This is a genomic window from Mongoliimonas terrestris (assembly GCF_001927285.1).
Lineage (GTDB): Bacteria > Pseudomonadota > Alphaproteobacteria > Rhizobiales > Pleomorphomonadaceae > Chthonobacter > Chthonobacter terrestris.
Genome location: NZ_MSIG01000014.1, coordinates 57,156 through 113,380 on the forward strand (window position 1 = coordinate 57,156; position 56,225 = coordinate 113,380).

Annotated in this window: 52 protein-coding genes (2 of these 52 cut by a window edge); 42 read left to right on the plus strand and 10 right to left on the minus strand. The window is 71.9% G+C overall.

Annotation, left to right across the window (positions count from 1 at the left end; genetic code table 11):
* From BUQ68_RS24490 to BUQ68_RS17920, 8 genes are all read left to right on the plus strand, one after another.
* On the plus strand, nt 1–36 hold the 3' end of the coding sequence (locus BUQ68_RS24490; RefSeq protein ID WP_075217378.1) for an SRPBCC family protein. It extends 1,458 nt beyond the left edge of the window; only the last 36 of its 1,494 coding nucleotides appear in the window; its start codon lies off the left edge, out of view; it ends in the stop codon at nt 34–36.
* Complete coding sequence (locus BUQ68_RS17890) at nt 33–1,019, plus strand: YncE family protein (protein ID WP_083656689.1); 987 nt, start codon at nt 33–35, stop codon at nt 1,017–1,019. The genes BUQ68_RS24490 and BUQ68_RS17890 overlap by 4 nt, the downstream gene beginning before the upstream one ends.
* 14 nt (nt 1,020–1,033) lie before the next feature.
* Entirely contained in the window at nt 1,034–1,486 is a 453-nt protein-coding gene (locus tag BUQ68_RS17895; protein WP_075217379.1) for a c-type cytochrome, read from the plus strand.
* Between the two features lie 47 nt (nt 1,487–1,533).
* Nucleotides 1,534–4,419: a hypothetical protein gene (locus BUQ68_RS17900; RefSeq protein WP_075217380.1), complete on the plus strand. Its 2,886-nt coding sequence runs from the start codon at nt 1,534–1,536 to the stop codon at nt 4,417–4,419.
* A 476-nt stretch (nt 4,420–4,895) separates the two neighbouring features.
* Nucleotides 4,896–5,624, plus strand: coding sequence for an ATP-binding cassette domain-containing protein (locus BUQ68_RS17905; RefSeq protein ID WP_245293306.1), 729 nt, complete (start codon nt 4,896–4,898; stop codon nt 5,622–5,624).
* Complete coding sequence (locus tag BUQ68_RS17910; RefSeq protein WP_075217381.1) at nt 5,621–6,424, plus strand: ABC transporter permease; 804 nt, start codon at nt 5,621–5,623, stop codon at nt 6,422–6,424. Before BUQ68_RS17905 ends, BUQ68_RS17910 begins: the two co-directional genes overlap by 4 nt.
* The gene (locus BUQ68_RS17915; RefSeq protein ID WP_083656691.1) at nt 6,424–7,215 is read left to right on the plus strand and encodes an ABC transporter permease; all 792 of its coding nucleotides are present in this window, start codon (nt 6,424–6,426) and stop codon (nt 7,213–7,215) included. Before BUQ68_RS17910 ends, BUQ68_RS17915 begins: the two co-directional genes overlap by 1 nt.
* The gene (locus BUQ68_RS17920) at nt 7,199–7,918 is read left to right on the plus strand and encodes an ABC transporter ATP-binding protein (RefSeq protein WP_075217382.1); all 720 of its coding nucleotides are present in this window, start codon (nt 7,199–7,201) and stop codon (nt 7,916–7,918) included. Before BUQ68_RS17915 ends, BUQ68_RS17920 begins: the two co-directional genes overlap by 17 nt.
* 43 nt (nt 7,919–7,961) lie before the next feature.
* Here the strand turns inward: BUQ68_RS17920 and BUQ68_RS17925 are convergent, their stop codons facing one another.
* Together BUQ68_RS17925 and BUQ68_RS17930 are read right to left on the minus strand one after the other, a co-directional pair.
* Entirely contained in the window at nt 7,962–9,263 is a 1,302-nt protein-coding gene (locus BUQ68_RS17925; protein WP_075217383.1) for an ATP-binding protein, read from the minus strand.
* The gene (locus tag BUQ68_RS17930) at nt 9,260–9,970 is read right to left on the minus strand and encodes a response regulator (protein WP_075217429.1); all 711 of its coding nucleotides are present in this window, start codon (nt 9,968–9,970) and stop codon (nt 9,260–9,262) included. Before BUQ68_RS17930 ends, BUQ68_RS17925 begins: the two co-directional genes overlap by 4 nt.
* Nucleotides 9,971–10,178: 208 nt before the next feature.
* Here BUQ68_RS17930 and BUQ68_RS17935 point away from each other — a divergent pair, with 208 nt between their 5' ends.
* Entirely contained in the window at nt 10,179–10,718 is a 540-nt protein-coding gene (locus BUQ68_RS17935; RefSeq protein WP_075217384.1) for a hypothetical protein, read from the plus strand.
* A gap of 43 nt (nt 10,719–10,761) precedes the next feature.
* Here BUQ68_RS17935 and fni read toward each other — a convergent pair whose 3' ends face one another.
* The 6 genes from fni to BUQ68_RS17965 all read right to left on the minus strand — a co-directional run bounded on the left by fni (nt 10,762) and on the right by BUQ68_RS17965 (nt 17,860).
* Nucleotides 10,762–11,787, minus strand: a complete 1,026-nt coding sequence (fni, locus tag BUQ68_RS17940) for a type 2 isopentenyl-diphosphate Delta-isomerase (protein ID WP_075217430.1) — start codon at nt 11,785–11,787, stop codon at nt 10,762–10,764.
* An 89-nt stretch (nt 11,788–11,876) separates the two neighbouring features.
* Nucleotides 11,877–13,076 (minus strand): geranylgeranyl diphosphate reductase, encoded by a 1,200-nt coding sequence (locus tag BUQ68_RS17945; protein ID WP_075217385.1) that lies wholly within the window; start codon nt 13,074–13,076, stop codon nt 11,877–11,879.
* Nucleotides 13,077–13,102: 26 nt separating this feature from the next.
* On the minus strand, nt 13,103–14,419 hold the full coding sequence (locus tag BUQ68_RS17950; protein WP_075217386.1) for a BCD family MFS transporter: 1,317 nt from the start codon (nt 14,417–14,419) through the stop codon (nt 13,103–13,105).
* Entirely contained in the window at nt 14,416–15,300 is an 885-nt protein-coding gene (gene chlG / locus BUQ68_RS17955; protein WP_075217387.1) for a chlorophyll synthase ChlG, read from the minus strand. Before chlG ends, BUQ68_RS17950 begins: the two co-directional genes overlap by 4 nt.
* A 204-nt stretch (nt 15,301–15,504) precedes the next feature.
* Entirely contained in the window at nt 15,505–16,878 is a 1,374-nt protein-coding gene (gene ppsR, locus BUQ68_RS17960; RefSeq protein ID WP_175577847.1) for a transcriptional regulator PpsR, read from the minus strand.
* 85 nt (nt 16,879–16,963) lie between these two features.
* Nucleotides 16,964–17,860, minus strand: coding sequence for a cobalamin B12-binding domain-containing protein (locus BUQ68_RS17965; RefSeq protein ID WP_075217389.1), 897 nt, complete (start codon nt 17,858–17,860; stop codon nt 16,964–16,966).
* 251 nt (nt 17,861–18,111) lie between these two features.
* On the opposite strand from BUQ68_RS17965, the gene bchF reads away from it, so the two are divergent.
* The 21 genes from bchF (at nt 18,112) to BUQ68_RS23865 (ending at nt 42,861) form a co-directional block, all read left to right on the plus strand.
* A complete protein-coding gene (bchF, locus tag BUQ68_RS17970; protein ID WP_075217390.1) occupies nt 18,112–18,609 on the plus strand; it encodes a 2-vinyl bacteriochlorophyllide hydratase in 498 nt (165 codons plus the stop codon).
* On the plus strand, nt 18,606–19,880 hold the full coding sequence (locus BUQ68_RS17975) for a ferredoxin:protochlorophyllide reductase (ATP-dependent) subunit N (protein WP_075217391.1): 1,275 nt from the start codon (nt 18,606–18,608) through the stop codon (nt 19,878–19,880). The genes bchF and BUQ68_RS17975 overlap by 4 nt, the downstream gene beginning before the upstream one ends.
* 1 nt (nt 19,881) lies before the next feature.
* A complete protein-coding gene (gene bchB / locus BUQ68_RS17980) occupies nt 19,882–21,444 on the plus strand; it encodes a ferredoxin:protochlorophyllide reductase (ATP-dependent) subunit B (RefSeq protein WP_075217392.1) in 1,563 nt (520 codons plus the stop codon).
* Nucleotides 21,419–25,138 carry a magnesium chelatase subunit H gene (locus BUQ68_RS17985; protein WP_075217393.1) on the plus strand — a complete coding sequence of 1,240 codons (3,720 nt, stop codon included), beginning with the start codon at nt 21,419–21,421 and terminating at the stop codon, nt 25,136–25,138. Before bchB ends, BUQ68_RS17985 begins: the two co-directional genes overlap by 26 nt.
* A 14-nt stretch (nt 25,139–25,152) precedes the next feature.
* A complete protein-coding gene (gene bchL / locus BUQ68_RS17990) occupies nt 25,153–26,061 on the plus strand; it encodes a ferredoxin:protochlorophyllide reductase (ATP-dependent) iron-sulfur ATP-binding protein (protein WP_075217394.1) in 909 nt (302 codons plus the stop codon).
* Between the two features lies 1 nt (nt 26,062).
* A complete protein-coding gene (gene bchM, locus BUQ68_RS17995) occupies nt 26,063–26,764 on the plus strand; it encodes a magnesium protoporphyrin IX methyltransferase (protein ID WP_075217395.1) in 702 nt (233 codons plus the stop codon).
* Nucleotides 26,761–28,203 (plus strand): MFS transporter, encoded by a 1,443-nt coding sequence (locus tag BUQ68_RS18000; protein WP_075217396.1) that lies wholly within the window; start codon nt 26,761–26,763, stop codon nt 28,201–28,203. Before bchM ends, BUQ68_RS18000 begins: the two co-directional genes overlap by 4 nt.
* Nucleotides 28,204–28,286: 83 nt before the next feature.
* Nucleotides 28,287–29,060: a photosynthetic reaction center subunit H gene (gene puhA, locus BUQ68_RS18005; RefSeq protein ID WP_175577848.1), complete on the plus strand. Its 774-nt coding sequence runs from the start codon at nt 28,287–28,289 to the stop codon at nt 29,058–29,060.
* An 8-nt stretch (nt 29,061–29,068) separates the two neighbouring features.
* Nucleotides 29,069–29,722 carry a photosynthetic complex putative assembly protein PuhB gene (gene puhB / locus BUQ68_RS18010; RefSeq protein ID WP_075217398.1) on the plus strand — a complete coding sequence of 218 codons (654 nt, stop codon included), beginning with the start codon at nt 29,069–29,071 and terminating at the stop codon, nt 29,720–29,722.
* 11 nt (nt 29,723–29,733) lie between these two features.
* A complete protein-coding gene (puhC, locus tag BUQ68_RS18015) occupies nt 29,734–30,168 on the plus strand; it encodes a photosynthetic complex assembly protein PuhC (RefSeq protein ID WP_075217399.1) in 435 nt (144 codons plus the stop codon).
* 34 nt (nt 30,169–30,202) lie between these two features.
* Complete coding sequence (locus tag BUQ68_RS18020) at nt 30,203–30,505, plus strand: hypothetical protein (RefSeq protein ID WP_095407368.1); 303 nt, start codon at nt 30,203–30,205, stop codon at nt 30,503–30,505.
* Entirely contained in the window at nt 30,502–31,569 is a 1,068-nt protein-coding gene (gene acsF, locus BUQ68_RS18025; RefSeq protein ID WP_075217400.1) for a magnesium-protoporphyrin IX monomethyl ester (oxidative) cyclase, read from the plus strand. The genes BUQ68_RS18020 and acsF overlap by 4 nt, the downstream gene beginning before the upstream one ends.
* 60 nt (nt 31,570–31,629) lie before the next feature.
* Nucleotides 31,630–32,496 carry a putative photosynthetic complex assembly protein PuhE gene (gene puhE / locus BUQ68_RS18030; RefSeq protein ID WP_075217401.1) on the plus strand — a complete coding sequence of 289 codons (867 nt, stop codon included), beginning with the start codon at nt 31,630–31,632 and terminating at the stop codon, nt 32,494–32,496.
* The gene (hemA, locus tag BUQ68_RS18035; protein WP_075217402.1) at nt 32,496–33,710 is read left to right on the plus strand and encodes a 5-aminolevulinate synthase; all 1,215 of its coding nucleotides are present in this window, start codon (nt 32,496–32,498) and stop codon (nt 33,708–33,710) included. The genes puhE and hemA overlap by 1 nt, the downstream gene beginning before the upstream one ends.
* Before the next feature lie 190 nt (nt 33,711–33,900).
* Complete coding sequence (gene bchI / locus BUQ68_RS18040; RefSeq protein WP_245293307.1) at nt 33,901–34,875, plus strand: magnesium chelatase ATPase subunit I; 975 nt, start codon at nt 33,901–33,903, stop codon at nt 34,873–34,875.
* Complete coding sequence (locus tag BUQ68_RS18045; RefSeq protein ID WP_075217404.1) at nt 34,875–36,620, plus strand: VWA domain-containing protein; 1,746 nt, start codon at nt 34,875–34,877, stop codon at nt 36,618–36,620. The genes bchI and BUQ68_RS18045 overlap by 1 nt, the downstream gene beginning before the upstream one ends.
* 13 nt (nt 36,621–36,633) lie before the next feature.
* Nucleotides 36,634–38,502 carry a 1-deoxy-D-xylulose-5-phosphate synthase gene (dxs, locus tag BUQ68_RS18050; RefSeq protein ID WP_075217405.1) on the plus strand — a complete coding sequence of 623 codons (1,869 nt, stop codon included), beginning with the start codon at nt 36,634–36,636 and terminating at the stop codon, nt 38,500–38,502.
* Nucleotides 38,499–39,449 (plus strand): alpha/beta fold hydrolase BchO, encoded by a 951-nt coding sequence (bchO, locus tag BUQ68_RS18055; protein WP_075217406.1) that lies wholly within the window; start codon nt 38,499–38,501, stop codon nt 39,447–39,449. The genes dxs and bchO overlap by 4 nt, the downstream gene beginning before the upstream one ends.
* 86 nt (nt 39,450–39,535) lie before the next feature.
* Nucleotides 39,536–40,999: a phytoene desaturase gene (locus BUQ68_RS18060; RefSeq protein ID WP_245293308.1), complete on the plus strand. Its 1,464-nt coding sequence runs from the start codon at nt 39,536–39,538 to the stop codon at nt 40,997–40,999.
* Nucleotides 40,980–42,023, plus strand: a complete 1,044-nt coding sequence (locus BUQ68_RS18065; RefSeq protein ID WP_075217407.1) for a phytoene/squalene synthase family protein — start codon at nt 40,980–40,982, stop codon at nt 42,021–42,023. The genes BUQ68_RS18060 and BUQ68_RS18065 overlap by 20 nt, the downstream gene beginning before the upstream one ends.
* A 697-nt stretch (nt 42,024–42,720) precedes the next feature.
* Complete coding sequence (locus BUQ68_RS23865) at nt 42,721–42,861, plus strand: hypothetical protein (protein ID WP_175577849.1); 141 nt, start codon at nt 42,721–42,723, stop codon at nt 42,859–42,861.
* Nucleotides 42,862–42,872: 11 nt separating this feature from the next.
* On the opposite strand, the gene BUQ68_RS18070 is transcribed toward BUQ68_RS23865, so the two are convergent.
* Nucleotides 42,873–43,736 (minus strand): hypothetical protein, encoded by an 864-nt coding sequence (locus BUQ68_RS18070; RefSeq protein WP_075217408.1) that lies wholly within the window; start codon nt 43,734–43,736, stop codon nt 42,873–42,875.
* The gene (gene crtD, locus BUQ68_RS18075; RefSeq protein WP_280949705.1) at nt 43,733–45,274 is read right to left on the minus strand and encodes a 1-hydroxycarotenoid 3,4-desaturase CrtD; all 1,542 of its coding nucleotides are present in this window, start codon (nt 45,272–45,274) and stop codon (nt 43,733–43,735) included. Before crtD ends, BUQ68_RS18070 begins: the two co-directional genes overlap by 4 nt.
* Before the next feature lie 85 nt (nt 45,275–45,359).
* On the opposite strand from crtD, the gene BUQ68_RS18080 reads away from it, so the two are divergent.
* The 12 genes from BUQ68_RS18080 to pufC form a co-directional block, all read left to right on the plus strand.
* The gene (locus BUQ68_RS18080; protein ID WP_075217410.1) at nt 45,360–46,223 is read left to right on the plus strand and encodes a polyprenyl synthetase family protein; all 864 of its coding nucleotides are present in this window, start codon (nt 45,360–45,362) and stop codon (nt 46,221–46,223) included.
* Between the two features lie 3 nt (nt 46,224–46,226).
* Nucleotides 46,227–47,447 carry a methyltransferase gene (locus BUQ68_RS18085; protein WP_075217411.1) on the plus strand — a complete coding sequence of 407 codons (1,221 nt, stop codon included), beginning with the start codon at nt 46,227–46,229 and terminating at the stop codon, nt 47,445–47,447.
* Nucleotides 47,448–47,548: 101 nt separating this feature from the next.
* Nucleotides 47,549–48,478: a chlorophyll synthesis pathway protein BchC gene (gene bchC, locus BUQ68_RS18090; RefSeq protein WP_075217412.1), complete on the plus strand. Its 930-nt coding sequence runs from the start codon at nt 47,549–47,551 to the stop codon at nt 48,476–48,478.
* Nucleotides 48,475–49,446, plus strand: a complete 972-nt coding sequence (locus BUQ68_RS18095; protein WP_075217413.1) for a chlorophyllide a reductase iron protein subunit X — start codon at nt 48,475–48,477, stop codon at nt 49,444–49,446. The genes bchC and BUQ68_RS18095 overlap by 4 nt, the downstream gene beginning before the upstream one ends.
* Nucleotides 49,447–49,459: 13 nt before the next feature.
* Nucleotides 49,460–50,986 (plus strand): chlorophyllide a reductase subunit Y, encoded by a 1,527-nt coding sequence (gene bchY, locus BUQ68_RS18100; RefSeq protein WP_075217414.1) that lies wholly within the window; start codon nt 49,460–49,462, stop codon nt 50,984–50,986.
* Nucleotides 50,986–52,431 carry a chlorophyllide a reductase subunit Z gene (gene bchZ / locus BUQ68_RS18105; protein ID WP_075217415.1) on the plus strand — a complete coding sequence of 482 codons (1,446 nt, stop codon included), beginning with the start codon at nt 50,986–50,988 and terminating at the stop codon, nt 52,429–52,431. The genes bchY and bchZ overlap by 1 nt, the downstream gene beginning before the upstream one ends.
* Before the next feature lie 56 nt (nt 52,432–52,487).
* A complete protein-coding gene (locus BUQ68_RS18110; protein ID WP_075217416.1) occupies nt 52,488–52,718 on the plus strand; it encodes a hypothetical protein in 231 nt (76 codons plus the stop codon).
* Between the two features lie 129 nt (nt 52,719–52,847).
* The gene (gene pufB, locus BUQ68_RS18115; RefSeq protein ID WP_075217417.1) at nt 52,848–53,072 is read left to right on the plus strand and encodes a light-harvesting antenna LH1, beta subunit; all 225 of its coding nucleotides are present in this window, start codon (nt 52,848–52,850) and stop codon (nt 53,070–53,072) included.
* A 14-nt stretch (nt 53,073–53,086) separates the two neighbouring features.
* Nucleotides 53,087–53,284 (plus strand): light-harvesting antenna LH1, alpha subunit, encoded by a 198-nt coding sequence (pufA, locus tag BUQ68_RS18120; RefSeq protein WP_075217418.1) that lies wholly within the window; start codon nt 53,087–53,089, stop codon nt 53,282–53,284.
* Nucleotides 53,285–53,437: 153 nt separating this feature from the next.
* Nucleotides 53,438–54,262, plus strand: a complete 825-nt coding sequence (gene pufL, locus BUQ68_RS18125) for a photosynthetic reaction center subunit L (protein ID WP_075217419.1) — start codon at nt 53,438–53,440, stop codon at nt 54,260–54,262.
* Between the two features lie 10 nt (nt 54,263–54,272).
* Nucleotides 54,273–55,250, plus strand: coding sequence for a photosynthetic reaction center subunit M (pufM, locus tag BUQ68_RS18130; protein WP_075217420.1), 978 nt, complete (start codon nt 54,273–54,275; stop codon nt 55,248–55,250).
* Nucleotides 55,247–56,225: the 5' portion of a photosynthetic reaction center cytochrome PufC gene (gene pufC / locus BUQ68_RS18135; protein ID WP_075217421.1), read on the plus strand. Its footprint extends 56 nt past the window's final position; 979 of the gene's 1,035 nt are visible here — the first part of the coding sequence; the start codon lies at nt 55,247–55,249; the stop codon falls past the right edge of the window. Before pufM ends, pufC begins: the two co-directional genes overlap by 4 nt.

Consider the following 56,225-nt stretch of genomic DNA (forward strand, 5'->3'; position numbering starts at 1 on the left):
GTGGGCCTCACCGGCCTGAAGGAGGCCATGGAGTGACCCGCGCGCTCGCCGTTCTGGCTCTCTTTTCGGCGCTGGCCGTGCCGGTGCTCGCGCTCGCCTCGACCACGGCGCTCGCCGCGGCCGAGACGGTCGCCGTGCCCGGTTCGCGTCCGGCGTTCGTCTCGGTGAGCCAGGCGGCGGGGCTCCTCACCGGCCATGACGACACCGGCGCCATGATCGGCAAGGTCGCGCTCGATCGGGCGCCCGCCGTGCCGGTGGTGACCGCCGACGGCGGCCGGGCCTATGTGAGCCAGCCGGAGCTCGGCACCATCGCGGTCGTGGATCTCGCCACCTGGACGCGCGGCGAGACCCTCACGGTCGGCGGCCAGCCGTTCGGCCTGGCGCTCACCCGCGACGGCCGCCTTCTCGTTGCCGACTGGAGCGGCAACCGCCTGGTGGAGATCCGCCTCGCCGACGGCGCCATCCGCGCCGTCCCGGTCGGCCACGCGCCGTCTGCGGTCGTCCTCTCCGCCGACGAGGCCTTCGCCTACACCGTCGACCGGGAGAGCGACGCGGTCTCCGTCGTCGACCTCGCGGCCTTGCAGGTGACGGAGACCATCGACGTTGGCCGCGCCCCGTTCGCCGCCGCGCTCGCTCCGGACGGCCGGCGTCTCTTCGTCGCGAACGTGCAGAGCGCCGACCTCTCGGTGATCGACCTTCGCTTCGCCCGCGAGATCGCCCGCGTGCCGATCGGCGGCATGCCCTACGGCGTCGCCATCGACCCGGCGAGCGGCCGGGTGGCGGTGACCGACCAGGAGGGCGGCCGTCTCGTTTTCGTGGAGTCCCGGTCGCTGGCGCTCGGCGGCGTCGCCACCGTCGGCGACTATGCCGAGGGCGTCGCTGCGCTCTCCGGCGGCGTGTTCGCCGTCGCCAACTGGTTCTCCGACAGCCTCACCCTCGTCGACCCGGGCGGGTCCGAGCCCGTCCGCCACGTGCCGGTCCCCGAGGGGCCGCGCATGCTCGCCGTCGTTCCGCAGTGACCGGAGTCCCCTCCATGTCGAGGTGCCTGAATATTCTTCTCGTCCTTGCCCTCCTCGTCCCGATCGGGACGGGGCTCACCGGGGCGGCCCGCGGTGAAACCATTGTGGAGGCGCGCCAGCGGCTGATGGTCTCCATCGTCCGGGCCACCAAGGTGCCGCGCGCGATGGTGGCCGGCGAGGCGCCGTTCGACGAGGCCGCCGTCAAGGCCGCCGTCAAGCAGGTGCTGGAGGCGACCGCCGTCATGCCGCGCCTCTTCCCGGACGGCTCCTTGGACGCGACCTCCACGGCCCTGCCGGCCATCTTCGAGAACCGCGCCGATTTCGAGATCCGCCTCCTGGAGCTGGAGAAGGCCGCCGTCGCGCTGGCGTTCGCCGCCAAGCAGGGGCCGGAGGACTTCAAGTTCGCCTTCTCCGAATACGAGGCGTCCTGCGACAGCTGCCACGCGAAATACCGCAAACCGGAATGACGCTGCGGGGGCGTCGTCCCCTGCCAACATGTGGTGAGTAGACCGCCATGGCCGAGACCCTTGATCCCGAAGCCCCGGCCGCCAAGCCGAAGCGGCCCCGTCGTCCGACCGCGCGCCGCGCCGCCGGCGTGATGCCCGTCCCGGACGAGGCCCCGACGGCCGATGCCGCCGCGCCGGCCGCCTCGGCTGAGGCGGAGAGCCCGTCGCCGGTGGAAGCGCCCGCCGCCGCAGCCGCCCCCCCGCGAACGGAAGCGGCTCCGGCTGCCGAACCGTCATCCTGGCAGCGCGCCGCAGCCGCACTTCGCGACGCCGCGCACGCGGCCGTTCGGCGGATCGCCCCGCTCGGCGCCCACGTCGGGACCCGCGCGCTCGCCGTCGCCCGCGCCGGGGCGAAAGGCGCTGGCCGCCTTGGGAGCCATGCCGCCGTCGCCGTCGCGCGGATCGGACCTGCATTCCGGCGCGATCCGCGCCGGGCCGGCTTTGCCGCCCTTGCCGGTGTCGGCGTCCTGGCGCTCGTCGGCTTCCTCGCCGTCATGGTCTGGCAGGAGACCACCGGCACCGCCATCGTCGCGCGTGCCCCGGCGCCCGCCATCGCGCCGTCCTCTGTCGCGGCGCGAAACGCCCCGGCAATCGCCCCGCCGTCCGAAGGCGCCGGCCTAGCCGCCGGCGCCCCGCCGCGCCCGGTCCCCTTGCCGAACGGCGTCGCCATCTCCGATCCGGTCGAGCGTCTCGTGACGACCGGCAGCACTGCGCGCTTCGCCGGCGGCGCCCTCCAGGTGGAGGTCTCGATGATCTCCCCGAGCGGTGGCGCCGTCCGGGCGAGCCTCAACGGCGGGCCCCTGGAAACCCTCGACGAGGGCGTGCCGGTCATCGTTTACGCCGGACCGGACGTGTGCAGCGTCACGCTTGCCGGCATCACCCGCGGCGTCGGCCGGATCGCGGCCGCCTGCTCCGGCGGTGCCGGCACGCGGCTCGGCGCGGAGGCCGCCGTGGAAGCGGAACTTGCCCCGCACCGCTCCGTCCGCGTCCAGCCGGGCGAGACCGCGTCCTTCCTCGACGAGACGGTCGACATCTACATGGGCTCCGTCACGCCGGGCGGCGCGGCCGTTCGCCTGTCGATCGACGGCGGCGTCCTGGAGGCGATGCCGGTCGGCGGCGCCAAGGTGTTCACCGCCGGCGACACGCTCTGCGCCCTCACCGTGCGGGCCGCCGATCCGGCGGGCGCGGACCTTTCGGTCGCCTGCTTCGGCCGCCTCGCCGGCCCGGCCACCGTGGCCGGCGCGGAGGGCGTCTCCAACCGGGTGCGGGCGGAGGTGATGCCGCAGAAGCGCGTCAGCCTCCTTGGCGACCGTGTCCGGATCGCCCTCTCCATGGTCTCGCCGGACGGCGAGGCGGTCCGCTGGTCGCTGAACGACGGCGGCCTCAGGACCACCGTCTTCGGTGAGCCCGCGGCGGTGCGCGTCGGCGACGGCGCCTGCGCCGTCACGCCGCTCGCCCGCACCGACGCCGGTGTGCGCATCAAGGCCGCCTGCGACGACGCCGCCATGAAGGCGCGGCTGCAGATCACCGCGTCCGAGACCATCGGCGAGGTGATGCCCGGTGCCTCCACGCGCCTCATCGACGGCAAGGTCAAGCTCGGCTTGTCCATGATCTCGCCGGACGGCGAGGCGGTGCGGCTCGCCATCAACGACGGCGACCTCCGCACCCTGGAGCGCAACGCCCCGGTGTCGCTCGACTACGGCGCCGGCCTCTGCTCGGTGGAGTATGCCGGCCGCGCCCCGTCCGGCGCCGCCCGGATCCGGGCCGCCTGCGACGCCGCTGCGCTCGCCTCCGACATCCTCATCCCGGAGCGGACCGAGCGGGCGGTGCTCTCGCCCGGCGACAGCCGCCTTCTCCTGGAAGGCCGGCTCGCCGTCCGTCTCTCCATGATCTCGCCGGACGGCGAGGCCATCCGCTTCTCCGCCAACGGCGGCGACCTGCGCACCGCCGACCAGGGCAAGCCGATCCGCTTCCCCGGCATCGAGGGGGCGTGCGAACTCACCTATCTCGGCCGCGAAGGCACGCGCGCCGTCATGAAGGCCGGCTGCGACGCGGCGGCGCTCGCCCGGCCGCCCTTCCTGCCGGTCCGGACCGAGCGGCTGGACGTCGGCGTGGCGGATCCCCGCCAGCTCCAGTCCGGGCGGCTGTCGCTCAACGTCAACATGATCTCCCCGGATCGTCGGGCGCTCCGCATCGACGTCAACGGCGGCGGGCTGAAGACCCTGGAGCGCGGCCGGCCGCTCATCGTGCCAGTCGGGCGCGGCGCCTGCCAGATCGGCTTCCTCTCCTACACGAACGGCATGGCGCTTCTGGAGGCCGGCTGCGACGCGGGCGCCTTCGAGCGGGCGCCGGTGCCGCCGAACCTCGCCGAGGACGTGGACCTCGTCTACCGCACGCCCGTCGCCCTCTTCGATGGCCGCATGACGGTGGACCTTTCCATGATCGCGCCCGGCCGCGACGCGGTCCGTGTGGCGGTGGACGGCAAGCTCGCCACCCTGGAAGCCGACAAGCCGCTCACCTTCCCCATGGAGGGCGAATCCTGCGGGCTCGTCCTCACCGGCATCGGTGCGGACGACCGGGCGCGCCTGCGCGTCGGGTGCGGTGCGGGCCTGAAGGCGGTGGTCAAGGCCGGACCGATCCCGCCGGAGACCGCGCGCATCGCCACCGGCGAAACCGCCCGTCTCCTCGCCGGAGCCGTTGCGCTCAAGCTGGAGATGATCTCGCCGAGCCGCACGGGCCTGCGCGTCTCCATCGACGGCGCCAAGGTGTCGAGCCTCGATCGCGGCGTACCCCGCACCATCGACCTCGACGGCCGGCCCTGCATCATCGATTTCCGGGGCGTCGACCGCACCGGACCCGTGGAACAGGCCATCGTGGAAGGACGCTGCGAATGACCCTCGCCGGACCGCAACAGGACGGGGCCGTCTCGCCGCCCGCCCGGATCGACCCGCCGCCCTTGACCGCTTCGCCTGCCCCGGCCGAACGCCCGGCCCGCAGTCTCGTCGCACCGGCCGATTCCGTGCCGGCGCCCGACGCGGCGAGGCCAGCGCCCGCGTCTCCAGAGGGTGAGGTGTCCGCCGCGCCCGAGCCGCCGCCTGCCGCGCCCGAACAGACGCCCATGGCCCCAAAGCCTCGGGCCGCCAGATCCAGAGCCGCCCGCGCAGGCAAGGCCGCGCCTGCCGCCGCGCCAGCGAGCCCGTCGCCCGCGGCGAATCTTGCCCCCGCGCGGGGCCGCAAGGCGCCACCCGCCGAACCAACCCCATCCGCCACCCCACGGCCGCGGCGCGTGCGCGAAAAACCGGTTTCCGGCCCCACGCAACCGCTGGCAGCCCCGCCGGAAACGGCCGCCGCGCCCCCGCCGACGCCGGCGCTGGAAGTCGACGCCGTCTCCTTCGCCTACCGGTCCCGCAAGGTGCTCGACACGCTCTCCTTCCGGGTGGAGCGCGGCCGCTTCACGGCCCTCCTCGGCCCGAACGGTGCCGGCAAGACCACGCTCTTCGCCCTCGTCACTCGCCTCTTCGACAGCCCGGAAGGCGTGATCTGCATCATGGGCAAGGACCCCCGGCGCGACGGCGCGGCGGCCCTCGGGCCGCTCGGCGTGGTGTTCCAGAGCGAAACCCTCGACCTCGACCTCACGGTCCGGCAGAACCTCCATTACTTCGCCGCCCTGCACGGATTGCGTGCCCGCGAGGCGACCGCCCGGATCGAGGCAGAGCTTGCCGCCGTCGACATGGCCGAGAAGATCGACGTGCGCGTCCGCGACCTCAACGGCGGCCACCGGCGCCGGGTGGAGATCGCCCGCGCGCTCCTGCACGGGCCGGACCTCCTTCTCCTCGACGAACCGACCGTCGGGCTCGACGTGCCGAGCCGCCGGGCCATCGTGGAGCGCGTCCATGCGCTCGCCCGGGACCGCAACGTCGGCGTCCTCTGGACCACGCACCTGATCGACGAGGTGGATCCGGGCGACGCGCTGATCGTGCTCCACAAAGGCCGCATCGTCGCCGACGGACAGGCCGCCGACGTGGTCCGCGCCTCCGGCCAGGACACGCTCGCCGCGGCCTTCGATGCCCTCACCGCCGCCGAGGAGACCGGTCGATGACCACGCTCGCCTACGGCCTTGCCGCCAAGGCCATCGTCTGGCGCGAGATGCTGCGCTTCGTGCACCAGCGCGAGCGCTTCCTGTCGGCGCTCGTCCGGCCGCTCATCTGGCTGATCGCCTTCGGCGCCGGCTTTCGGGGCATTCTCGGCCTGCCGGTGCAGGCGCCCTACCCAACTTATGTGAGCTACGAGGTCTACATGGTGCCGGGGTTGATCGCCATGATCCAGCTCTTCAACGGCATGCAGTCCTCCCTCTCCATGGTCTACGACCGCGAGATGGGCTCCATGCGGGTGCTGCTCACCGCCCCGCTGCCGCGCCCGGCCATCCTGGCCGTCAAGCTGATGGCCGGCACGCTGGTGTCCGTCTTCCAGGTCTATGCCTTCCTCGCCGTCGCGGCGGCCTTCGGCATCGTGGCGCCCACCGCCGGTTATCTCACGCTCATGCCCGCGCTCCTCCTCACCGGCATGATGTTCGGCGCGGTCGGCATGCTCCTGTCCTCCACCGTCCGGCAGTTGGAGAACTTCGCCGGCGTCATGAACTTCGTCATCTTCCCGGCCTTCTTCTTCTCCTCGGCCCTCTACCCGATCTGGAAGATGCGCGAGAACAGCGAGGTGATCGCCTGGGTCTGCCTGGTCAACCCGTTCACCCACGCGGTGGAGTTTCTCCGCTTCTCCCTCTACGCCACCATGAACTGGACCATGCTTACGCTGGTGCTTTGCGTCTTCGCCGTCACCTTCCTTCTCGCTGTGCGCGGCTACGATCCGGGCAAGGGCCTTCGGACCAAGGGGAGGGCGGGCTGATGGTTCGGACAACACCACGGCCTTCGCGATCCGGCAGCCGCTCCCCCAAGGGACTGACGGCCGTTCTTTCCGCCGCCACCTTCTTCGTGGTGTGGACCCTCGCGGCGATCGCCATCGAGCGCAACGTGCTGCCGCCGCCCTGGGTCGTGGCGGCCTCCATGGTGGACGAGGCGGTCTCGGGCGATCTCTTCTTCCACCTCTCCGCCACCCTCTCCCGCGTGATCGCCGCCTTCGTCCTCGCTATGAGCCTCGGCACCGCCATCGGCTTCCTGATGGGCCGCTACCGGGCCATCGACAGCGTGCTCGACGTCTGGCTGATCGTGCTCCTCAATCTGCCGGCCCTCGTCGTCATCATCCTCGCCTACGTGTGGTTCGGCCTCACCGAGGCGGCGGCCATCGGCGCCGTTGCGCTCAACAAGCTGCCGAACGTCATCGTCACCATCCGCGAAGGCGCCCGCGCCTTCGATCCGGAACTCGACCAGATGGCGCGCGCCTTCCGGCTCGGCTGGCGCAAGCGCCTGTTCGACGTGCTCCTGCCGCAGCTGCAGCCCTATGTGGCGGCGGCCTCCCGGTCCGGTCTCTCGCTCGTCTGGAAGATCGTCCTCGTGGTGGAACTGCTCGGCCGCTCCAACGGCGTCGGCTTCCAGCTCTCCATGTATTTCCAGCTCTTCGACGTGGCCACCATCCTCGCCTACGCGATCAGCTTCATCATGGTCATGCTCGCCATCGAGATCCTGATCGTGCAGCCCCTCGAACTCAGAGCGAACCGCTGGCGTGTCCGTACCCATTGATCTCCACGTGGCCCGCAAGGTCTACCGCGGCGCCGAGGGCGGCACGGTGGAAGCCGTGCGCGACCTGTCGCTCTTCGTTCCGGCCGGCGGCTTCACCGCGCTCATCGGCCCGTCCGGCTGCGGCAAGACCACGTCGCTGCGCATCCTCGCCGGGCTCGACACCGACTTCGAGGGCACCATCGGCCTGCCGAGCGAGACCCGGATCGGCTTCGTCTTCCAGGAACCGCGCCTCCTGCCCTGGCGGACGGTGGAGGCCAACATGCGCCTCGTCCACGAGAAGCCGGACGCCTTCGACCCGACGCCGCTCTTCGCCGACCTCGGCCTCATGGAGATGCGCAACCGCTACCCGACCGAGCTTTCCCTCGGCCTTGCCCGCAGGGTGTCGCTCGGCCGGGCGCTCGCCATCAACCCGGACGTGCTCATCCTCGACGAGCCGCTCACATCGCTCGACGAGACCACCGCGCTCCGGCTCCGGCAGCTGATCGTCAAGGTCTGGCAGAAGCGTCGGCCGACCACGCTGATGGTCACCCACAACGTGCGCGAGGCGCTGCAGATCGCCGAGCGCATCCTGCTCCTGGCACCTCGGCCGTCCCGCGTGGTCACCGAGATCCGGCTCGACCGGCCGCAGGAGGAGCGCGACGAGGCCTATGTGGAGGCGATGCGGTCCACTCTCGTCCGCGACTGGCCGCTTCTGGTGGCGTGAGCCGCTCCCGCCCGCCGGGCGAAAGGGCCGTAGCGCCAGCGCGTCAACGCGTGGGCGCCCCGGCGCCCGTCTCGGGCGGCAGGTCGATGGTGGCGATCAGCCCCGATGGTCGGTTGTCAGTCAGCGTCAGCCGTCCCCCGTGGGTCTCCGCCACCATGCTGGCGACCGACAGACCGAGCCCGAGGCCGGCCGTGCCGCCCGGCGAGCGGGCAGGATCGCCCCGCTCGAAGGGAAGGAGAACGCGCGCCTTGTCGGCGTCCGGGATACCGGGGCCGTCGTCGATGACGGCGACGAACACGCCGCCGTCCGGCGCCGGCCCGTAGGCGATCGTCGCCTTGCCGGCGTGCCGAAGCGCGTTCTCCACCAGATTGCGGATCGCGCGCTGCATATCGTTCGGCCTGAGCCGGACGTCGCACGGCGTCGGCCCGGTCGCCTCCACGGCCTGCCCGAGGTCGGCGAACTGGTCCGCCAGGGTGTGGACCACGCTGGCAAGGTCCACCAGCACCGGATCCTCGCGCGAGCGCGCGCCCCTCAGGTGCGCCAGCGCCGCGTCCGTCAGCACGGTCATGTGCTCCAGGTCGGCCAGCATGGCGGCCCGCGTCCTGCGGTCGGCGACGGTCTCGGCGCGCAGGCGCAGGCGCGTCAGCGGCGTCTTCAGGTCATGGCTGACGGCGGCCAGCATGCGGGCCTGGTCGGTCAAGAGCGAGCCGATCCGGACCTGCATGCCGTTGACGGCGGCGATCAGCGCCTTCACCTCCGTCGGCCCTTGGGCGGCGAGCGCCACCGGCGCGCCGTCCCGGCCGAACGCCTCCACCGCGCGGGCGAGGTGGCGGAGCGGCCGCGTGACCACGAGCACCGCCCAGGCGCCGAACGCCATCAGGCCGATGCCGAGGAAGACCGCCGTCGCCTGGAGCGGCCCGGAGGGCGGCGGCGAAAAGAGCGGCGCGACCGCCGACAGCCGGCTCCCGTCCGAAAGCCCGATCAGATAGCGGCCGTCGTCGCTGATCCAGGTCCGCGTCCCCGGCGGAAGCCAATGGGCCAGCATGCGGCCGAGCGGGGCGTCGAGGGGCGCGGCCCGGTCCGTCGCCTCCAGCCGAAGCTCCGGGTCGGAGCGGGCGACGAGGGCGAGCAGCGACGCCCGATCCGCCGGAGCGGCCGCGTCCAACATCCGCACATGGGTCGCCAGCCGGAGATCGTGCTCGAGCGGGGAGGCCGGCGGCCCGCTCCGCTCCACCATGAGGAAGACCGTGAGGGAGACCACGTGGACGGCGATCACGCTCGCCACCAGGAGGAGCAGCACCTGCCCGGCGACCGACGCCGGCCAGATCCGGCGAACAAGGCTCATGCCGTCACGTCCGGCGTGAAGACATAGCCCTCCGATCGCACGGTCCGGATCAGGTCCGTGCCGTCCGGCTGGGTGCCGAGCTTGCGCCGGAGCCGGCTCACCAGGATGTCGACGCTGCGCTCGAACGGTCCTGCCGTGCGACCGCGGGTGATGTCGAGCAGCTGGTCGCGGCTCAGCACCCGGCGCGGGCGTTCGCAGAACACCGTCAGGAGGTCGAGTTCGCCCCGGGTCAGGGCGATCAGCGCGCCGGTCGGCGACGACAGCTGGCCGGAGCCTGTGTTCAGCGCGTAGTCTGCGAACCGGTAGATCGCCCTCGGGCTGATCGGCGGCTGCCCGCCTGCCGACCGTCGCAGCACCGCCCGGATGCGGGCGAGCAGTTCGCGCGCGCCGAACGGCTTGGCGATGTAGTCGTCGGCGCCGACCTCCAGCCCGATGATGCGGTCGATCTCCTCGCCCCGCGCCGAGGCCATGATGATGGGCAGCGGCGTGCTCGCGCGAATGCGCCGGCAGATCGACAGGCCGTCCTCCCCGGGCAGCATGACGTCGAGCACCAGAAGGTCGAGCCGGCTCGCCCCCATGATGCGGTCCATGGCCCGCCCGTCGTGGGCGACCGAGACGCGGCAGCCGTTGGCCTTCAGATAGCGGGCGACGAGCTGGCTGATCTGCCGGTCGTCTTCGACGAGGAGGATGTGCGGATCTGCGGGCATGACTTCGGTCGGCGGTTTGGCGTCATCATGCGCCGGCGCGGGTCCGCGCAGGATCAACAATTTTGTATCTGTTTGTATCGAAATGCCGGTCCGGACACGTCCGGAAAACCAGGGTCTTGCCCGGGTGACCGGCCGTTAAGACCGCGGGCGTCGAGTGAGGGACGAGCGCCATCCAAAGGGGGGCGCCGCATCCGAATGGGAGCCCGCCATGTCCTCCATATCCTCTGCGTCCTTCGCCAGTCAGGCGGCCCAGCGCCCGCCGTCCCCGCGCGACCGACTGCAGTCCGAACTGCAGTCCGCAATCCAGTCGGGCGAGATCGCCAGCACCGACGAAAGCGCCCTTTCCACCGCGCTCGACACGATCGATTCCACCTTGCGCGCCGAGCGTGGGTCCGGCGGCGAGCGCACCGCGCCGCCGTCGCCCGACGAAATGAAGGAGAAGATCAGCGGCCTGATCGACGAGCAGGTGGAGGCCGGCACGCTCACCGAGGAGCAGGCCTCGGCACTGGAAGAGGTGTTTGCCAACGTCTTCGCCAACGGCCCCGGCGGCCCGCCGCCGCCACCACCGCCGGAGGAAGGCGCGGACACCGGCGGGGTGTCGGCCACAGGTTCGACCGGGACCGACCAACTGGCCGACCTTCTGAAGCAGCTGCAGCAGGCCCTCAAGGGCGGCTCGGACTACGGCGCCGACGGCAGCAGCGCGTCCGGCGAGGACACGACCGGCCTCATCCTCGACATGCTCGCCTGACGATCCCCCGCGAGACCGGAAAGGGCCGGGCCGTCGCCCGGTCTCAGCCCGGATCCAGGGTGGCGCGGGCGGTCCGGAGCGCCGCGATGTCGGCGGAGCCGGTGCAGAAGCAGGCGACGCGCAGCTGCCGGATCACCGTTTCGAAGTGCGTCACCACCGCGGTCGGCGAAATGAGCGCCGCGTCGAGCGTGGCGGCGGCCTGGCCGGCGAGGTCGGCGCCGAGGCGGATCGCCTTGGCGACGTCGACCCCGTCGCGGACGCCCCCGGAGGCGATCACCACCGCCGTCGGGCAGGCGGAGCGCACCGCCCGCACCGCCTCGGCGGTCGGAATGCCCCAGTCTGCGAAGGCGGTCGCCACCGCCCGGTCGGCGGCGGTCGCGGCCCGTTCGGCCTCGATCGCCGCCCAGCTGGTGCCGCCGGCGCCGGCCACGTCGATGATCTGCACGCCCGCCTCCACCAGCCGGTGGGCGATCCGCCCGGACAGGCCGCAGCCCACCTCCTTCACCGCCAGCGGCACCGGCAGGCCGGCGGCGAGGCGCTCGATGGCGGCGAGCACGCCGGACCAGGCGCGGTCGCCCTCCGGCTGCAGCGCCTCCTGCAGCGGGTTGAGGTGGATCACGAGGGCGTCCGCCTCGATCATGTCCACCGCCCGGCGCGCCTCGTCGAGCCCGTAGCCGGAGACGAGCTGCGCGCCGCCGAGGTTGGCGATCAGCGGAATGGAGGGCGCGTGCCGGCGAAGGTCGGCCGTGATGCCCGCCACCCCGCCGCCGGAGAGCGCCACCCGCTGGGAGCCGACCGCGAGCGCGATGCCGAGCGCCTCCGCGGCCTCCGCCAGGTGCCGGTTGATGCGCGCGGCCCGGTCCGGGCCGCCGGTCATGGAACTGATGAGGAGCGGCGCCGACAGGCGCCGCCCGAGGAAGACGGAGGTGAGATCGATGGTGTCGCAGTCGATCTCCGGCAGCGCCACGTGCTCGAACCGGAGCGCGCCGAACCCGGCGTCGCCGCGCCGCGACGGAGCGGTGCGGCGCTCCAGCACGATGTCCAGGTGCTCGTCCTTGCGGGCCCTGATGGCGCCGAAGGCCCAGCCCGGTGCGCCTGTCTCCGGTCCCGGCGCAGCGTTCGCCGCGGGTTCGATCCGGGCGTCCGAGGTCGACCGGCTCACGACCGGGTGCCCCAGGCGGAAACGAAGCCGAACAGGTGGCCGAGGTCCTTGGACATGATCCGCAGCTGGGTCCGGAAATCGGAGCGCACCAGCTCCTTCTCCAGGTAGCTCGCCCAGGTCAGCCGCTGCACGTCCGGGTCCCGGCAGATGCTGACGAAGCGCTCCCGCCGCCGGTCGTTGGCGTACCAGACCGCCTGCATGATCCTGAGGATGAGGAAGACCTTGCCGTGGGCGCGCATGAACTCGCGCCGCGCGGAGGCGAGCGCCCGCGCGTCGCCGGTCTTCAGTGCGGCGGCGACCGCGTCCGCGGCGAGGCGTCCGCCCGCCATGGCGTAGTAGATGCCTTCACCCGACGACGGCGCCACCACGCCGGCCGCGTCGCCGGCCAGGATCACGTCGCGGCCGTTGTCCCAGCGCTTCAGCGGCTTCAGCGGCAGCGGCGCGCCTTCCCGGCGCAAGGTCGGCGCGTCGGCGAGCCCCACCCGCCGCCGCAGCGCGCCCACCGCCTCGCGGAGCGCGAAGCCCTTCTTCGCCGAGCCGGTGCCGATGCTGGCGGTGCGTCCGTGCGGGAAGACCCAGGCGTAGAAGTCCGGCGAGAGCGCCCCGTCGTAGTGGATGTCGCAACGGGTCTGGTCGTAGTCGTCCGGCAGGTCGCCGCCCGTGTCGATGATCTCGTGGTAGGCGAACACCAGCGGCGGCAGCACGTGCTTGGGCATGGTCTGGCGGGCAACCAGGGAGTTGGCCCCGTCGGCGCCGATCACGTAGCGGGCCGTGGCGGCCTGCTCCCGTCCGTCCGCGCCCTGGAAGGTCACCACCTTCCGGCCGTCGTCGCTGTCGGCGAGCCGCTTGACCGTGCCGGACCGCCGGTCGGCACCGGCCGCCGTCGCCCGACGGCGCAGCCACTCGTCGAACACCTCCCGGTCGACGAGGCCCACCTCGCCCGTTTCGATCGCCATGTCGACCGTGCGGCCGGACGGTGCCACGATGCGGGCGCTCCGCGCCTTGGCCACCAGCATGCCGTCCGGAATGTGGAAGTCGCGCATGCAGCGGGGCGGGATGGCGCCGCCGCAGGGCTTGATGCGCCCGTCCCGGTCGAGCATCAGCACCGACCGGCCTTCGCGGGCGAGGTCGTCGGCGGCGGTGGCGCCAGCCGGGCCGCCGCCGACCACGATCACGTCATAGGCGTCGAGGGGCATGTTCAGACCTCCGGGTCGACGGCCCGCTACTCTCCGGCATCGCCGGTGCGGGCCAGGGAAGAAGCCGATAGGGGCGCCGGCCGGCCGAGCAGCGCGGCGGCGATCCAGGCGGCTCCCAGGAAGAGCAGGCCTTCGGCGGCGAACACGGTCTGGTAGGAGAGGATCTGCTGGCCGGTGGCGAGCGTCACCAGGTCCACCGCCACGGTGCCGGCGAGGCCGCCGAGGCCGAAGGCGATCGCCTGGGAGGCGCCCCAGAGCCCCATGCGGGTGCCGCGGCTCTCCCGCGGGCCGGTGCCGGCAAGCCCCATCATCATGCCGATGGCCGACACCGCGAAGACGCCGTTGGCAAGCCCGAGGAGCACCACCAGGACACCGATCGGGATGCCGCCGTCCGCCGCATCGGCGATGAGGAGCAGCGCCGCCGCCGAGCCGATGCAACCGCCCACCACCTGGAGGCCGAGCACACTGGACCGTCCGCCGGCCGCGTGCCCGGTCAGTCCGGCAATCACCATGCCGGCGAGCACGCCGCCGTTCTGAAGGCCGCCGAGCCGGGTGGTCTCGCCCGGTGTCATGCCGAAGAGAAGGCCGGCGTAAGGCTCCAGGATCAGGTCCTGGGCGCTGTAGGCCAGCATGGAGACGAAGATGAAGACCGTGAACCGCCGCGCCGTCGGATCCTGCCAGACCGACGCCAGCATGGCCGAGAAGGGTATCGCCGGTCCTGTGCGGGACGGCGCGCGGTCGCCGTCGCCCTCAAGGCCTGTGATCGCCGCGACGGCGAGCAGGAAGGCCATCAGGCTGACCGCGCCGGACACCGCCACCAGCCGTTCCGCCGAATAGGGGTCGAGCGCCTTGCCGGCGAAGCCCGCCGTCAGGATGAAGCCGACGATCATCATCACCCAGACGATGGTGGCGGCGGGCTCGCGCCGGCCGTCCTCCACCCGCTCGGCGAGGAGGATGAGCGCGTTGGTGCCGGCGGCGCCGACGCCGACGCCGATCGTCACGAAGGCCAGCACCGCGAGCGCCAGCCCGGCCTCGGGCGCCGTCGCCATCCAGGCGGTCGCGACCGCCGCGAGGAAGCCGCCGACGGCGAGAACCGCCATGCCGCCGATGATCCAGGGCGTCCGCCGACCGCCCCGGTCGGAGGCGAAGCCCCAGCGCGGCCTCAGGATCTGCGCCGCGTGGTGCAGGCCGACGAGGAGGCCCGGCAACGTCGCGGGCAGGGCGTACTCCACCACCATCACGCGGTTGAGCGTCGACGTGGTCAGCACCAGGATGGCGCCGAGCGCGGTCTGCAGGAGGCCGATCCGGACGATGTCGAGCCAGCCGAAGGGACGGGGCGTCATGGGACCTCCGGAAGAAGGGAGCTGACGGCAAACGCCGAGACCAGCATGCCGAGCACGTAGAGCGAGGTTCCGGTGGCGTTGTACCAGGGCGCCCGGGCGCGTGGATCGGCCAGCAGTCGGCCCATCAGGATCACCTGGGCGGCAAGGAGCAGGCCGACGCCGAGCGCGTGGAGCGGCCGGCCCCAGACGAGCAGCAGCACCACCACGGCGATCTGCGGCAAGGCCATCACCCAGCAGGCGAGCCGTGCCGCGCGGGCGGGTCCGAGCTGCACCGGCAGCGAACGCACGCCGGAGGCGGCATCCCCCTCCACGCTCTTGAAGTCGTTGAGGGTCATGATGCCGTGGGCGCCGACGCTGTAGAGAAGCGCCAGCACCAGCGCCGGCGTGCTCGGCAGGGCGGAGGTGACGAGCGCCGCGCCCACGAACCACGGAAGCCCCTCGTAGCAGAGCGCCACCGCCGTGTTGCCCCACCAGCCGTTCTGCTTCAGGCGGATCGGCGGTGCGCTGTAGGCCCAGGCGACCGCAAGCCCGAGGGCCGCCGCCACGAACACCATCTGGCCGAGCGTGGCGGCGACGGCGAGCGACAGCACCGTCCAGCCGATCGCGATATAGAGCCCCCAGCGGCCCGGGATGCGCCCGGACGGGATCGGCCGGTTCGGCTCGTTGATGGCGTCCACGTGCCGGTCGAACCAGTCGTTCACCGCCTGGCTGGTGGCGCAGACGAGCGGACCCGTCAGCGCCACGCCGACCAGAACCGCCATCCAGCGCCCGTCGAGCGGCTGGCCGGACGAGGCGAGGCCACACCCGAAGGCCCACATGGGCGCGAACCAGGTGACCGGTTTCAGGAGCTCGACGCTCGCCTGGAGAGAGGGGATCGACATGACGTCAGAGTAGACTTGACAGTCAAAACCGTCAAGCTGACTTGACATAAAACAGGGCGTACCCGGCGCGCCTGTCAAGGCGTCGGACGCCGTGCGGCGCCCGATTCAACAAAGCTGGCGAAGGAGAAAAATCGACCGGCCGAACGCCGGCACAGGCGGGTTATGGCGAACGGCCGAGGCCTGAGCCCCGGCCGTGCCGAGCCCTCAATCGAGGCCTGGAGGCATGTCCTTCAGGCCGAACCGATGCAGCTTCGCATAGAGGCTCTGGCGGCTCAGCCCCAGGATCTGGGCGGCCGACGCACGGTTGTCGTCGGTCAGCTTCAGGGCCGCCTCGATGCACATCTGCTCGATCATGTCGGTGGTCTCGCGCACCAGGTCCTTCAGCGGCATGGTGCCGACCAGATGCGTCAGGTTCTCCACCGTGGAATTCAGCCCGGCGTCGCGCACCATCGGCAGGGTCCCGCGCCGGCGCACCGGCCGGATCACGATGCCGATGCAGGGCGTCTCCGCGTCCGGCACCGCGACCGCGGTCACGTCCACGTCTTCCGAGGCGCCGAGTTCCCCGCGCAGGAGCGTCGCGAATTCCCGGATGGAGCCGTGGTCGCGGAGGTTGGAGAGGATCAGCCCGAAGTCCACCCCGGGGCGGCCCAGCCACTGATCCAGACTTTCGCCGCGCGCCGCTTCCACCGACGGCAGTTGAACGAGGTCCATGAAGGCCGTGTTCGCGTCGAGAACGCAGCCGTTCGGGTCGGTGACCACGAAGGCGTCCGGGAACTTCTTCAACACCTCGATGCTGAACGTACCCTGCCGCGCGGCCGGGCTCGGATTGCGGTCCGCGTCCGTGCCGAACCGCACCAGCAGATACTGGCTGAAGTCCTGCCGATACTGCGACGCGGAGAGCTGCACCTGGTCCGCCCGGTCGGCGAGGCGCAGCGTCACGTCCTGCGGCCGGCCGAGGGTGCGGGCAGCGGTGAGCGCGTTGCCGAGATCGCCGCCGGACGTGTGTGCGAACAGGTCCTTCAGCGGCTTGTCGATCAGCCGCGTCGGGTTGGTGCCGAGGAATTTGGCCGCCGCCGGGTTCGCCTCGATGATGCGGCCGTTGGAGGCGTCCACCACCAGAACCGGCTCGCGGGCGAGCTGGAACAGCAGGCGATAGCGCGACTCCGCGTTGCGCAGCCGCGCATAATCGGCCTCCATCTCCCGCTGGATGTCGATCACCCGCTGTTGGAGGCGGGCGACCGTTGCGAGATCGCGCCCGAACAGCACCACGTCGCCGTCGTCGGACAGGCGGACCGCGGTGAAGTTCAGCGGGATGGACGCGCCCGACGGGATGCGCAAGTTGACCTCCCGCCACCGCGTGCGGGTGTCGGCCCGCGCCTCCTGGAGCAGCGACACCGCCTTGGACTGGCTGTCGACGGCGACAACCTCTTCCAGAGGCGATCCCACCCAGGTTTCCAGGTCGAGCGGGTAGAAGTCCTCGTTGCCGAGGGCGATATCCTGTACGACCCCGTTCCGATCGACGACCAGGCTCACGTCCGACGAAGCGGCAAACAGCGCGGAGGCCGATTGCGCGTCCATCGTCAAGAACCAGGTCTCCGGACTCCGGAACCGATGCATGGATTTCTGGGCTGAAGCATCCATGACGGATCTATGCCTTCGCGATCTATGGTTCGAAACGACTGTTCAGTTTGTTTGACATATAAGAGTGTATGTGGCGTATAGCATCCCGTCCGTCAACAGCGGTGAAATCGGCACCGACCGCTTCGACGTACTCCGGTTGGTCGTTGAAGCACCGACCCCCCACCATGATCAGAGTGCCTTTCTTGCCAGCCACTTGACGGATGTCTCGGATCAGCAGCCGAAGCTCGTCGAGGCGTTCGTCCACGCTGACAGACAGACCGACAACCGAAGGCGCGCGGCGTTTCACCGCTCCGAGCAGATCGGCCCGTCCGCACGTCGGAAGGCATTCCACGTCGAAGCCCTCCCGGCGGCAGAATTCTTCGAGCATCAGAACGCCGAACATGTGCTGTTCGTTCGGCATGGCGGCCAGGAGAATCGAACCGGCGGCTTCACCGCGATGGGCGGGATCCTGGCTCATGCCGGACAGCAGGCGCATCATGCGTTGCAGCCGGGTGAGCGCGATGGTCACGTCGGTGAACGAGACCTCGTCGTCCGTCCATTTCTGGCCGAGCCACCGGGCGGTGGGCGCGAGCAGGTCCAGGTAGACTGACTCGAGGGGAAATCCACTCGCCAGCAGCGCGTGGATGTAATTCAGCGCGTCGTCGTCAGGGCGGGTCAACACAAGATGGCCGAAGCGTTCCGGCGTTCTTGCATCAAACGCGATGGCGTCCGCGGCCGGTTCCCGTGGCCGAAGATCCTGACGGTGGGCTAAGAGAAGGCGCGGGATCACCTCGCCTTCGATCGTCCGTGCGATACGCGTCCAGCGATCGACCCGTTCACCCTCACTGCGCTGCAGATCCGCCTGTCTCGCGGCCGGCAGGTGAAAGGCGTGGCCGTCGTAGCAACCCGTATCGTCGGAGACCTGTTCCAGGCCTTCCATGGGGTCACTCCCTGCACCCGCTTCAGGCGGCGGGATTACCGTTAAGGCACACCGGGAGACGCGGGCTGTCAAGCGCGAGAGACGATTTTCTCGGACCTTCGGACAGCGACGGTGTCAAATCTGACGTCCCGCTCTGTGGATTGTCAGCTAAAATAGACGTCAACCAAGATTGACACTTTCTGACCGCGACCGTAGCCTGATCTCAACGCCGCACGACGGACCAACGTCGGACGCAGAAGGGGAGGCCGGTCATGGGTGGCCAGCGGATCGACAGCACGAAGGGGAGGGCGCTCTACTCCGCCACCGAGCGCCGTCGCCGCGACGCCTCGCGGTGGACCCTCGTCCAGGGCGTGCTCGCCCCGCTCCAGTTCGCCGTCTTCCTGGTCAGCGCCGGCCTCGTGGTCCGCTTCCTCGCCACCGGCGAGGGCTACGCCGCCGCCAACGCCTCCATCGTCCTGAAGACCTTCGTCCTCTACGCCATCATGGTCACCGGCTCGCTCTGGGAGAAGGACGTGTTCGGCCGCTACCTGTTCGCGCCGGCCTTCTTCTGGGAGGACGCGGTCAGCATGGTGGTGATCGCTCTCCACACCGCCTACCTGGTCGCCCTTGCCACCGACGCCCTCGCGCCGGCCGGCCTGATGACCCTGGCGCTCGCCGCCTACGCTACCTACGTGGTCAACGCCGCCCAGTTCCTCCTGAAGCTCCGCGCCGCCCGCCTCGAAGCGCCCGGCCGGGAGGTGCTGTCATGAGCGCGCTGCCTGCTCTTCCTGGTGACGGCTGCGACGCGCCGGTCCTCCGCGAACGCGGCCAGCGCGAGGTCTTCTGCGGCCTCACCGGCATTCTCTGGCTGCACCGGCGCATCCGCGACGCCTTCTTCCTGGTGGTTGGGTCGCGCACCTGCGCCCACCTTCTCCAGTCCGCCGCCGGCGTCATGATCTTCGCCGAGCCGCGGTTCGCCACCGCCATCATCGAGGAGCGCGACCTTGCCGGTCTCGCCGATCTCGACGAGGAACTCGACCGGGTGGTCGGCCGGCTGATCGAGCGGCGTCCGGACATCCGCCTCCTCTTCCTGGTGGGCTCCTGCCCGTCGGAGGTCATCAAGCTGGACCTCGGTCGCGCCGCCTCCCGGCTCTCCACCAATTTCGGCCACCGCCCGCGGGTGCTCAGCTATTCCGGCAGCGGCATTGAGACCACCTTCACCGCCGGCGAGGACGCCTGCCTCGCCGCCCTGGTGCCGGACATGCCGGCCGCGGCACCCGACACCGCCCCACGCCTTCTCGTCGCCGGCAGCCTCGCCGACGTGGTGGAGGACCAGTTCCGCCGCCTGTTCGCCGACCTCGGCATTCCGGTGGACGTGCTCCCCGGCCGCAGCGGCGCCGATCTGCCGGCCGTCGGCCCCGCCACCCGCCTCCTCCTCGCCCAGCCCTATCTCGGCGAGACCGCGCGCCGGCTGGAGGCGCGGGGCGCCCGCCGGCTCGCCGCCCCGTTCCCGCTCGGCGCCGAAGGCACCACCGCCTGGCTCGCCGCCGCCGCCCGCGCCTTCTCTGTCCCCGCCGCCCGCTTCGAGGCGGTCGTCACGCCGGGCCGCGATCGCGCCCGTGCGGCCGTCGCCCGCCACCGGGCCACGCTTGCCGGCCGCTCCGTCTTCTTCTTCCCCGACAGCCAGCTGGAGGTTCCGCTCGCCCGGGTGCTCCACAGCGAACTCGGCATGACGCTGACCGAGGTCGGCACGCCCTACCTCCACCGCGCCCATCTCGACGCGGACCTCCGCCTCCTGCCGGGCGACGTGCGCCTCAGCGAGGGCCAGGACGTGGACCGCCAGCTCGACCGCTGCCGCCGCGACCGGCCGGACCTCGTCGTCTGCGGCCTCGGCCTCGCCAACCCGCTGGAGGCGGAGGGATTCGCCACCAAGTGGTCGATCGAGACCGTCTTCACCCCCATCCAGGGCTACGAGCAGGCCGGCGACCTCGCCGAGCTGTTCGCCCGTCCGCTCAACCGCCGCGACCGGCTGGAGGTGTGACGTGCAGCTCACCGTCTGGACCTACGAAGGACCGCCCCACGTGGGCGCCATGCGGATCGCCGCCGCGCTCACCGACGTGCACTACGTGCTGCACGCCCCCCAGGGCGACACCTACGCGGACCTCCTCTTCACCATGATCGAGCGGCGCGACAGCCGTCCGCCGGTCACCTACACCACCTTCGAGGCGCGCGACCTCGGCGGCGACACCGCCGACCTCTTCAAGACCGCCGCCCGCGAATCCTACGAGCGCTTCCGCCCGGCCGCTCTCCTCGTCGGCGCCTCCTGCACCGCCGAGCTGATCCAGGACGATCCCGGCGGCCTCGCCCAGACCCTCGGCCTGCCGGTTCCCGTGGTGCCGCTCGAGCTGCCGTCCTATCAGCGCAAGGAGCTGTGGGGCGCGTCGGAGACCTTCTACCGCCTGGTGCGCACCCTCTCGGCCCCCGCCCGGACGGAAGAGGCCGCTCCCCGTGCCGAAGCGGCGCGCCGGCCCACCTGCAACCTCCTCGGCCCGACGGCTCTTGGTTTCCGCCACCGGGACGACGTGATCGAGGTGACCCGCCTCCTCGACCGGCTCGGCATCGACGTCGCCGTGGTGGCGCCGCAGGGCGCCTCGGCGGCCGACATCGCCCGGCTCGGCGAGGCCGACTTCAACGTGGTGCTCTATCCGGAGATCGCCCGCCAAGCCGCCGCCTGGCTTGCCCGCGCCCACGGCCAGCCCACCGTGGAGGTGCCGCCGATCGGCGTCGGCGCCACCCGCGACTTCGTGCGCGCGGTCGCCGCCGTGGCCGGCGTCGACCCGGCGCCGGTGCTTGATGCCGAGGCGGGCAGCCGGCTGCCCTGGTACGCCCGCTCCGTCGACAGCACCTATCTCACCGGCAAGCGCGTCTTCGTCTTCGGCGACGCCACCCATGCGGTCGCCGCCGCCCGCATCGCCCGCGACGAACTTGGCTTCACCGTCGTCGGCCTCGGCACCTATGTGCGGGAGTTCGCCCGCGAGGTGCGGGCCGCCGCCGCCGAGCACGGCATCGAGGCGCTGATCACCGACGACTACCTGGAGGTGGAGGCCCGCATCGCCGAGCTCCAGCCGGAGCTGGTGCTCGGCTCCCAGATGGAACGCCACATCGCCAAGCGCCTCGGCGTGCCCTGCGCGGTCATCTCCGCCCCCGTCCACGTCCAGGACTTTCCCGCGCGCTACGCGCCGCAGATGGGGTTCGAGGGCGCCAACGTGATCTTCGACACCTGGGTCCATCCGCTGATGATGGGCCTTGAGGAACATCTCCTCGGCATGTTCCGCGACGACCCGGAGTTCGGCGACGGCCGCCGGCCGTCCCATCTCGCCGCGGTCGAGCCGACCGATCATGCGCCGGCCGCTGCGGCCGTCGCGCCCGCCCCGCTCCCCGGCGCGCCCGGCTGGAGCCCTGAGGCGGAGCAGGAACTCCGAAAAATCCCCTTCTTCGTGCGCGGGAAGGCGCGCCGCAACACCGAAAGCTTCGCCCGGGACGCGGGCCTGACCTTCATCACGGTGGAGACGCTTTACGATGCCAAGGCCCATTTCGGTCGCTGAGACCGCCCCCTGCCGCGTCGCTATCGTGACGCTCGACCATCACCTGTCGAGCGTCGTGGACCGGGCACGGACGACCCTTCGCAAGGACCTGCCGGGCCTTGAGCTGACGCTCCACGCGGCGGCCGACTGGGAAGCCGATCCGTCGACCCTCGATGCCACCCGCGCGGCCATCGCCGAGGCCGACGTCATCATCGCCTCCATGCTCTTCATGGACGACCACGCCCGCGCCGTCCTGCCGGCGCTGGAAGCCCGGCGCGACCACTGCGACGCCATGGTCTGCTGCATGTCGTCCAGCGAGATCACCCGGCTCACCCGCATGGGCCGCTTCGACATGAGCGCGCCGCAGAGCCCCGCCATGGCGCTGCTGAAGAAGCTGCGCGGCAAGACCAACGTGAAGGGCGGCGCCGGCGCTGGCCAGCTGAAGATGCTGCGCCGCATCCCGCAGATCCTTCGCTTCATCCCGGGCACCGCCCAGGACGTGCGGGCCTATTTCATGGCCCTGCAGTACTGGCTCGCCGGCACCGAGGAGAACGTCGCCAACCTCGTCCGCCTCACCGTGGAGCGCTATGCCGCCGGTCCGCGCGCCAAACTGCGCACGGTTGCCCGTGCGGCCGCGCCGGTCGACTATCCGGACATCGGCCTCTACCACCCGAAGATCGTCGGCCGCATCGGCGCGGACCTGCAGGCGCTGCCCACCCCGCCCGTCCCGGCGCGCGGCACGGTCGGCGTCCTGGTGATGCGCTCCTACGTGCTCGCCGGCAACACCGGCCACTATGACGGCGTCATCGCCGCCCTGGAGGCGCGCGGCCTGAAGGCCGTGCCGGCCTTCGCCCACGGCCTCGACGCCCGCCCGGCGGTGGAGCGCTTCTTCATGGCGAACGGCCGGCCGACGGTCGATGCCGTCGTCTCGCTCACCGGCTTCTCCCTCGTCGGCGGCCCCGCCTACAACGACGCCGCCGCCGCCGAGACCATGCTGGCTGCGCTCGACGTGCCCTATGTCGCCGCCCAGCCGCTGGAATTCCAGACGCTCGAACAGTGGACCGGCTCGCCGCGCGGCCTCCACCCGGTGGAGTCCACCATCATGGTGGCCATCCCGGAACTCGACGGCGCCATCGCCCCCACCGTCTTCGGCGGCCGCTCCGCCGGGGCCTCGCCGGAGGCCGCCCGCGACATGGCCGCCCATCCGGAGCGCGCCGCCATGCTGGCGGCCCGGCTCGACCGGCTGGTGGCGCTCCGCCGCGTCCGCGTCGCCGACCGGCGCGTGGCCATCGTCCTCTTCAACTTCCCGCCGAACGCCGGCGCCACCGGCACCGCCGCCTATCTCTCCGTCTTCCCCTCGCTCTTCAACACCATGAAGGCGATGGCGGCCGAGGGCTACCGGGTCGACCTGCCGGCCGACGCCGAGGCGCTCCGCGCCGCGCTCATTCAGGGCAACACGGCGCTCCACGGCACCCCCGCCAACCTGCACGCCCGCATCTCCACCGACGACCACGTCCGCCGCGAGCCGCACCTTCGCGAGATCGAGGCCCAATGGGGCCCGGCGCCCGGCCGGGTGCAGGCCGACGGGCGCGGCATCCACGTGCTCGGGGCCGCCTTCGGCAACGTCTTCGTCGGCATCCAGCCCGCCTTCGGCTACGAGGGCGACCCGATGCGCCTTCTCTTCGAGCAGGGCTTCACGCCGACGCATGCCTTCTCGGCCTTCTACCGCTATCTCCGCCAGGACCTGAAGGCCGACGCCGTCCTTCATTTCGGCACCCACGGGGCGCTGGAGTTCATGCCCGGCAAGCAGGCCGGCCTCTCGGCCGCCTGCTGGCCCGACCGGCTGATCGGCGACCTGCCGAACTTCTACCTCTACGCCGCCAACAACCCGTCCGAGGCGCTGATCGCCAAGCGGCGCGGCTCGGCGACGCTGATCAGCTACCTGACGCCCTCGGTCACCCGCGCCGGCCTCTACCGCGGCCTTCTGGAGCTGAAGAGCGCCATCGAACGCTGGCGCGGCCGCGACCCGGACGCCTCCGCCGACGAGCGCGCCGACATCGCCGCCCTCGTCCAGGCCATGGCCGCCGCTGTCGACCTCGCCTCGATGGAGCCCGCCTGGACCGACGCGGAAGCCGACGCCGCCGTCGCGGCCCTCTCCACCGCCGTCTACGAACTGGAGAACGCCCTCATCCCGCACGGCCTCCACGTGGTCGGCGAGACCCTCGACGCCGCCGGGCGGGCCGACCTCCTCGCCTCGATCGCCGACGCCTCCCACGGCAAGGCCCTCGACGCAAACGTCGCCGCCGACCTTGCCGCCGGCCGAAGCGCCGAGGCCATCCTCCAGGCGATGCCCGCGCCCGACCGCGCTGCTGCCCGGCCGATGCTGGAGGATCTCGCCCGCACCAGCCGCCTCCTTGCCGAGGACAGCGAGATCCCGGCGCTTCTGCGCGCCCTCGACGGCCGCTACGTGCGGCCGGCCCCCGGCGGCGATCTCCTGCGCACCCCGGCCATCCTGCCGACCGGGCGCAACGTGCACGGCTTCGACCCCTTCCGCATCCCGTCCAGCTGCGCGGTGCAGGACGGCGCCCGCCAGGCCGCCCGGCTGATCGCCCGCCACGTGTCGGACGGCAAGCCCTTCCCGGAATCGATCGCCCTCGTCCTCTGGGGCACCGACAACCTGAAGAGCGAGGGCGGTCCGATCGCCCAGGCGCTCGCCCTCATGGGCGCCCGCCCGCGCTTCGACACCTACGGCCGCATCGCCGGCGCCGAACTGGTGCCGCTCGCCGAACTCGCCCGCCCGCGGGTCGACGTGGTGATCACCCTCTCGGGCATCTTCCGCGACCTCCTGCCCCTGCAGACCCGCATGCTGGCCGAGGCGTCCTTCCTCGCCGCCGACGCGGACGAGCCGTCGGAGGTGAACTTCATCCGCAAGCACGCCCTCACGGTCGCCGCCGCGATGAACTGCCCGCTGGAGGATGCCGCGCTCCGCGTCTTCTCCAACGCCGACGGCGCCTACGGGGCGAACGTCAACCTCCTCATCGACAGCGCGGCCTGGGAGGACTCGGGCGAACTCGCCGAGACCTTCACCCGCCGCAAGGGCTTCGCCTACGGTCGCGACGGCCGGCCCGTCCGGCGGCCGGAGCTTCTCTCCGCCGCCCTCGCCACCGTCGACCTCGCCTACCAGAACCTGGAATCGGTGGAGCTCGGCGTCACCAGCCTCGACCAGTACGTGGACACCCTCGGCGGCATCGGCGCCGCCGCCCGCCGCGCCGGCCGGGCCGACCTGCCCGTCTACATCGGCGACCAGACCCGCGGCGAGGGCAGCGTGCGCAGCCTGTCCGAGCAGGTCGCCCTGGAGACCCGCACCCGGCTCCTCAATCCGAAGTGGTACGAGGCGATGCTCGCCCACGGCTACGAGGGCGTCCGCCAGGTGGAGGCGCACCTCACCACCACCTTCGGCTGGTCGGCCACCACCGGCGCCGTCGCGCCCTGGGTCTACGAGCGGGTCAGCGAGACCTACGTGCTCGATCCCGCCATGCGCGACCGCCTCGCCAGCCTGAACCCGACCGCCGCGCTCCGCCTCGCCAACCGCCTCCTGGAAGCGGAGGAGCGCCGCTACTGGTCGCCGGACGAGGCGACGCTCGCGGCCCTCCGGGCGGCGAGCGAAGACCTCGAGGACCGGCTCGAAGGCGTCACCGTCGACGCGGCAGCCTGAAGGGAGAACGGACGATGACCTATCAGATCCCGATCCGACGTCCCGTCAGCCGCGGAGCCGGCGGCGACGGCGACGGCAGCGTCCAGGTCCACCTGGACCCGGCCATGAAGATCGACACGGCGAAGGTGTTCGCCGTCTACGGCAAGGGCGGCATCGGCAAGTCCACCACCTCGTCCAACCTCTCCGTCGCCTTCGCCAAGCTCGGCAAGCGGGTGCTGCAGATCGGCTGCGATCCCAAGCACGACAGCACCTTCACGCTCACCAAGCGGATGATCCCGACGGTCATCGACGTCCTGGAAGGCGTCAACTTCCACACCGAGGAGCTTCGCGCCGAGGACTTCGTGGTGGAGGGCTACGCGGGTGTCATGTGCGTGGAGGCGGGCGGGCCGCCCGCCGGCACCGGCTGCGGCGGCTACGTGGTCGGCCAGACGGTGAAGCTCCTGAAGGAGCACCACCTCCTGGAGGACACCGACATCGTGGTGTTCGACGTGCTCGGCGACGTGGTCTGCGGCGGTTTCGCCGCGCCGCTCCAGCACGCCGACCGCGGCCTCATCGTCGCCGCCAACGACTTCGACTCGATCTTCGCCATGAATCGCATCGTCGGCGCCATCCACGCCAAGTCGAAGAACTACGGCGTCCGGCTCGGCGGCGTGATCGCCAACCGGAGCAGCGGCACCGACCAGATCGACCGCTACAACGACCGCGCCGGCCTTTCCACCATCGCGCACTTCCCCGACCTCGACGCCATCCGCCGCTCGCGGCTGAAGAAGGCGACCCTGTTCGAGATGGGCGACGAGCCGGACGTGCGCGCCGTGCAGGACGAGTATCTGCGCCTCGCCGCCTCGCTGATCGCCGGCGTGGAGCCCTTCGAGGGCCGCCCGCTGAAGGACCGCGAGATCTTCGACCTCCTGGGGTACGACTGAGATGACGACGCCCACCTACGTGGCCCGCCGCGGCCAGCTTGAGACCTATTTCGACCGCACCGCGGTCGACGCCTGGGCGCGCCTCACCTCCGACGCGCCGGTCGGGCGGATCCGCGCCACCGTGCGCGCCGGCCGCGACGAAATGCGGGCGACGCTGCTCTCCTGGCTGCCGGCCGACCTCACCGGCCTTCGCCTCCTCGACGCCGGCTGCGGCACCGGGGCGCTTTCGGCCGCCGCCGCGGCCCGCGGCGCCACCGTCGTCGGCGTCGACATCTCGCCGACCCTCATCGCGCTCGGCCGCGAGCGCCTCGTCGGCGGCGCCGGCCCCGGGCGGATCGACCTTCGGGTCGGCGACATGCTCGACCCGGCGCTCGGCGAGTTCGACCATGTGGTCGCGATGGACAGCCTGATCCACTATCCGGCCAAGGACGTGGAGGCCGCGCTCGCCCGCCTCGCCGCCCGCACCCGCTGCTCCATCCTCTTCACCTTCGCGCCCTCCACGCCGCTTCTGGCCACCATGCACGCGGTCGGCCAGTTCTTCCCGCGCGGCGACCGCTCGCCGGCCATCGAGCCGATCGGCGCAACCCGTCTCGCCCACCGCATCGACGGCCACCTGGGGCTCTCGGCCTTTCGCCGGGCCCGGTCGCGGCGGGTCGCGCGCGGCTTCTACATCAGCCAGGCCCAGGAGCTCGTGAGGCGATGAAACCGACGCCGCGCGCCATCAACCGGGAATGGGCGAAGGGCTGGGCCAAGGTCGGCACCCGCTTCCTGCCGTTCGCCGACGCCGGCAGTGCCGCCCTGCCGCTGCCGCGGCTCCTGCGCCTGTCGCTCTTCCAGGTGTCGGTCGGCATGGCGACGGCGCTCCTGGTCGGCACGCTCAACCGGGTGATGATCGTGGAGCTCGGCCTCTCCGCCGCCCTCGTCGCCGTGCTCGTCGCCCTGCCCATCCTGGTCGCGCCTTTCCGCACCCTGATCGGCTTCCGCTCCGACACCCACCGCTCGGCCCTCGGCTGGCGGCGCGTGCCCTACATCTGGTTCGGCACGCTGATGCAATTCGGCGGCTTCGCCTTCATGCCCTTCGCCCTCCTCGTCCTCTCCGAGGCGGAGGGCAGCGCCGTCGTCGGCGTGCTCGCCGCCTCGCTCGCCTTCCTGCTCGTCGGCGCCGGGCTGCAGACCACCCAGACCGCGGGTCTGGCGCTCGCCACGGATCTTGCCCGCGAGGAGGACCGGCCGCGCGTGGTCGCGCTCCTCTACGTGATGCTCCTCGTCGGCCTCGTGGTCTCCAGCCTCGTCTTTTCCGTGGCGCTCGCCGACTACTCGGCCTTCCGGCTGATCCAGGTGATCCAGGGGGCGGCCGCCGTCACCATGATTCTCAACCTGATCGCGCTCTGGAAGCAGGAGGAGCGCAACCCCGCCCGCACCCGGCTCGACCAGCCGCGGCCGCGCTTTTCCGCCTCCTGGGCCGCCTATGTGGCGGAACCCGGCGCCCGCCGCCGGCTGGTCGTCGTTGGCCTCGGCACCGCGGCCTTCTCCATGCAGGACATCGTGCTGGAGCCCTACGGCGGCCAGATCCTGAACCTCACCGTCGGCAGCACCACCCAGCTCACCGGGCTCCTGGCGCTCGGGGCGCTCGCCGCCTTCGCTTTCGCCGGCCGCCAGCTCGCCCGCGGGTTCGACCCGCTCCGCCTCGCCGCCCTCGGCGCCGTCGTCGGCATGCCGGCCTTCGCCGCGGTGGCGCTCGCCGCCCCGATGGAGAGCGCGGGCCTCTTCCGGGTCGGCACCGTGCTCGTCGGCACCGGCGCCGGCCTCTTCTCGGTCGGCACGCTCACCGCTGCCATGGCGCGCGACGAGGCGGACCGCACCGGTCTCGCCCTCGGCGCCTGGGGGGCCGTGCAGGCGACCGCCGCCGGCGTCGGCATCGCACTCGGGGGTGTCCTTCGCGACGTGTCGGCGCTCGCCGCCGAAGCCGGCCTCCTCGGCGGCGGCTTCACCGGGCCGGCGGTCGGCTACGGCGTCGTCTACACGACCGAACTCGTCCTTCTCTTCGCCACGCTGGCGCTCATCGGACCTCTGGTCCGCTACGCCGGCCCGGCCAAGGCCTGGTCCGGCCGCAGGCTCGGCCTTGCCGAGTTGCCCGGGTGACCACAACGCCGGCGCCGCCAAGAAAGGGCGCCGGCTGACATGAACGATCGATCGGCCGCATCGAGGCGGCTCTGGAGGGTGCCATGGGTGTCTCTTACACCGGCTACATCGACCTGGCGCAGGTGGTTCTCTACGCCTTCTGGATCTTCTTCGCCGGACTGATCCTCTACCTGCACCGGGAGAACAAGCGGGAAGGCTACCCGCTCCTCTCCGACCGCACCAACGAGCGCGTCTCGGTGGTGGGCTTCCCCGACATGCCGCCGTCCAAGACCTTCCTCCTGCCGCACGGCGGGTCGGTCACGGTGCCGGAGGACCGGGTGGAGCGCCGCCAGATCGCCGCCGCCCCGGTGGCCGTCTGGCCGGGCGCGCCCCTGGTGCCGACCGGCAACCCGATGACCGACGGCATCGGCCCCGGCGCCTGGGCGGAACGCCAGGACGTGCCGGACATCATGTGGGACGGCGGCGAGGTCAAGATCGTCCCGCTGCGCGTCGCCTCCGGCTTCTTTCCGGCGACCCAGGATCCGGATCCGCGCGGCATGACGGTGATCGCCGGCGACGGCAAGGAAGTCGGCATCATCGCCGACGCCTGGGTTGACCGCTCCGAGTTCATCTTCCGCTACTACGAGGTCGAACTCAGCGCCACGGGCGGCCATGTGCTGATCCCGGTCAACTTCGCCAAGATCAGCGCCAAGCAGCGCACCGTGACGGTCGACGCGATCTTCGCCGAACACTTCCTGCACGTGCCGCCCGTGAAGAGCCCCGATCAGGTGACCTTCCTGGAAGAAGAGAAGATCTGCGCCTACTACGGCGCCGGCCTCTTCTACGCCGAACCCAAGCGGACGGAGCCCTGGCTGTGAACGCCCCCATGCACCCTCAGACCGACCTTCCCGAGGCCCTGCCGCGCGGCGAGCGCATCCTCTGGCGCGGCCGACCGGACCCGGTGGCGCTCGCCTTCGCGGCCTTCCGCATCGGCTGGGTGGCGGCCTATTTCGGCCTCCTCTTCGCCTGGCGCTTCGCCTCCAGCCTCGCCGACGGGGCCGGGGCGGTGGACGCCCTCGTCTACGCGCTCTGGATCCTGCCGCTCGCGGCGGCCGGGCTCCTCATCATCGGCGTGCTCGCCTGGCTTGCCGCCCGCACCACCATCTACACGGTCACCGACCGGCGCGTGGTGATGCGGATCGGCATCGCCCTGCCGCTGACGCTCAACCTGCCTTACGCCGAGGTCGAGGGCGCGTCCGTGAAGGAGCGCGGTCGCGGCACCGGCGACATCGCCTTCGCCCTGCAGCGGAGCGCCCGCATCGGCTACGCGGTGCTCTGGCCCCATGCCCGCGCCGGTCATTTCGCCCGGCCGCAGCCGACGCTCCGCGCCATTCCGGACATCGCCACCGTCGCCGAGCGCGTGGCCGGGGCGCTTGCCGCCGCACCGGCCCTCGCGCCGCATTCGGCGCCGGTGGCCGTGCCCATGGCCGATCGTCGGCACCGTGACATGCCCGCCGCCTACGGCGCGGCGGCCGAGTGAGGGAGGACGCCATGGGTCACGCCGCCACCGACACCTTTCCCAAAGGCGCGCTGATCGGCGCCGGCCTGATGATCGCGCTGACCATCACCGCCGCCGCCACCGCCCGCTGGACCGGCTTCGGCGCGCTTCACATGGCCACCCACGGGGCCGTCGAGACCGTCGACCTCGTGTTCGAAGACCGGCCCGGCGGGGCGATCGCGGTGCGTGGCACCGGCGAGAGTCTCATCCTGGACGGCGCGACGAACGGTTTTGTTCGGGGCGTGCTGAGAGGTCTCGCCCGGGACAGGAAAGTGCACGGAATCGGCCCGGACGTGCCGTTCCGTCTGATCCGGCGCGTCGATGGCCGGCTGGTGCTGGAGGATCCGGCCACCAGCCGCGCCCTCGATCTGGGCGCGTACGGATCGGAAAACGCAGGCGCCTTCGCAAGGCTCCTGCACCTGAGGTGAGGCCCGCTGGGGGCTGGGATCGAGGGAGAGTGTCATGATGTCGAATTGGATCGAACTGCCGCGCATCCGAAAGGTGCCGTGCACGGTGGACGTGGAGAACACGGCGGAGCGGTTGCACGCCCATGTGCTCCTGGACGGCTACGACCCGGAGCCCGGCGACGAGGTGATCGTCCACGGCGCCCCCACCGACGTGCCGTTCGGCACCCGCCAGGTGGTGCGCTGCACGGCGACCGTCCGGCCGGCCGGAACCGTCCGCTACATGATCGCCAAGGCGGTCGGCTACCTGGAGCTCACCGAGCTCTACGAGGTGGGCTTCTCCGAGGGGAGGCCGTCATGATCGCCATGGAAGGGGGCGCCGCCCCGAACCTCACCACCGACATGGCGCGCACCGACACCATGCTGGCGCCGCGCTTCTACACCACCGACTGCGAGGCTCTCGACGGCCTGAAGGTCGAGGCCGTGCGGGCCGAGTGGGACGAGATCATGGCCGAGATGCGGGCCGACCTGAACCGCGGCCATTTCCAGAAGAACGCCGAGTTCGACGCCTTCCGCATCGAGGACCTGCCCGAGGATCTCCGCCGGGAGTTCACCGACTTCCTGGTGTCGTCCCTGACGGCGGAATTCTCCGGCTGCGTTCTCTACGCGGAGATCAAGCGGCGGATCAAGAATCCGGAGATCCGCGAGCTCTTCGGCTTCATGACGCGCGACGAATCCCGCCACGCGGGCTTCATCAACGAGGCCCTCAAAGACGCCGGCATCGGCGTCGACCTCGGCTTCCTGAAGAAGACCAAGAAGTACACCTACTTCCAACCGAAGTTCATCTTCTACGCCACCTATCTCTCTGAGAAGATCGGCTACGCGCGCTACATCACCATCTACCGGCAGCTGGAGCGCCACCCGGAACATCGCTTCCATCCGATCTTCAAGTGGTTCGAGAAGTGGTGCAACGACGAGTTCCGCCACGGCGAGGCGTTCGCCCTCATCATGCGCTCGGACCCGAAGCTGACTTCCGGCCTCAACCGGCTGTGGATCCGCTTTTTCCTCCTTGCCGTGTTCGCCACGATGTACGTGCGCGATCACATGCGGCCGGCCTTCCACAAGGCCCTCGGGGTCGATCCGACGGACTACGACATGGCGGTCCTGCGGCTCACCTCGGAGATCTCCAAACAGGTCTTCCCCTTCACCCTCGACATCGACAGCCCGGCCTTCCGCGCCGGCTTCGACCGGCTGTTCCGGCTGGCCGAAAAGGTTGAGGCGGCGAAGGCCAGGGGCGGCGTGGTCGGGCGGCTGAAGCGGATCGCCTACGCCACCCAGGCGGCGGCGACCTTCGCGTCGCTCTACCTGAAGCCCGTCCAGGAGAACCGCGTCCCCGCCAGCGCCCGCCTCGCGCCGGTCTGGTGACCTGAAGTCTGGTGACCTGAAGCCCTTGCCCTGAAGCCCCTCAAGGAGAGGACCGTCCCCGTGAACGACGCGGCGCTCGCCATCGGCCACGCCCTGTTCCTCTGGTGGTTCGGCACCGGGGTCGTCCTCTATCTGGACGGTCTTCCCCCGCGCACGTTCCGCTGGACGGTTCTCGGCGCCACCGCGCTCCTCGCCGCCGCCGTCGCGGCGCTGGCGGCGACGCGCGACGACGTCAGTCTCGCCGCCACCCACGTCGCCTTCGCGGCGGCCGTGATGGTGTGGGCGTGGAACGAGGTGCTCTTCCTCACCGGTCTCGTCACCGGTCCGCGGCGCAGCCGCCGCCCGGCCGACGACCGCGGATGGCGCCGGTTCCGCCACGCCGCCGAGACCATCCTCTACCACGAACTGCTGCTCGCCGCCTCGGCGGCGGGCCTTGCCCTCCTCCTCGCCGACAGCGCCAACCGGGTGGGCCTGTGGACCTTCCTGACGCTCTGGGCGATGCGGCTCTCCACCAAGCTCAACATCTTCCTCGGCGTGCGCAACCTCGGCGAGGCCTTCCTGCCCGACCATCTCGCCTACCTGGCGAGCTACTTCCGCCGGGCGCCCATGAACCGGCTGTTCCCCTGGTCGGTGATCGCCTCGTCGGCGGCCCTCGCGGCCCTCGTGGCGGTCGCCGCCGCCGCCGACACCGACCCGGTCGACGCGGTCGCGCTCTCCCTGGTGGCGACTCTCCTCACGCTCGCCATCCTGGAGCACGGCTTCCTCGTCCTGCCGCTCGACACCGCAACCCTCTGGCGCTGGGGCTTCCGATCCCGCGCCGCCGCCTCGCTCACCCCTTCCGGCGCCGCGCCCGTGGCCGTGCCGGTCCCCCTTACCCAGGATCCACCGCCGCAAACGGCCGTCGACACTCAACGGAGGTCAGCCTGATGGACTACGAAGCCCTGTTCCGGACCGGGATCGACGCGCTCAAGCTGGAAGGGCGCTACCGGGTGTTCGCCGAGCTCGAACGGCACGCCGGCGCCTTCCCGAAGGCGACGCGCCACGGCCCGAACGGCCCGCACGAGGTCACCGTCTGGTGCTCCAACGACTATCTCGGCATGGGCCAGCATCCGGCCGTGCTGGAGGCCATGCACACCGCCCTCGACCGCTACGGCGCGGGCGCCGGCGGCACCCGCAACATCTCCGGCAACTGCCACACCCACGTGCTCCTGGAGCGCGAGCTCGCCGATCTCCACGCCAAGGAGGCGGCGCTCCTCTTCACCTCCGGCTTCGTGTCCAACTGGGCCGGCCTCGGCACGCTGGCCGCCCGCATCCCGGACTGCGTCGTCTTCTCCGACGCCGGCAACCACGCCTCCATGATCGACGGCATCCGCCAGAGCCGCTGCATCAAGCGCGTGTTCCAGCACAACTCCCCGCGCGACCTCGACCGCCAGCTCGCCGAGTTCGGGCCGGACGTGCCGAAGCTCGTCGCCTTCGAGAGCGTCTACTCCATGGACGGCGACATCGCGCCGATCGCCGAGATCTGCGACGTCGCCGAGGCGCACGGCGCCATGACCTACCTCGACGAGGTGCACGCGGTCGGCCTCTACGGCCCGCGCGGCGGCGGCATCTCCGAGCGCGACGGCGTCGCCGACCGGCTGACCGTCATCGAGGGCACCCTCGGCAAGGCCTATGGCGTCGTCGGCGGCTATATCGCGGCCTCCCGCACGCTCTGCGACTTCGTGCGCAGCCATGCCAGCGGCTTCATCTTCACCACCGCCCTGCCGCCCGCGGTCGCCGCCGGCGCCATGGCCAGCATCAGCCACCTGAAGGCTTCCGGCGCCGAGCGCGCCCGCCACCAGGACCGGGTCGCCCGGGTCCGCGCCGCGCTCGACGCCGCCGGCATCCCGCACCTGGAAAACCCCAGCCACATCATCCCGGTGATGGTCGGCAACCCCACCGTCTGCAAGCAGATCTCCGACCGGCTGCTCGACCACTACGGCATCTACGTCCAGCCCATCAACTACCCGACCGTGCCGCGCGGCACCGAGCGCCTGCGCATCACGCCGTCGCCCTTCCACAGCGACGCCGACATCGACGCCCTCATCGGCGCCCTGTCGGACATCTGGGCCGACGCCGGCCTGGAGCGCGTCGCCGCCTGAGGACGCGGCCGCCCGCCTGGAGCCCGCCCGGGACGCCGAGAGCGCCCCGGGGACAGCACAACCGCCGCAAGGCCGGGAGGAAGACACCGCCATGCTCACACGCGTCGATCCATCGGACTCTCAGCGCCGCACGCGGCGGGATCCGGCGCGCGCCGCCTTTCCCTTCTCGGCCATCGTCGGCCAGGAGGAGATGAAGCAGGCGCTCCTGATCTCGGCGGTGGACCCGGACATCGGCGGCGTCCTCATCCTCGGCGATCGCGGCACCGGCAAGTCCACCGCCATCCGGGCCCTCGCCGCCCTCCTGCCCGACCGCAAGGTGGTGGAAGGCTGCCCCTACGGCTGCGATCCGGCCGAGCGCGCCGACCAGTGCGACGCCTGCCGCGCCCGCACGGCCCGCGATCGGGTGGTCGTCCGCGTGCCCATCCCGGTGGTGGACCTGCCGCTCGGCGCCACCGAGGACCGGCTCGTCGGCGCCCTCGACCTGGAGCGGGCGCTCACCCGCGGCGAGAAGGCCTTCGAGCCCGGCCTCCTCGCCCGCGCCAACGGCGGCTATCTCTACATCGACGAGGTGAACCTCCTGGAGGACCATCTGGTCGACCTCCTTCTCGACGTGGCCGCCTCCGGCCGCAACGTGGTGGAGCGGGAAGGCCTCAGTCTCTCCCATCCGGCGAAGTTCGTCCTCGTCGGCAGCGGCAACCCGGAGGAGGGCGAGCTCCGGCCGCAGCTTCTCGACCGCTTCGGCCTCGCGGTGGACGTCGGCACGCCGCGCACGGTCGCCGAGCGCGTCCAGGTGGTGAAGCGGCGAAACGCCTTCGAGGCCGACCGGGCCGGCTTCTCCGCGCTCTGGCGCAAGGACGAGGCCCGCACCACCCGCCGCATCGCGAGCGCCCGCGCCGCGCTGGCCGCCGTCGACGTGCCCGACGAGGTGCTGGAGGCCGCCGCCACGCTTTGTCTCTCCCTCGGCACCGACGGCCTTCGCGGCGAACTCACCCTGATGCGCGCCGCCCGCGCCCTCGCGGCGCTCGACGGGGCGCCGGCCGCCGGCCTCGATCATCTGGCCCGCATCGCCCCGTCCGCCCTTCGCCATCGCCTCCGCCGCAACCCGCTCGACGATGTGGGCTCCGCCGCCCGCATCGAGATCGCCCTCAAGGAGGTTCTCGGCTGATGGACGCCGCCGCCACCTTCGCCGACGCCCTCCTGGCCGCGCGGCTCGCCGCGTCGGACCCGGCCGCCCTCGGCGGCCTTCTGGTGCGCGGCGCCGGCGGGGCGGCGGATCTGCTGGTGGAAGCCTTCGTGGACGGCCTTCCGGCCGCGGCGGCGGTCCGCCGCATCCCCGTGTCGGTCGACCGCGACCGGCTCGACGGCGGCCTCGACATAGGCGCGACGCTCGCAAGCGGCCGGCCCGTGCTGGCGCGCGGACTCCTGTCGGAAGCGGCCGGCGGGCTGATCGTTCTTCCCGCCGCCGAGCGGATCGCCCCCGCCGTCGCCGCCCGCCTCGCCGCCGCCCTTGAGTCCGGCGTCGACGGCCGGCCGATCGCCACCCTGGCGTTCGACGACGGGGCGGACGAGGACCCGGCCCCGGCCGGCGCGCTCGCCGACCGGCTCGCCTTTCACGTCAGCTTCGAGGGCCTGCCCCTCCGCCTCGTCGATCTGGCGACCGCCGCCGGTTCAATCGGTTCAGACGCCCGGCCCGCCGACGCTTCGTCCGGTGGTCCCGTTGTCTCCGATGCCGACCTCCAGGCGCTCGCCGAAGCGGCCGACCGGCTCGGCGTCGCCTCGCCCCGCACCCTGCTTCAGGCGGTCGCCGCCGCCCGCGCGGCGGCCCGCCTCGATGATCGTGACACGGTCATAGGCGACGATCTCCTGGTCGCCGCCCGCCTCGTGCTCGGCCCCCGCGCCGTCGTCCTCGCGCCGCCGCCGCCCGCCGACGACGCCACCCCGCCGCCGCCCGACCGGTCGCCGGACGATCCCGCCGAGGCGGGCGAGCCGCCCGCCGACGGCCCGCTCGCCGACCGCATCGTCGCCGCCGCCACCGCCACCTTGCCGCCCGACGTGCTCGCCGCCCTGGCGGCAGCCGGCGGACGGGCGAAGACCGGCACCGGCCGGGCTGGGGCCGAACGCACCACGCTCACCGGCGGCGGCCGGCCGATCGCCAGCCGGCCCGGCCAGCCGCGCGGCGGCAGCCGCCTCGACATCGTGGAGACGCTCCGCGCCGCCGCGCCCTTGCAGCGCTTCCGCGCCGCGCCGCCGCCCGGCTGCCGGCTCGCCGTCCGCACGGCGGACTTTCGCATCCGGCGCAGCCGCCGCCCGGCGCGCACCACCACCGTCTTCGTGGTCGATGCGTCCGGGTCCGCCGCGCTTCGCCGGCTCGGCGAGGCCAAGGGCGCCGTCGAACTCATCCTCGCCGACTGCTACGTGCGCCGCGACCGGGTCGCCATGATCGCCTTCCGGGGCGAGGGGGCCGACCTCGTCCTGCCGCCCACCGGCTCGCTCACCGCCGCCCGTCGCCGGCTGGTGGACCTTGCCGGCGGCGGCGGCACCCCGCTCGCCGCCGCCATCGACGCCGCCGCGGCCCTTTCGGATCGCATCCGGCGGGACGGCGAGACCCCGGCCCTCGTCTTCCTCACCGACGGCCAGGCCAACGTCGCCCGCGACGGCACCGGCGGCCGCGCCCGGGCGGACGCCGACGCCCTTGTGGCGGCGGCCGTCGTCCGCGCCGCCGGGGTGGCGGTGCTCCTCGTCGACATCGCCGACCGACCGCACCCGCGCGCCCGGCAGCTCGCCGCCGCGCTCGGCGCCACCTACCTGCCGCTGCCGCGGGCCGACGCCCGCGCCGTCGCCTCCGTGGTGGCGGCGGCCCGCCCCGCCGCGTCCCCCCGTGCCTCCGTCCGTCCGTCAGACCGCTCCTGAAGCGAGACCCGCCATGGCCTACGACCCGATCGCCGACCTTCTTTCCGCCATCCGCTCACCGGAGGACATCCGGACCCTCGACGCCGCCGCGCTGCCGCGGCTTGCCGGCGAGCTCCGCCAGGCGCTGGTGCGCACCGTCTCCCGCACCGGCGGGCATCTCGGGGCGAGCCTCGGCGTCGTCGAACTCACCATCGCGCTCCACCGGGTGTTCCAGACCCCCGTCGACGCGCTGATCTGGGACGTCGGCCACCAGGCCTATGTGCACAAGATGGTCACCGGCCGGCTCGGCCGGATGGAGACGATCCGCCGGCCGGGCGGCCTCTCCGGCTTCACCAAGCGCGACGAGAGCGCCTACGATCCGTTCGGCGCCGGCCATTCCTCCACCTCCATCTCGGCCGCGCTCGGCTTTGCCGCCGCCCGCCGGCTGCTCGGCCGCGAGGGGCGGGCGGTCTGCGTCATCGGCGACGGCGCGCTCTCCGCCGGGCTCGCCTACGAGGGGCTCAACAACGCCGGCCACGCGGGCCTGCCGGTGGTGGTCATCCTCAACGACAACGCCATGTCGATCTCGCCGCCGGTCGGCGCGGTCGCCGGCCACCTGGACGACCTCGCCGCCGAAGGCTCGCCGGCCAATCTCTTCACCGCCCTCGGCTTCGACTACCGCGGCCCCATAGACGGCCACGACCTCGACCAACTGGTCCCGGCGCTCGAGGCGGCGCGGGCGGCGGACGGTCCGGTGCTCGTCCACGTGCGCACCCGCAAGGGCCACGGCTACGCCCCCGCCGAGGCCGCCGCCGACCGGCTGCACGGCGTCGTGCCCTTCGATCCGGCGACCGGCGTGCAGGCCAAGGCCAAGCCCGTGGCGCCGAGCTACACCCGCGTCTTCGCCGACGCGCTCGTCGAGGCCGCCGACGCCGATCACCGGGTCGTCGGCATCACCGCCGCCATGGCGTCCGGCACCGGCATCGACCGCTTCGCCGCCGCCCACCCGGACCGCGCCTTCGACGTCGGCATCGCCGAGCAGCACGCCGTCACCTTCGCGGCGGGGCTCGCCTGCGAGGGCATGAAGCCCTTCTGCGCCATCTACTCCACCTTCCTGCAGCGGGCCTACGACCAGATCGTCCACGACGTGGCGTTGCAGCATCTGCCCGTGCGCTTCGCCATCGACCGGGCCGGCTATGTGGGCGCCGACGGCCCCACCCACGCCGGCAGCTATGACCTCGCCATGCTGGGTTGCCTGCCGGGCTTCGTCGTCATGGCGCCCGCCGACGAGGCGGACCTGCGCGCCATGGTGCACGCCGCCGCCGACCATGACGACGGCCCGATCGCCTTCCGCTATCCGCGCGGCGAGGGGGTCGGCGGCCTGGACCTCACCGGCCCGCCCGACCGGGTCGAGATCGGCCGTGGCCGGGTGCTCCGCGAGGGCGACGACGTCGCCATCCTGTCCCTCGGCACCCGCCTCCACGCGGCCCTTGCCGCCGCGGAGCAGCTGGAAGCGGAGGGCGTCTCCGTCAGCGTCGCCGACGCGCGCTTCGTCAAGCCGCTCGACGAGGCGCTCGTCCTCGGCCTCGCCCGCCGGCACCGGCTGCTCGTCACCGTGGAGGAGGCCGCCGCCGGCGGCTTCGGCGCCGCCGCCCTCCAAGTCATGGCCCGGGCGGACCTCGGCCCCGGCCGGCTCACGGTGCGCACCCTGTCGCTGCCCGACCGGTTCCTGCCCCACGACAACCCGGCCGCCATGATGCGCGCGGTCGGCCTCGACGCGGAGGGCATCGTCGGCGCCGTGCGGCTCGCCTCCGCCCGCCGCCGGCGCATGGCCTTCGCGCCGCCCGCCCGGACGGCGCTGGCGAGGGTCGCCCCCAGGATCGCCCCCAGGATCACCCCATGAGGCCGGCCGAGCTCAACCTTCCCGCCGGGCGGACCCGGCGGCGCCCGCCCGCCCATCCGCGCCTCGACCTCGACCGCGACGGCGCCCACTGGCCGAACCGGGAGGCGAGCCGGCTCGTGCGCGCCGGCGGCGTGCGCTGGCACGTGCAGCAGATGGGCACCGGCCCGGACGTGCTTCTCGTCCACGGCACGGGCGCCTCCACCCATTCGTTCGGCGCGCTCGCGCTGGAACTTGCCGGCCGCTTCCGCGTCACCGCCTGCGACCTGCCCGGCCACGGCTTCACCGACCGGCTACCTTCCGCCCGCATGACGCTGCCCGGCATGTCCGACGCCCTCGCCGACCTTCTCGCCGCCCTCGACGTGCGGCCAGCGGTGGCGGTCGGCCATTCGGCCGGCGCCGCCATCCTGATCCGCATGTGCCTCGACGGCCGCATCGCGCCGCGGGTCGTCGTCAGCCTCAACGGCGCCCTCTCGGGCTTCCGCGGGCCGATCGGGCGCTTCTTCTCGCCGCTCGCCCAGATGCTGGCGCTGAACCCGCTCGTGCCCCGCGTCTTCGCCCGCCGCGCCCGCGACCCGGCCGTTCTCGCCAACCTCGTCGAGCGCACCGGCTCGCGCCTGTCGCCGGACCAGGTCGCCCTCTACGGCCGCCTCGCCGCCGACCCGGACCACGTCTCGGCGGCGCTCGCCATGATGGCCGGCTGGGACCTCGGCGCCCTCCAGGCTGGCTATGCCCGCCTCAAGACGCCGGTGGTGCTCGTCGCCGGCTCGCGCGACGGCATGGTGCCGGCCGACCAGGTGTTCGATCTGGAACGCCGGATCCCGCACGCCCGCGCGGTCGTCCTCCGCGGCCTCGGCCACCTCGCCCACGAGGAGGCGCCGGAGGCGATCGCCGCCGTCATCGAATCCGCCGCCCGCGAGCACGGCGCCCTGCCGGAGGCCGGCCCGTGACCATCCCGCGCCCGCCCGCCGGCTTCCGCACCGATGCGCCCGACGCCCCGTTCGGCGCCGACCCCGGCCGCCCGCACGCGGTCGTCATCGGCAGCGGCTTCGGCGGCCTTGCCGCCGCCGTCCGGCTCGGCGCGCGCGGCTACCGGGTCACCGTCCTGGAACGGCTCGCCGCCCCCGGCGGACGGGCGGAGGTCCACCGGCAGGACGGCTTCACCTTCGACGCCGGCCCCACCATCGTCACCGCCCCCCATCTCCTCGACGAGCTCTGGGCCCTCTGCGGCCGCTCCTTCGCCGCCGAGGTGGATCTGCGTGCGCTCGACCCCTTCTACCGGCTCGTCTTCGCCGACGGCGGCCACCTCGACGTCTCCGGCGACGCCGCCCGCATGCGCGCCGAGGTCGCCCGCATCGCCCCCGCCGACCTTGCCGGCTACGACCGCTACCTCGCCCACGCGGACGCCATGTTCCGCGTCGGCTTTCAACAGCTCGGCACCCTCCCGTTCGGCTCCCCGGCCGACATGGCCCGCGTCCTCCCGGCGCTCCTGAAGCTCTCCGGCTGGCGCTCGGTGCACGGCCTCGTCTCCCGCTACGTGCGCGACGAGCGCCTGCGGATCGCCCTCGGCTTCCACCCGCTCTTCATCGGCGGCAGCCCGTTCACCGCCACCGCCGTCCTCACGCTGATCTCGGCGCTGGAGCGCCGCTTCGGCGTCCACTTCCCGATCGGCGGCACCGGACGGCTCGTCACCGGCCTCGTCGACCTCGTCCGCCACCAGGGCGGCACCCTCCGTTGCCGGGCCGACGTGGCGGAGATCACCGTCGCGGACGGCCGCGCCACCGGCGTGCGCCTCGCCACCGGCGAGGTCATTCCGGCCGCCGTCGTCGTCTCCAACGCCGACGCCAGCCATACCTACCGCACGCTGCTGCGCGCCACGGTGCGCCGCCGCTGGACCGACCGGCGCATCGACCGCGCCCGCCAGTCCATGAGCCTCTTCGTCTGGTACTTCGGCACCTCCCGCCGCTTTAATACCGTGCCCCACCACACCATCCTGCTCGGCCCCCGCTACAAGGGCCTCATCGAGGACATCTTCGCCGCCCGCGGCCTGCCGGACGACTTCAGCCTCTACCTGCACCGGCCGACCGCCACCGACCCCGACCTCGCGCCCCCCGGCTGCGACGCCTTCTACGTGCTCGCCCCGGTGCCCAACCTCGACGCCCCGATCGACTGGACGACCGCCGCCGAGCCCTTCCGCCGGCGCATCGCCGCCGCCCTGGAGACCCGCCTCCTGCCCGGCCTCTCGGCCTCCGTGGTCACCTCGCGCGTCACCACGCCGCTCGATTTCGCCGGCCGCCAGCTCGCCTTCAAGGGCGCCGCCTTCGGCCTGGAACCCGTCCTCACCCAGTGCGCCTGGTTCCGGCCGCACAACCGGAGCGAGGACGTCGACCGGCTCTATCTCGTCGGCGCCGGCACCCATCCGGGCGCCGGCATTCCCGGCGTCCTCTCGTCCGCCAAGATCCTCGACCAGGTGGTGCCCCATGCCGACGCTCTCCGCTGACGACCGCGCCGGGAGCGAGGCCATGCTCCGCCACGGCTCCAAGTCCTTCTTCGCCGCCTCGCTCCTCCTGCCCCGGCGCGTCCGCGGGCCGGCGACCGCCCTCTACGCCTTCTGCCGGGCCGCCGACGATGCGGTGGACGGGGAGGGCCGCGGCCCTGCCGCCGCGGTCGACGCGTTGAAGGCCCGCCTCGACCGCATCTACGAAGGCCGCCCGCGCGATCTCCTCGTTGACCGGGCCTTCGCCAGCGTGGTGGAGGCCCACGCCATCCCGCGCGCCCTCCCGGACAGCCTGATCGAGGGCTTCGCCTGGGACGCGGAGGGCCGCCGCTACCCGGATCTCGCCAGCCTGGAGGCCTATGCCCTCAGGGTGGCCGGCTCGGTCGGCCTGATGATGGCCCTCGTCATGGGGTGCCGCGACGAGGCCGCGCTCGCCCGCGCCGCCGACCTCGGCATCGCCATGCAGTACACCAACATCGCCCGCGACGTGGGCGAGGACGCCCGCGCCGGCCGGCTCTACCTCCCGGCCGACTGGCTCGCCGGCGCGGGCGTCGATCCGGACGCCTTCCTGGCGGACCCCAAGCCTTCGCCGGCGCTCTTCGCTGTCGTCCGACGCCTGCTCGCCACCGCCGACCGGCACTACGCGGCCGCGCGCGCCGGCATCGACCTTCTGCCGCGCCCCTGCCGCCCCGCCATCCTCGCCGCCAGCCTCGTCTACGGCGACATCGGCACCCGGCTCCGCGCCGCCGGCTGCGACCCGCTCGCCGGCCGGACCGTGGTGCCGAAGGCCCGCAAGGCCATGCTCATCGCCCGCGCCTGCGCCGGCGCCTTCGTCGCCACCCGGCCCTCCCACGCCCCCGCGCCACCCGCCGCCCGCGCCCTCGTCCTCACGGTCGCCGAGGCCCAGCCGCCTCCGTCCCCCGCGCGCCTCGGCCCCGAACGCCTCATCGACATCCTCACCGCCCTCGAAACCCGCAACCGCCAAGCCGCCAACCTCCGCCCCACCCGCATGCGCATCGCGCGATAGGGGCGGGGAAGCGGGTGCCCCGACAGACCCCCTCTCCCCTTGAGGGAGAGGGTTGGGGAGAGGGGTGAACCACCGCCGCCAGCCGTCCACCCGCCCCAGACCCGCCGCCCCGGCCGACCCCACGCACCCACGTCCCGCCCGATGCGATCCCCCCACGGCCCCCGTCGGCGCCGACACCCCTCACCCCAACCCTCTCCCTCAAGGGGAGAGGGGGCGCGTCGGTGGTTCGATCGAGTCACGGCAAATGTCGATTGGCCGCGGACCCCACCCGCCAGTCGTCCGCCGCCACCCCCCGACCGCACCCGCGACACACCCCCTCTCCCCTTGAGGGAGAGGGTTGGGGAGAGGGGTGAACCACCGCCGCCAGCCGTCCACCCTCGACAAGTTCACCGCGGCCAGCCGTCCGCCCTCGACAAGTTCGCCGCCGCCAGCCGTCCACCCGCCCCAGACCCGCCGCCCTGGCCGACCCCACGCACCCACGTCCCGCCAGCTCCAATCCCCCACGGCCCCTGTCGGCGCCGACACCCCTCACCCCACCCCTCTCCCTCAAGGGGAGAGGGGGCGCGTCGGTGGTTCGGGGGAAACACGGCCAACGTCGCTCACCAGATGGCACTCCATCCGCCAACCGCACCCATCCCCACCTTCCCCCACCCCCACGCCCGCCCTACCTCTCTCCCCATCCCGAGGAGATCGCCCCATGTCGTCCGGCTGGATCGTCGCGCTCGAACTCGCCCTGGTGCTCGGCGTCGCTCTCGTCTTCGCGCTCCGGGAATTCCGCACGCTGAAGCGCCTGCGCCAGGAGCGCGAGGCCGCGAACACCCGTCCGCCGGACCCCTGAGCGCCGCCGGGTCACCCCCGACGCGGCATGCGGAACGGCAGCATGGCCTGCACGATCGGTGCCCGGAACCGGTCCAGCGACAGGCTCTCGTGCACCCCGACGGCCGTGTGCCCATCGAGCCCCAGCCGCACCAGCGAGCGCGCGTAGAAGGGCGTGTCCTCCAGCGTCCGCAGCACCTTGGCCGTGCCGGCGTCGTCCGAATGGGCCGGCCGCGGCATCAGCCAGCCGGTGCGGCGCAGAGCCACCGGCGGCGGCGCGGCGAGCACCTCCGACGAGCCGTCCCGCCCCACGTCGAGCCGGAAGGCGCGCGACGCGGAGTGCCGCGGCTGCAGCGCGTAGACGATGCTGGTGCCCCGCCCGTCGGTGACGCGCGACCACGACCAGGACCGGAACCCGACCTCCAGCGGCTCGTCGCCGTGGTTGTGGTCCACGTAGGCGTCGCCGCTCCAGTGCCGGTCGGGGCCTTCCAGGTCCACCTCCATGCGGGCGACCGGCGCGATCGGCTGCCAAACGTGCCCGCCGAAGAGGTCGAGCGCGTGGGGGGCGAAGGGTGCCGCCGGCAGGTCCACCCGCACCTCGCCGCGCAGGCGCCGCGGCAGCGGCACGCGAACCTCGTCGAACCGGATCGTCAGCGTGCGCCCTGCCACACTCATCCGGCTCGGCCCCACGACCAGGGCGGTGGCGTCGCGGGTCAGCGACCCGCGGCCCCGCTCCGTCATCGCCCAGCCGCCGTGCCGGTCGTAGACCGCCACGTTGATGGCCACGTGGTTCTCCGGGTCGGCGGCGCCGCGCCGGCGGGCGAAGGCGTAATAGGGTGAGAAGACGCTGCCGACGAAGCCGATGATGGTGATGGCCGACTTGCCGTCGTCGCTCACTCCGTCGACGTACCACCAGGCGTACCCCCCCGGCCCGACCGGTCTTTCGAAGCCAAGTCCCGGATGGCCGCCCGCGCGGCCAACTGGCCCGACAGGGTCGCCATCGGCAGGCCGGGACCCGGGTGCGCGCTGCCGCCCGCCAGGTAGAGCCCGGGAATCGGCGTCCGCGGTCCCGGGCGCCGGAAGGCCGACGACCATCCGTGGGTCGCCCGTCCGTAGAGCGCCCCGCCCGTCGCCGGGAACATCCGGGCGAAATCCGTGGGCGTCGTGGTGGTCACCGCCAGGGGGGAGAGCGTCAGGCCGAGCCGCGCCAGGTGACTGAAGGTTGCGGATTGACATCGGGCGATCTCCTCGGCGGTGAGCGGTTGGCAATCGCCGTCTGCCGGGGCGTTCACCAGGATCAGCAGCCGCTCCGGGCCGTCCACCGGATGGCCCGCTTCGCGGTCCTGGGCGCAGACGTAGACGGTGGGCTGTTCGGGAAGGCGGCGCTTCTGGAACAGGGCCTCGAACTCGGCCGGGTAGTTGTCCGAGAAGAAGACGCTGTGCCGGGCGAGCGGCACGCCGGAGGTGCGGGCCGCCGCCGCGAAGGTGACGGCCGAAAGCGATCGGGAGAGCCGCGGCATGGCGGGCGCCGCCTTGACGACGTGGGTGCCGAGAAGGCCGGACCCGAGCGCCGCGATGTCGCCGTTGTGGATCACGAGGTCGGCCTCCAGCCGGTCGCCGGCCGCCGTCACCACGCCGCTGATCCGGCCGCGCGCCACCTCGATGGACGAGACCGCGCAGTCGGTCACGATCCGGGCGCCGAGGCTGACCGCAAGGTCCGCGGTCGCGTCCACGATGGCGGCGATGCCGCCGTCCACCACGTGCACGCCCATCTGCTCCACGTGCGCCACCAGCATCAGGGTCGCCGGCGCCGCGAAGGGCGACGAGCCGCAGTAGGTGGCGTAGCGCGCGAAGAGCTGGCGCAGGCGCGGATCCTCGAAATGGTCGTGGAGCGCCCGCCAGAGCGACGTGAACGGTCGGAGCGCGATCAGGTCGGAAAGGCCCGCCAGCCCGGCGCGGCGAATCAGCCCGGCGAGACTGGCGCCGTCGGCGTGCAGATAGGGCTGCTCCAGCGTCTCGTAGACCCGCTGGGCCGCCCGGCAGAAGGTGAGATAGCGCAGGGCCTCCGCCGAACCGGCGAATCGGCCGATGGCGTCGGTCGCCGCCTTCGGGTCCGTGTGCAGGTCCAGCCGCGATCCGTCGGGCCACACATGGCGGGCGAGGATCTCCACCGGCCGGAGGGCGATGTGATCGTCGAGCCGGCGCCCGCCGACCGCGAAGAGGGCGTCGAACACCGGCTTCAGGGTGAACACCGTCGGGCCACAGTCCACCGGTCCGGCGGGCGTCGCGACGGTGCGCACCTTGCCGCCCACCCGGGGAGCGGCCTCCAGCACCGTCACGTCCAGCCCCTCGGCCGCGAGTTCGACGGCAGCCGCAAGACCGCCCATGCCGCCCCCGACCACGAGTGCCCGTGCCGTTGCCACGATCGGTCTCACTGCTTGACAGCCTCGATGCTTGAGTGTCATTTTTTTTGGACAGATTTGAAAGTAAAATCTGCCTGACAGTTGAGAGGGCCGGATCATGGACGCCGCGAGCCGCATCGAGCTAGCCTTGCAGGATGCTCTCCAATCCGCCGCGAACGGCTGTCCGCCGCGTCTGGCGGCCGCCATGCGGGACGCGGTTGTCCCCGGCGGGGCGCGCATACGACCACGGCTTACAATCGCGGTTTCGTACGCCTGTGGAGACGACAAACCGGCTACATCGGACGCTACAGCGGCTACAATCGAGCTGCTCCACTGCGCCTCTCTGGTGCACGACGACATGCCCTGTTTCGACGACGCATCGTTCCGGCGGGGTCGTCCGTCGATCCATGCGGCCTATGGGGAAAACGTCGCCCTTCTGACCGGCGACGCCCTGATCGTCCTTGCCTTCACCCACCTGGCCAGCCGGGTGGAGCTCCCGGAAAGGTTGAGCGCCCTCGTCGGCATCGTCGGCGCTGCCGTCGGCGCCCCGTCCGGAATCGTCGCCGGCCAGGCCTTCGAGTGCGAGCCCGACATCGCGCTTGGCGCCTATCACCGGACGAAGACCGGCGCCCTCTTCGCCGGCGCCACCATGGCCGGCGCGGCCGCCGCGGGCTTCCCGGCGGAGCCCTGGCGGGCGCTCGGCATGGCGGTCGGCGAGGCCTACCAGGTCGCCGACGACATCCGCGACATGGTCTCCACCCCCGCCGAGCTCGGCAAGCCGATCGGCCGGGACGAGGTGCTCGGACGGCCGAGCGCCACCCGGGAATTCGGCCTCGACGGCGCCATTCTGCGGCTCAAGGACCTGGTGGCGCGCGCCATCGCCGTGGTGCCGGACTGTCCGGGCGACGCCATGCTGAAGGCCTTGATCCTCAGGGAAACGCGCAAGTTCCTGCCCGAGGACCTCGCGGCGCGGGCGGCCTGAGCCATGCCGCCGCCCGTGCCCCTGGCTGACCGGTCCGGCGGCCTGGGCGGCCGGCTCCTCGACGGCTGGCGGGAGTGGCGGAACCGCCTGGTCGCCAGTCCGCGATTCCAACGGTTTGCCGCCGATACCCCGCTGGTGCGGGCGGTCGCCGCCCACCATGCCTCGTCGCTTTTCGACGTCTGCGCCGGGTTCGTCTACTCCCAGGTGCTGCTCGCGGCGGTGCGCCTCGACCTCTTCGACATCCTCGCCGAGGGGCCGCTGCCGCTGCCCGATCTCGCCGCCCGCCTGCGCCTGCCCCTCGACGGCGCCCGGCGCCTCGCCGAGGCGTCGGTGGCGCTCGGGCTCCTGGAGCAGCGCTCCGGCGGCCGTTACGGCCTCGGCCTCCAGGGCGCGGCACTCCGCGGGAATCCAGGCCTTCTGGCCATGATCGACCACCATGCGCTGGTCTACGCCGACCTCGCCGACCCGGTCGCGCTCCTCCAGGGACGGCGCGGCCCAACCGGCCTCGGCCGCTTCTGGCCCTACGCGACCGCCGAGGGAGGGGATGCGGTCGCCGCTGAGAACGGAGGCGAAGGGGCGCCGGAGCCGCCCGCCGCGGTGGAGGCTCGCCAGGGGGAGCCCGGATCCTCCGAGGCCTACTCCCGCCTCATGTCCGCCACCCAGGGCTTCGTGCGCGACGACATCCTCGACGCCTATGATTTCGGCCGGCACCGGACCGTCATGGACGTCGGCGGCGGCGATGGGACCTTCCTCACAAGCGTCGCCGCGCGCCATCCAGATCTCAACCTCAGATTGTTCGATCTTCCTCCCGTTGCCGCCCTGGCCGCCCGCCGATTCGAGGTCCTGCCGGCGCCGCAGCCGACCGCCATCGCCGGCGACTTCCGCCGCGACCCCCTCCCGGCCGGCGCCGACCTCATCACTTTCGTGCGCATCCTCCACGACCACGACGACGCAACCGTCCGTCTCGTCCTCCAGAAGGCCCACGCCGCCCTCGCCGTCGGCGGACGGGTGCTGATCGCCGAACCGATGGCGGATTCCGGCGGAAATCCGCGGGTTGGCGGCGCCTATTTCAACTTCTATCTCCTCGCCATGGGCCACGGCCGCCCCCGCACCCCGCAAGCCCTCACAACCCTCCTCCGGGATGCCAACCTTTCCAACCCCCGCCGGCTGAAGACCCGCAGACCCATGCTGGTCTCTGCCCTGGTCGCCGAACGGGTGTCATGAGAATCCGACAGACCGACTGTAAATCTTAATTGACAACTCGGCCTGTCAGGCGTCACTTACAGGGAACGAACACCAACACAAGACCCAGCAGGGAGGCCGTCATGGACACCATCGCCGTCGTCATGCGCGGACCTGGCGCGCTCGGCCTGGAACGCCTGCCGCTGGATCCCATGGGCGATGGCGACGTGCTCGTCGAGTGCGCCTATTCGGGCATCAGCACCGGCACCGAGAAGCTGCTCTGGACCGGCCGCATGCCGACCTTCCCAGGCATGGGCTACCCCCTGGTCCCGGGCTACGAGACGGTCGGCCGGGTGGTCGACCCGGGCCGCTCCGCCCTTGCCGAAGGGTCTTTCGTTTTCGTACCCGGCGCGCGCTGCTACGGCCCGGTGAAGGGCCTCTTCGGCGGGGCCGCCCGTCGGCTCGTGGTGGCCGGCGACCGGATCGTGCCGGTCGACGAAGCCCTTGGCGCCTCAGGTGTTCTCTTGGCGCTCGCCGCCACCGCCCACCATGCGGTCGCCGCCGGCCCGCTGCCCGATCTCGTCGTCGGGCACGGCGTTCTCGGCCGGCTGATCGCCCGCGTCGTGGTCGCCAAGGGCGGTGCCCCGACCGTCTGGGAGCTGGATCCGAACCGCCGCGCCGGCGCCCTCGGCTATGCCGTGACGGACCCCGCCGAGGATCCGCGCCGGGACTACACGGCCCTCTGCGACGCGAGCGGCGACGCCGCCATTCTGGACGCGCTGATCGCCCGTGCGGCGCCGGGCGCCGAAATCGTGCTCGCCGGCTTCTACGAGGGCCGGCCGAGCTTCGCCTTCCCGCCCGCCTTCATGCGGGAAATCCGCCTTCGCATCGCCGCCGAATGGCGTCCAACCGACTTGACGGCGGTGCAGTCCATGGTCGCTGACGGCCGCCTGTCGCTCGACGGGCTGGTCACCCACCAGGCCCCAGCCGTTGAAGCGGCGGCGGCCTACAACCGGGCGTTCGGCGATCCGGCCTGCCTGAAGATGATCCTCGACTGGAGTGGCACAGCATGAACACCACCGTGAAGAGCCCTGTCTCCGGTTCGGCCGTCGACCAGGAACCCATTCCGGCGACCAAGGCCACCCAGATCATCGCTATCTACGGCAAGGGCGGGATTGGTAAAAGCTTCACGCTCGCCAATCTCAGCTACAACATGGCCCAGCGCGGCAAGAAAGTCCTGCTGATCGGCTGCGATCCGAAGAGCGATACGACTTCGCTTCTCTTTGGCGGACGGGCCTGCCCGACGATCATCGAGACGTCGGCCAAGAAGAAGCTGGCTGGCGAGGACGTGAAGATCGGCGATGTCTGCTTCAAGCGGGACGGGGTCTTCGCCATGGAGCTCGGCGGCCCGGAAGTCGGCCGCGGCTGCGGCGGCCGGGGCATCATCCACGGCTTCGAACTCCTTGAAAAGCTTGGCTTTCACGACTGGGGCTTCGACTACGTGCTGCTCGATTTCCTGGGCGACGTGGTGTGCGGCGGCTTCGGCCTGCCGATCGCCCGCGACATGTGCCAGAAGGTCATCGTCGTCGGTTCGAATGACCTACAGTCGCTCTATGTAGCCAACAATGTATGCTCCGCAGTCGACTACTTCCGCAAGTTGGGCGGCAACGTAGGCGTCGCTGGGCTGGTTGTAAACAAGGACGACGGCACCGGCGAGGCCGCGGCCTTCGCCGCCGCCGCCGGCATCCCCATCCTCGCCTCCATCCCCGCCGACGAGGATATCCGCCGCAAGAGCGCGAACTACCAGATCGTCGGCCGCCCCGGCGACCGCTGGGCGCCGCTCTTCGAGCAACTCGCCGCCGCCGTCGGCGAAGCGCCGCCGGTGCGCCCTACCCCCCTCTCCCAGGACGGTCTCCTCGCGCTCTTCAAGGCCTCTGAGGTCGGTCGCGACTATGTGCTCCAGCCGGCGACGGAGGAGGACATGTGCGGCAGCGCCTCCTTCGCCAAGCCGTCGCTCGAGATCGTCTACGAAACCGTCTGAGCCGGGTGTCGCCATGACCGCTTCCCTCGACGAACCCCTGGACTCGCCCGTCGCCGACAGCGTGGTCAACGACGGATGCCACGGCGGCGCCGCCACCATGCGGGCGGCGGCGGTGGCCGCCGGCAAGAGCGACGTGCTCGACCAGTATGCCGCCGACTACCCGGTCGGCCCGCACGACCGGCCGCAGAGCATGTGCCCGGCCTTCGGGTCGCTGCGCGTCGGCCTTCGGATGCGGCGGACCGCGACGGTGCTCTCCGGCTCGGCCTGCTGCGTCTACGGCCTCACCTTCACGTCGCACTTCTACGGGGCCAAGCGGACGGTCGGCTATGTGCCGTTCAACTCCGAGACGCTGGTCACCGGCAAGCTCTTCGAGGACATCCGCGACGCGGTCCACGCGCTCGCCGACCCGGTCCTCTACGACGCCATCGTGGTGACGAACCTCTGCGTGCCGACCGCCTCCGGCGTCCCGCTCCGCCTCCTGCCGAAGGAGATCAACGGGGTCCGCATCATCGGCATCGACGTGCCGGGCTTCGGCATTCCGACCCACGCGGAGGCCAAGGACGTGCTTGCCGGCGCCATGCTGGCCTTCGCCCGCCGCGAGGCGGAGAACGGCCCGGTGCAGGCGCCCCGCGGCGGGGTCTCCGACCGGCCGGCCGTGACCCTTCTCGGCGAGATGTTCCCGGCCGATCCGGTCGGCATCGGCCGCATGCTGGAGCCGATGGGGCTCGCCGCCGGGCCGGTGGTGCCGACCCGCGAGTGGCGCGAGCTCTACGCCGCCCTCGACGGCGTCGCCGTCGCCGCCATCCATCCCTTCTACACGGCCTCCGTCCGCGAATTCCAGGCGGCCGGCCGGCCGATCGTCGGCTCCGCGCCGGTCGGCGTGGAGGGCACGCTCGCCTGGCTCGACGCCATCGGCACGGCCGCCGGAGTTCCGCGCGCGCTGATCACCGAGGCGCAGAACCGCCAGCTCGGCGCCATCCGCGGGGCGCTGGCGGGTGCGCCGGTCAAGGGCCGGATCACGGTCTCCGGCTATGAGGGCTCCGAGCTTCTGGTCGCCCGGCTCCTGGTGGAGAGCGGCGCGGAGGTACCCTATGTGGGCACCGCCTGCCCGCGCACGCCCTGGTCGGAGGCGGACCGGGACTTCCTGGAGGCGCGCGGCACCAAGGTGGTGTTCCGGGCCTCGCTGGAGTCCGACATCGCGGCCTTCCTGGAGCACGATCCGGATCTTGCCATCGGCACCACGCCGGTGGTCCAGAAGGCCAAGGAGCGGGCGACGCCCGCGCTCTACTTCACCAACCTCATCTCGGCCCGGCCGCTGTTCGGCGCCGCCGGGGCCGGCTCGCTCGCCCACGTGATCAACGGGGCGATCGCCAACAAGGACCGGTTCGCCCGCATGGAGGCCTTCTTCGACGGGGTCGGGGAAGGGGACACGGCCGGCGTCTGGGAAGAGAAGCCCGAACCCCGCCCGGCCTTCCGCGAGGCCAACCGCCGCCGCCTGGAAAAGCAGGCCAAAGCGCGCCGTGCCGAGGAGATGATCTGATGCTCGTCCTCGATCACGACCGCGCCGGCGGCTACTGGGGCGCCGTCTACGTCTTCACGGCCATCAAGGGCCTGCAGGTCATCATCGACGGCCCGGTCGGCTGCGAGAACCTGCCGGTGACCTCCGTCCTCCACTACACGGACGCGCTGCCGCCGCACGAACTGCCGATCGTCGTCACCGGGCTCGGCGAGGAGGAACTCGGCCAGCACGGCACAGAAGGCGCCATGAAGCGCGCCCGGGCGGTGCTCGATCCGGACCTGCCGGCGGTGGTCGTCACCGGATCGATCGCCGAGATGATCGGCGGCGGCGTGACGCCGGAAGGCTCCAACATCCAGCGCTTCCTGCCCCGCACCATCGACGAGGACCAGTGGCAGTGCGCCGACCGCGCCATGACATGGCTGTGGAAGGAATACGGGCCGAAGAAGGTGCCCGCCCTGAAGCCGCGGTCGGAGGGTGCCAGGCCCAAGGTGAACATCATCGGGCCGAGCTACGGCGTCTTCAACATGCCGTCGGACCTCGCCGAGATCCGCCGCCTCATCGAGGGCATCGGCGCGGAGGTGGGCCTGGTGTTCCCGCTCGGCAGCCACTTGGTGGACGTGCCACGGCTCGCCGAGGCGGAGGCCAACGTCTGTCTCTACCGGGAGTTCGGCACCCAGCTCTGCGAGACGCTCGGCCGTCCCTGGCTGCAGGCGCCGATCGGGCTGCACGCGACCACGGCGTTCCTGCGCGCCCTCGGGGCCGCCCTCGGCCTTGATCCGGAGCCCTTCATCGCCCGGGAAAAGCACACCACGATCAAGCCGCTCTGGGATCTCTGGCGCTCGGTCACCCAGGACTTCTTCGGCACCGCCACCTTCGCGGTGGTGGCGAGCGAGACCTACGAGCGCGGGCTCGTGCGCTTCCTGGAAAGCGAGCTCGGCCTGCCGTGCAGCTTCCACGCGGCACGCCGGCCGGGGGCAAAGACCGACAACGCGGCCGTCCGCAAGGCGATCACCGGCGCCCCGCCGCTGATCCTCTTCGGCAGCTACAACGAACGCATGTACGCGGCGGAAGCCGGCGGGCGCTCCATCTACATCCCGGCCTCCTTCCCGGGCGCGATCATCCGCCGGCACACGGGCACGCCCTTCATGGGCTACGCCGGCGCCGTCTACGTGCTCCAGGAGGTCTGCAACGCCCTCTTCGACGCGCTCTTCTCGATCCTGCCGCTCGGCACCGACCTCGATCGCATCGAGGCGACGCCGGCGCGCGGCGAACGGCAGATGGCCTGGGACCGGGGCGCCGAGGAGGCGCTGGAGGCCGCGCTCGACCGCCATCCGGTGCTGGTGCGCATCTCCGCCGCCAGGCGATTGCGCGACGGGGCGGAACGGGACGCCCGCAGGGGCGGCGACGACACGGTGACGGTGCGCTCGGTGGAGCGCGCCCGGGCCGATCTTGAAGGTGCGATCTGACCCGCGATCGCGGCGAGGCTCGATCGAGCGATCGCGGCGACGACAGGAGGTGAAGGATGACCACGAACGTGACCCTTGCAAGCCGGTTCGCCGACCGCCGCAGCCGCGACGCGGCGTCCTTCCGCACCCTGGTGGTGCTCACCTATCCGGTCTTCCTCGCCGCCGCCCTGATCCGCCTGCCGCTGGCGCTCACCGGCCTGGTGCGCGGCGACGGCCGCCGGCTGTCCGTGCTCGCGCGGGCCCGGACCATGGCTCACACGGTCATCCCCTTCTGCTTCATGGGCTGAAGGCGGGCGACCAGCAATTCGGCCGGCAACTCCGCCGTCCGGATGCCACCAAGGGGCTTTGCCCCGGTGGCAGTTACCCAGCCGCGCGGGCTTGCGCGGCAACGGCAAACGATCTTGCGGAGGCCTGTTATGGCAGAGGCAAAGACTTCGTTGTCGGGGCTCACCGAACAGGAGGCACAAGAGTTTCACGCGATCTTCCTTCAAAGCTTCATCGGCTTTGTCGTCGTCGCGCTGATCGCTCATGTGCTGGCCTGGATGTGGCGGCCCTGGCTTCCTGGACCTGAAGGCTACGTCTCCTTGTCTCCTGAAGGAGCAACGGGGCTGATCCAGCAGGTCGCCACCATGCTGACCTGAGGGAGACGACGACCATGTGGAAAGTTTGGCTCCTGTTCGATCCCCGCCGGGCGCTCGTGGCGCTCTTCACGTTCCTGTTCGTCCTGGCGCTGGTGATTCACTTCATCCTGCTCAGCACGAACCGGTTCAACTGGATCGAAGGTCCGCGGATTCCGGTGACGGACGCCGGTCAGATGATCGGGCCCATCGGTCCCGAGACCCTGGTGGGTTGAAACCCGCCCGAGGGGCGGCCGCGGACCTTGACCCGCCGCCGCCCTCATCCTTCCGGATCATCTCACGTTGAAGGCGCCGGACCGGACCGGCATTCACCAAGAGCGCCGCCGGCTGGCCGCCGGACGACGCCTGTCGAGGCGGAGGGCTGCACGATGGCCATGCTCAGTTTCGAACGCAAGTATCGCGTACGGGGAGGCACGCTGATCGGGGGCGACCTGTTCGATTTCTGGGTCGGCCCGTTCTACGTCGGCTTCTTCGGCGTCACCACGATCTTCTTCTCCCTGCTCGGCACGGCGCTGATCGTCTACGGCGCGGCGCTCGGGCCGACCTGGAATCTCTGGCAGATCTCGATCGCGCCGCCGGATCTCAGCTACGGGCTGGGCCTTGCCCCCCTCAAGGACGGCGGCCTCTGGCAGATCATCACGGTCTGCGCCATCGGGGCCTTCTGCTCCTGGGCGCTCCGGGAGGTGGAGATCTGTCGCAAGCTCGGCATGGACTATCACGTGCCGTTCGCTTTCGGCGTGGCGATCTTCGCCTACGTGTCGCTGGTGGTCATCCGCCCGGTGCTGCTCGGTGCCTGGGGACATGGCTTTCCCTACGGCATCTTCAGTCACCTCGACTGGGTGTCGAACGTCGGCTACCAGTATCTGCACTTCCACTACAATCCGGCGCACATGCTCGCGGTGACGTTCTTCTTCACCACGACGCTCGCGCTCTCGCTGCACGGTGCCCTCGTCCTGTCCGCCGCCAACCCCAAGAAGGGCGAGGTGATGAAGACGGCCGAGCACGAGAACACCTTCTTCCGCGACACCATCGGCTACTCCATCGGCACCCTCGGCATCCACCGGCTCGGGCTTCTGCTCGCCCTGTCGGCCGGCTTCTGGAGCGCGGTGTGCATCATCATCAGCGGTCCGCTCTGGACCCGCGGATGGCCGGAGTGGTGGGGCTGGTGGCTCGACCTGCCGATCTGGAGCTGAGGACACGGCCATGAGTGAATTCCGCAACATCTTCACCCGCGTCCAGGCCCGTGGTCCCGCCTACTACGGTACCCTCGACCCGGCGCCGGCCTGGAACCGCCAGGGCAAGGCCGGCTTCTCGCACCTGCTCGGCCGCTTCGGCGACGCGCAGATCGGCCCGATCTATCTCGGCTGGACCGGCATGGCGTCGCTGGTCTTCGGCTTCGCCGCCATCGAGATCATCGGCCTCAACATGTGGGCCTCGGTGAACTGGGACCCGATCCAGTTCGTGCGCCAGCTGCCCTGGCTCGCCCTGGAACCGCCGGGACCGGAATGGGGGCTCTCCATTCCGCCGATGGCGGAGGGAGGGTGGTGGCTGCTCGCGGGCTTCTGCCTGACGGCCTCCATCATGCTCTGGTGGATGCGCGTCTATCTCAGGGCGCGGGCGCTCGGCATGGGCACGCACGTGGCCTGGGCCTTCGCGGCGGCCATCTGGCTCTACCTGGTGCTCGGCTTCATCCGGCCGGTGATCATGGGATCGTGGAGCGAGGCGGTGCCGTTCGGGATCTTCCCGCACCTTGACTGGACCGCGGCCTTCTCGATCCGCTACGGCAACCTCTTCTACAACCCCTTCCACGCCCTCTCGATCGTCTTCCTCTACGGCTCGACGCTCCTCTTCGCCATGCACGGCGCGACCATCCTCGCCGTCGGCCGCTACGGCGGCGAGCGGGAGCTGGAGCACATCGTCGACCGCGGCACGGCGGCGGAGCGGGCGGCGCTGTTCTGGCGCTGGACCATGGGCTTCAACGCCACGTTCGAGTCCATCCACCGTTGGGCCTGGTGGTTCGCCGTCCTTTGCCCGCTGACCGGCGGCATCGGCATCCTCCTCACCGGCACCGCCGTCGACAACTGGTACCTGTGGGCCGTCCACCATGGGGTGGCGCCTTCCTATCCGCCCTCCGCCGTCCCGGTCCTCGATCCGGCGGCTGCCGTGGGAGCCACGCCATGACCCGGACACCGACCACACGGCTGCGGCGCCTCGGCGCCGTCCTCCTCCCGATCCTGCTTTCGGCTGGCCTGGCCGGCTGCGAGGACACGACCGAGAGCACCCAGACGGGCTATCGCGGCACCGGCATGGTGCAGTTCACCAGCCCGGCCACCCGGGAGGCGCTGGCGCTCGCCAACGCCATTCCGGAGGCCCAGCCGCCGGCCTCCGACGAGGGACCGCGGGCCTCCGAGCTCTACGAGAACGTGCAGGTTCTCGGCCATCTGAGCGACGAGGAATTCCTGCGCACCATGACGGCGATCACCGAGTGGGTGGCGCCGGAGGAGGGTTGCGGCTACTGCCACAACCTGGAGAACCTCGCCGACGACAGCGTCTACACGAAGGCCGTCGCCCGGCGCATGTTCCAGATGACCTGGGCGATCAACGACACCTGGAAGCCCCACGTGCAGGAGACCGGCGTCACCTGCTACACCTGCCACCGGGGCCAGCCGGTGCCGGCCAACGTGTGGTTCCAGAACCCGGGGCCGCAGGAGGCGCAAGGGATGGCGCGCACGGACACCGGGCAGAACCTCGCCGAGCCGTCGATCGGGCTGACCTCGCTGCCCTACGACCCGTTCACCACCCTCTTCGCCGACCCGGCGCAGATCCGGGTGGCGTCCACGACGCGGCTGCCGAGCGGGTCTGACAAGACCATCCAGCAGACGGAGAAGACCTATTCGCTGATGGTGCACATGTCGGAGGGGCTCGGGGTGAACTGCACCTTCTGCCACAACACCCAGTCCTTCTCGTCGTGGGATCTGAGCAGCCCGCAGCGGGTGACGGCCTGGCACGGCATCCGCATGGTGTCGGACATCAACGGCACCTACATCGACCCGCTGGCCGGCATCTTCCCGGACACCCGCAAGGGACCGCTCGGGGACCCGTACAAGGCCAACTGCACCACTTGCCACCAGGGCGCGTCCAAGCCGCTCCTCGGGA

What these genes read in the sequence shown, in the direction of transcription:
- bchZ (WP_075217415.1), top strand. Translation starts at nt 50,986, where the DNA reads ATGCTCGTCCTCGATCACGACCGCGCCGGCGGCTACTGGGGCGCCGTC.
- hemA (WP_075217402.1), top strand. Translation starts at nt 32,496, where the DNA reads ATGGACTACGAAGCCCTGTTCCGGACCGGGATCGACGCGCTCAAGCTG.
- BUQ68_RS17930 (WP_075217429.1), bottom strand. Translation starts at nt 9,970, where the DNA reads ATGCCCGCAGATCCGCACATCCTCCTCGTCGAAGACGACCGGCAGATC.
- acsF (WP_075217400.1), top strand. Translation starts at nt 30,502, where the DNA reads ATGATCGCCATGGAAGGGGGCGCCGCCCCGAACCTCACCACCGACATG.
- bchF (WP_075217390.1), top strand. Translation starts at nt 18,112, where the DNA reads ATGGGTGGCCAGCGGATCGACAGCACGAAGGGGAGGGCGCTCTACTCC.
- BUQ68_RS17950 (WP_075217386.1), bottom strand. Translation starts at nt 14,419, where the DNA reads ATGACGCCCCGTCCCTTCGGCTGGCTCGACATCGTCCGGATCGGCCTC.
- BUQ68_RS18095 (WP_075217413.1), top strand. Translation starts at nt 48,475, where the DNA reads ATGAACACCACCGTGAAGAGCCCTGTCTCCGGTTCGGCCGTCGACCAG.
- BUQ68_RS17975 (WP_075217391.1), top strand. Translation starts at nt 18,606, where the DNA reads ATGAGCGCGCTGCCTGCTCTTCCTGGTGACGGCTGCGACGCGCCGGTC.
- bchI (WP_245293307.1), top strand. Translation starts at nt 33,901, where the DNA reads ATGAAGCAGGCGCTCCTGATCTCGGCGGTGGACCCGGACATCGGCGGC.
- pufB (WP_075217417.1), top strand. Translation starts at nt 52,848, where the DNA reads ATGGCAGAGGCAAAGACTTCGTTGTCGGGGCTCACCGAACAGGAGGCA.
- BUQ68_RS17895 (WP_075217379.1), top strand. Translation starts at nt 1,034, where the DNA reads ATGTCGAGGTGCCTGAATATTCTTCTCGTCCTTGCCCTCCTCGTCCCG.
- BUQ68_RS18000 (WP_075217396.1), top strand. Translation starts at nt 26,761, where the DNA reads ATGAAACCGACGCCGCGCGCCATCAACCGGGAATGGGCGAAGGGCTGG.
- BUQ68_RS17900 (WP_075217380.1), top strand. Translation starts at nt 1,534, where the DNA reads ATGGCCGAGACCCTTGATCCCGAAGCCCCGGCCGCCAAGCCGAAGCGG.
- BUQ68_RS17985 (WP_075217393.1), top strand. Translation starts at nt 21,419, where the DNA reads ATGCCAAGGCCCATTTCGGTCGCTGAGACCGCCCCCTGCCGCGTCGCT.
- bchM (WP_075217395.1), top strand. Translation starts at nt 26,063, where the DNA reads ATGACGACGCCCACCTACGTGGCCCGCCGCGGCCAGCTTGAGACCTAT.
- puhC (WP_075217399.1), top strand. Translation starts at nt 29,734, where the DNA reads ATGGGTCACGCCGCCACCGACACCTTTCCCAAAGGCGCGCTGATCGGC.
- pufM (WP_075217420.1), top strand. Translation starts at nt 54,273, where the DNA reads ATGAGTGAATTCCGCAACATCTTCACCCGCGTCCAGGCCCGTGGTCCC.
- bchO (WP_075217406.1), top strand. Translation starts at nt 38,499, where the DNA reads ATGAGGCCGGCCGAGCTCAACCTTCCCGCCGGGCGGACCCGGCGGCGC.
- puhB (WP_075217398.1), top strand. Translation starts at nt 29,069, where the DNA reads ATGCACCCTCAGACCGACCTTCCCGAGGCCCTGCCGCGCGGCGAGCGC.
- bchY (WP_075217414.1), top strand. Translation starts at nt 49,460, where the DNA reads ATGACCGCTTCCCTCGACGAACCCCTGGACTCGCCCGTCGCCGACAGC.
- pufL (WP_075217419.1), top strand. Translation starts at nt 53,438, where the DNA reads ATGGCCATGCTCAGTTTCGAACGCAAGTATCGCGTACGGGGAGGCACG.
- BUQ68_RS18085 (WP_075217411.1), top strand. Translation starts at nt 46,227, where the DNA reads ATGCCGCCGCCCGTGCCCCTGGCTGACCGGTCCGGCGGCCTGGGCGGC.
- dxs (WP_075217405.1), top strand. Translation starts at nt 36,634, where the DNA reads ATGGCCTACGACCCGATCGCCGACCTTCTTTCCGCCATCCGCTCACCG.
- bchL (WP_075217394.1), top strand. Translation starts at nt 25,153, where the DNA reads ATGACCTATCAGATCCCGATCCGACGTCCCGTCAGCCGCGGAGCCGGC.
- bchC (WP_075217412.1), top strand. Translation starts at nt 47,549, where the DNA reads ATGGACACCATCGCCGTCGTCATGCGCGGACCTGGCGCGCTCGGCCTG.
- BUQ68_RS18045 (WP_075217404.1), top strand. Translation starts at nt 34,875, where the DNA reads ATGGACGCCGCCGCCACCTTCGCCGACGCCCTCCTGGCCGCGCGGCTC.
- BUQ68_RS17935 (WP_075217384.1), top strand. Translation starts at nt 10,179, where the DNA reads ATGTCCTCCATATCCTCTGCGTCCTTCGCCAGTCAGGCGGCCCAGCGC.
- BUQ68_RS17915 (WP_083656691.1), top strand. Translation starts at nt 6,424, where the DNA reads ATGGTTCGGACAACACCACGGCCTTCGCGATCCGGCAGCCGCTCCCCC.
- BUQ68_RS17945 (WP_075217385.1), bottom strand. Translation starts at nt 13,076, where the DNA reads ATGCCCCTCGACGCCTATGACGTGATCGTGGTCGGCGGCGGCCCGGCT.
- BUQ68_RS18080 (WP_075217410.1), top strand. Translation starts at nt 45,360, where the DNA reads ATGGACGCCGCGAGCCGCATCGAGCTAGCCTTGCAGGATGCTCTCCAA.
- BUQ68_RS17925 (WP_075217383.1), bottom strand. Translation starts at nt 9,263, where the DNA reads ATGAGCCTTGTTCGCCGGATCTGGCCGGCGTCGGTCGCCGGGCAGGTG.
- BUQ68_RS18110 (WP_075217416.1), top strand. Translation starts at nt 52,488, where the DNA reads ATGACCACGAACGTGACCCTTGCAAGCCGGTTCGCCGACCGCCGCAGC.
- BUQ68_RS17910 (WP_075217381.1), top strand. Translation starts at nt 5,621, where the DNA reads ATGACCACGCTCGCCTACGGCCTTGCCGCCAAGGCCATCGTCTGGCGC.
- BUQ68_RS18020 (WP_095407368.1), top strand. Translation starts at nt 30,203, where the DNA reads ATGATGTCGAATTGGATCGAACTGCCGCGCATCCGAAAGGTGCCGTGC.
- pufA (WP_075217418.1), top strand. Translation starts at nt 53,087, where the DNA reads ATGTGGAAAGTTTGGCTCCTGTTCGATCCCCGCCGGGCGCTCGTGGCG.
- ppsR (WP_175577847.1), bottom strand. Translation starts at nt 16,878, where the DNA reads ATGGACGCGCAATCGGCCTCCGCGCTGTTTGCCGCTTCGTCGGACGTG.
- puhA (WP_175577848.1), top strand. Translation starts at nt 28,287, where the DNA reads ATGGGTGTCTCTTACACCGGCTACATCGACCTGGCGCAGGTGGTTCTC.
- BUQ68_RS17965 (WP_075217389.1), bottom strand. Translation starts at nt 17,860, where the DNA reads ATGGAAGGCCTGGAACAGGTCTCCGACGATACGGGTTGCTACGACGGC.
- BUQ68_RS18065 (WP_075217407.1), top strand. Translation starts at nt 40,980, where the DNA reads ATGCCGACGCTCTCCGCTGACGACCGCGCCGGGAGCGAGGCCATGCTC.
- chlG (WP_075217387.1), bottom strand. Translation starts at nt 15,300, where the DNA reads ATGTCGATCCCCTCTCTCCAGGCGAGCGTCGAGCTCCTGAAACCGGTC.
- BUQ68_RS23865 (WP_175577849.1), top strand. Translation starts at nt 42,721, where the DNA reads ATGTCGTCCGGCTGGATCGTCGCGCTCGAACTCGCCCTGGTGCTCGGC.